Source organism: Kitasatospora sp. NPDC059795, from assembly GCF_042732175.1.
GTDB lineage: Bacteria > Actinomycetota > Actinomycetes > Streptomycetales > Streptomycetaceae > Kitasatospora.
In genome coordinates this window covers 1-55313 of sequence record NZ_JBHWID010000027.1, presented here as the reverse complement: position 1 = coordinate 55313, position 55313 = coordinate 1, and the positions used below count along the sequence as shown (strand labels likewise).

At 73.1% G+C, this 55313-nt stretch carries 52 protein-coding genes and 4 pseudogenes (1 of these 56 running past the window's edge); 31 read left to right on the top strand and 25 right to left on the bottom strand.

What is annotated here, in order from left to right; genetic code table 11:
- Nucleotides 1-1726, bottom strand: partial view of an FdhF/YdeP family oxidoreductase gene (locus ACFV4P_RS33550; protein WP_380477272.1) — the 5' portion only. Its footprint begins 566 nt before the window's first position; 1726 of the gene's 2292 nt are visible here — the first part of the coding sequence; it begins with the start codon at nt 1724-1726; the stop codon falls past the left edge of the window.
- Between the two features lie 188 nt (nt 1727-1914).
- Here ACFV4P_RS33550 and ACFV4P_RS33545 point away from each other — a divergent pair, with 188 nt between their 5' ends.
- Nucleotides 1915-3354, top strand: a complete 1440-nt coding sequence (locus ACFV4P_RS33545; protein ID WP_380477271.1) for an FAD-binding oxidoreductase — start codon at nt 1915-1917, stop codon at nt 3352-3354.
- Nucleotides 3355-3394: 40 nt separating this feature from the next.
- Here ACFV4P_RS33545 and ACFV4P_RS33540 read toward each other — a convergent pair whose 3' ends face one another.
- Complete coding sequence (locus tag ACFV4P_RS33540) at nt 3395-4138, bottom strand: dienelactone hydrolase family protein (protein WP_380477270.1); 744 nt, start codon at nt 4136-4138, stop codon at nt 3395-3397.
- Between the two features lie 224 nt (nt 4139-4362).
- Here ACFV4P_RS33540 and ACFV4P_RS33535 point away from each other — a divergent pair, with 224 nt between their 5' ends.
- The gene (locus ACFV4P_RS33535) at nt 4363-4995 is read left to right on the top strand and encodes an AAA family ATPase (protein WP_380477269.1); all 633 of its coding nucleotides are present in this window, start codon (nt 4363-4365) and stop codon (nt 4993-4995) included.
- Between the two features lie 87 nt (nt 4996-5082).
- Here ACFV4P_RS33535 and ACFV4P_RS33530 read toward each other — a convergent pair whose 3' ends face one another.
- The 7 genes and pseudogenes from ACFV4P_RS33530 to ACFV4P_RS33500 all read right to left on the bottom strand — a co-directional run bounded on the left by ACFV4P_RS33530 (nt 5083) and on the right by ACFV4P_RS33500 (nt 8890).
- Entirely contained in the window at nt 5083-5316 is a 234-nt protein-coding gene (locus ACFV4P_RS33530; RefSeq protein WP_380477268.1) for a ferredoxin, read from the bottom strand.
- Nucleotides 5313-6524, bottom strand: coding sequence for a cytochrome P450 (locus ACFV4P_RS33525; protein ID WP_380477267.1), 1212 nt, complete (start codon nt 6522-6524; stop codon nt 5313-5315). Before ACFV4P_RS33525 ends, ACFV4P_RS33530 begins: the two co-directional genes overlap by 4 nt.
- Nucleotides 6525-6690: 166 nt before the next feature.
- Nucleotides 6691-7104, bottom strand: coding sequence for a RidA family protein (locus tag ACFV4P_RS33520; protein ID WP_380477285.1), 414 nt, complete (start codon nt 7102-7104; stop codon nt 6691-6693).
- Nucleotides 7105-7150: 46 nt separating this feature from the next.
- A complete protein-coding gene (locus tag ACFV4P_RS33515; RefSeq protein ID WP_380477284.1) occupies nt 7151-7384 on the bottom strand; it encodes an ATP-grasp domain-containing protein in 234 nt (77 codons plus the stop codon).
- Between the two features lie 146 nt (nt 7385-7530).
- Nucleotides 7531-7905: pseudogene (locus tag ACFV4P_RS33510) on the bottom strand (ATP-grasp domain-containing protein); the annotation flags it as partial.
- A 178-nt stretch (nt 7906-8083) separates the two neighbouring features.
- On the bottom strand, nt 8084-8302 hold the full coding sequence (locus ACFV4P_RS33505; protein ID WP_380477266.1) for a hypothetical protein: 219 nt from the start codon (nt 8300-8302) through the stop codon (nt 8084-8086).
- A gap of 81 nt (nt 8303-8383) precedes the next feature.
- Nucleotides 8384-8890 carry a GNAT family N-acetyltransferase gene (locus tag ACFV4P_RS33500; protein WP_380477265.1) on the bottom strand — a complete coding sequence of 169 codons (507 nt, stop codon included), beginning with the start codon at nt 8888-8890 and terminating at the stop codon, nt 8384-8386.
- 336 nt (nt 8891-9226) lie between these two features.
- On the opposite strand from ACFV4P_RS33500, the pseudogene ACFV4P_RS33495 reads away from it, so the two are divergent.
- From ACFV4P_RS33495 to ACFV4P_RS33475, 5 genes and pseudogenes are all read left to right on the top strand, one after another.
- Nucleotides 9227-9770: pseudogene (locus ACFV4P_RS33495) on the top strand (transposase family protein).
- A 176-nt stretch (nt 9771-9946) separates the two neighbouring features.
- Nucleotides 9947-10267: a hypothetical protein gene (locus ACFV4P_RS33490; RefSeq protein WP_380477264.1), complete on the top strand. Its 321-nt coding sequence runs from the start codon at nt 9947-9949 to the stop codon at nt 10265-10267.
- Between the two features lie 16 nt (nt 10268-10283).
- A complete protein-coding gene (locus ACFV4P_RS33485; RefSeq protein ID WP_380477263.1) occupies nt 10284-10700 on the top strand; it encodes a hypothetical protein in 417 nt (138 codons plus the stop codon).
- A gap of 490 nt (nt 10701-11190) precedes the next feature.
- Nucleotides 11191-11802, top strand: coding sequence for an RICIN domain-containing protein (locus tag ACFV4P_RS33480; RefSeq protein WP_380477262.1), 612 nt, complete (start codon nt 11191-11193; stop codon nt 11800-11802).
- A gap of 804 nt (nt 11803-12606) precedes the next feature.
- Nucleotides 12607-13497, top strand: a complete 891-nt coding sequence (locus ACFV4P_RS33475; RefSeq protein ID WP_380477261.1) for a hypothetical protein — start codon at nt 12607-12609, stop codon at nt 13495-13497.
- 4 nt (nt 13498-13501) lie between these two features.
- Here the strand turns inward: ACFV4P_RS33475 and ACFV4P_RS33470 are convergent, their stop codons facing one another.
- A complete protein-coding gene (locus tag ACFV4P_RS33470; protein ID WP_380477260.1) occupies nt 13502-14968 on the bottom strand; it encodes a DUF2252 domain-containing protein in 1467 nt (488 codons plus the stop codon).
- A 107-nt stretch (nt 14969-15075) separates the two neighbouring features.
- On the opposite strand from ACFV4P_RS33470, the gene ACFV4P_RS33465 reads away from it, so the two are divergent.
- Nucleotides 15076-15477 carry a pyridoxamine 5'-phosphate oxidase family protein gene (locus tag ACFV4P_RS33465; protein WP_073819377.1) on the top strand — a complete coding sequence of 134 codons (402 nt, stop codon included), beginning with the start codon at nt 15076-15078 and terminating at the stop codon, nt 15475-15477.
- A gap of 36 nt (nt 15478-15513) precedes the next feature.
- On the opposite strand, the gene ACFV4P_RS33460 is transcribed toward ACFV4P_RS33465, so the two are convergent.
- The gene (locus tag ACFV4P_RS33460; protein ID WP_073819376.1) at nt 15514-16290 is read right to left on the bottom strand and encodes a methyltransferase domain-containing protein; all 777 of its coding nucleotides are present in this window, start codon (nt 16288-16290) and stop codon (nt 15514-15516) included.
- Nucleotides 16291-16419: 129 nt separating this feature from the next.
- A complete protein-coding gene (locus ACFV4P_RS33455; RefSeq protein WP_380477259.1) occupies nt 16420-16950 on the bottom strand; it encodes a 2'-5' RNA ligase family protein in 531 nt (176 codons plus the stop codon).
- 95 nt (nt 16951-17045) lie between these two features.
- Here ACFV4P_RS33455 and ACFV4P_RS33450 point away from each other — a divergent pair, with 95 nt between their 5' ends.
- Together ACFV4P_RS33450 and ACFV4P_RS33445 are read left to right on the top strand one after the other, a co-directional pair.
- On the top strand, nt 17046-17555 hold the full coding sequence (locus ACFV4P_RS33450) for a DUF2809 domain-containing protein (protein WP_380477258.1): 510 nt from the start codon (nt 17046-17048) through the stop codon (nt 17553-17555).
- Nucleotides 17556-17691: 136 nt separating this feature from the next.
- Nucleotides 17692-18789 carry a chemotaxis protein gene (locus tag ACFV4P_RS33445; RefSeq protein ID WP_380477257.1) on the top strand — a complete coding sequence of 366 codons (1098 nt, stop codon included), beginning with the start codon at nt 17692-17694 and terminating at the stop codon, nt 18787-18789.
- A gap of 137 nt (nt 18790-18926) precedes the next feature.
- Here ACFV4P_RS33445 and ACFV4P_RS33440 read toward each other — a convergent pair whose 3' ends face one another.
- From ACFV4P_RS33440 to ACFV4P_RS33430, 3 genes are all read right to left on the bottom strand, one after another.
- Nucleotides 18927-19658 carry a VIT family protein gene (locus tag ACFV4P_RS33440; RefSeq protein WP_380477256.1) on the bottom strand — a complete coding sequence of 244 codons (732 nt, stop codon included), beginning with the start codon at nt 19656-19658 and terminating at the stop codon, nt 18927-18929.
- Nucleotides 19659-19766: 108 nt separating this feature from the next.
- On the bottom strand, nt 19767-20396 hold the full coding sequence (locus tag ACFV4P_RS33435; protein ID WP_380477255.1) for a Clp protease N-terminal domain-containing protein: 630 nt from the start codon (nt 20394-20396) through the stop codon (nt 19767-19769).
- Between the two features lie 94 nt (nt 20397-20490).
- Nucleotides 20491-21069: an EF-hand domain-containing protein gene (locus ACFV4P_RS33430; RefSeq protein WP_380477254.1), complete on the bottom strand. Its 579-nt coding sequence runs from the start codon at nt 21067-21069 to the stop codon at nt 20491-20493.
- Between the two features lie 161 nt (nt 21070-21230).
- Between ACFV4P_RS33430 and ACFV4P_RS33425 the strand changes: the two genes are divergently transcribed.
- Nucleotides 21231-21689, top strand: coding sequence for a MarR family winged helix-turn-helix transcriptional regulator (locus ACFV4P_RS33425; RefSeq protein ID WP_380477253.1), 459 nt, complete (start codon nt 21231-21233; stop codon nt 21687-21689).
- A 76-nt stretch (nt 21690-21765) separates the two neighbouring features.
- On the top strand, nt 21766-22833 hold the full coding sequence (locus tag ACFV4P_RS33420; protein WP_380477252.1) for a protein kinase family protein: 1068 nt from the start codon (nt 21766-21768) through the stop codon (nt 22831-22833).
- On the opposite strand, the gene ACFV4P_RS33415 is transcribed toward ACFV4P_RS33420, so the two are convergent.
- Nucleotides 22823-23494: a transglycosylase SLT domain-containing protein gene (locus ACFV4P_RS33415; RefSeq protein ID WP_380477251.1), complete on the bottom strand. Its 672-nt coding sequence runs from the start codon at nt 23492-23494 to the stop codon at nt 22823-22825. The two genes, ACFV4P_RS33420 and ACFV4P_RS33415, sit on opposite strands and share 11 nt — an antisense overlap.
- A gap of 571 nt (nt 23495-24065) precedes the next feature.
- Between ACFV4P_RS33415 and ACFV4P_RS33410 the strand changes: the two genes are divergently transcribed.
- Together ACFV4P_RS33410 and ACFV4P_RS33405 are read left to right on the top strand one after the other, a co-directional pair.
- Complete coding sequence (locus ACFV4P_RS33410) at nt 24066-24428, top strand: DUF6542 domain-containing protein (protein WP_073819355.1); 363 nt, start codon at nt 24066-24068, stop codon at nt 24426-24428.
- Nucleotides 24421-25983, top strand: coding sequence for an LCP family protein (locus ACFV4P_RS33405; protein ID WP_380477250.1), 1563 nt, complete (start codon nt 24421-24423; stop codon nt 25981-25983). Before ACFV4P_RS33410 ends, ACFV4P_RS33405 begins: the two co-directional genes overlap by 8 nt.
- Before the next feature lie 150 nt (nt 25984-26133).
- On the opposite strand, the gene ACFV4P_RS33400 is transcribed toward ACFV4P_RS33405, so the two are convergent.
- Both ACFV4P_RS33400 and ACFV4P_RS33395 read right to left on the bottom strand, forming a co-directional pair.
- Entirely contained in the window at nt 26134-27066 is a 933-nt protein-coding gene (locus tag ACFV4P_RS33400; protein ID WP_380477249.1) for a M56 family metallopeptidase, read from the bottom strand.
- 2 nt (nt 27067-27068) lie between these two features.
- Entirely contained in the window at nt 27069-27518 is a 450-nt protein-coding gene (locus ACFV4P_RS33395) for a BlaI/MecI/CopY family transcriptional regulator (protein WP_073819349.1), read from the bottom strand.
- 212 nt (nt 27519-27730) lie between these two features.
- Here ACFV4P_RS33395 and ACFV4P_RS33390 point away from each other — a divergent pair, with 212 nt between their 5' ends.
- The 3 genes from ACFV4P_RS33390 (at nt 27731) to ACFV4P_RS33380 (ending at nt 29955) form a co-directional block, all read left to right on the top strand.
- Nucleotides 27731-28810, top strand: coding sequence for a glycoside hydrolase domain-containing protein (locus tag ACFV4P_RS33390; protein WP_380477248.1), 1080 nt, complete (start codon nt 27731-27733; stop codon nt 28808-28810).
- 67 nt (nt 28811-28877) lie between these two features.
- Nucleotides 28878-29564: a class I SAM-dependent methyltransferase gene (locus ACFV4P_RS33385; protein ID WP_380477247.1), complete on the top strand. Its 687-nt coding sequence runs from the start codon at nt 28878-28880 to the stop codon at nt 29562-29564.
- A gap of 103 nt (nt 29565-29667) precedes the next feature.
- The gene (locus ACFV4P_RS33380; RefSeq protein WP_380477246.1) at nt 29668-29955 is read left to right on the top strand and encodes a hypothetical protein; all 288 of its coding nucleotides are present in this window, start codon (nt 29668-29670) and stop codon (nt 29953-29955) included.
- Between the two features lie 37 nt (nt 29956-29992).
- On the opposite strand, the gene ACFV4P_RS33375 is transcribed toward ACFV4P_RS33380, so the two are convergent.
- The gene (locus ACFV4P_RS33375; RefSeq protein WP_380477245.1) at nt 29993-31765 is read right to left on the bottom strand and encodes an alkaline phosphatase family protein; all 1773 of its coding nucleotides are present in this window, start codon (nt 31763-31765) and stop codon (nt 29993-29995) included.
- 575 nt (nt 31766-32340) lie between these two features.
- On the opposite strand from ACFV4P_RS33375, the gene ACFV4P_RS33370 reads away from it, so the two are divergent.
- The 3 genes from ACFV4P_RS33370 (at nt 32341) to ACFV4P_RS33360 (ending at nt 33267) form a co-directional block, all read left to right on the top strand.
- Nucleotides 32341-32634, top strand: coding sequence for a hypothetical protein (locus ACFV4P_RS33370; RefSeq protein ID WP_380477244.1), 294 nt, complete (start codon nt 32341-32343; stop codon nt 32632-32634).
- A 163-nt stretch (nt 32635-32797) separates the two neighbouring features.
- Nucleotides 32798-32959, top strand: a complete 162-nt coding sequence (locus tag ACFV4P_RS33365) for a hypothetical protein (protein ID WP_380477243.1) — start codon at nt 32798-32800, stop codon at nt 32957-32959.
- Nucleotides 32956-33267, top strand: coding sequence for a hypothetical protein (locus ACFV4P_RS33360; RefSeq protein WP_380477242.1), 312 nt, complete (start codon nt 32956-32958; stop codon nt 33265-33267). The genes ACFV4P_RS33365 and ACFV4P_RS33360 overlap by 4 nt, the downstream gene beginning before the upstream one ends.
- A gap of 167 nt (nt 33268-33434) precedes the next feature.
- Here the strand turns inward: ACFV4P_RS33360 and ACFV4P_RS33355 are convergent, their stop codons facing one another.
- Complete coding sequence (locus ACFV4P_RS33355; protein ID WP_380477283.1) at nt 33435-33827, bottom strand: NTP pyrophosphohydrolase; 393 nt, start codon at nt 33825-33827, stop codon at nt 33435-33437.
- Nucleotides 33828-34008: 181 nt separating this feature from the next.
- Here ACFV4P_RS33355 and ACFV4P_RS33350 point away from each other — a divergent pair, with 181 nt between their 5' ends.
- Both ACFV4P_RS33350 and ACFV4P_RS33345 read left to right on the top strand, forming a co-directional pair.
- Entirely contained in the window at nt 34009-34806 is a 798-nt protein-coding gene (locus ACFV4P_RS33350) for an MHYT domain-containing protein (protein WP_380477241.1), read from the top strand.
- A gap of 83 nt (nt 34807-34889) precedes the next feature.
- Nucleotides 34890-35207: pseudogene (locus tag ACFV4P_RS33345) on the top strand (DJ-1/PfpI family protein); the annotation flags it as partial.
- Between the two features lie 275 nt (nt 35208-35482).
- On the opposite strand, the gene ACFV4P_RS33340 reads toward ACFV4P_RS33345, so the two are convergent.
- Nucleotides 35483-36793 (bottom strand): MFS transporter, encoded by a 1311-nt coding sequence (locus tag ACFV4P_RS33340; protein ID WP_380477240.1) that lies wholly within the window; start codon nt 36791-36793, stop codon nt 35483-35485.
- 200 nt (nt 36794-36993) lie between these two features.
- A complete protein-coding gene (locus ACFV4P_RS33335; protein ID WP_380477239.1) occupies nt 36994-38787 on the bottom strand; it encodes an oleate hydratase in 1794 nt (597 codons plus the stop codon).
- A 253-nt stretch (nt 38788-39040) separates the two neighbouring features.
- Here ACFV4P_RS33335 and ACFV4P_RS33330 point away from each other — a divergent pair, with 253 nt between their 5' ends.
- Nucleotides 39041-40015, top strand: coding sequence for an SDR family oxidoreductase (locus tag ACFV4P_RS33330; RefSeq protein WP_380477238.1), 975 nt, complete (start codon nt 39041-39043; stop codon nt 40013-40015).
- Here the strand turns inward: ACFV4P_RS33330 and ACFV4P_RS33325 are convergent.
- The gene (locus ACFV4P_RS33325; RefSeq protein ID WP_380477237.1) at nt 40006-41103 is read right to left on the bottom strand and encodes a helix-turn-helix transcriptional regulator; all 1098 of its coding nucleotides are present in this window, start codon (nt 41101-41103) and stop codon (nt 40006-40008) included. The genes ACFV4P_RS33330 and ACFV4P_RS33325 overlap by 10 nt on opposite strands.
- Before the next feature lie 112 nt (nt 41104-41215).
- On the opposite strand from ACFV4P_RS33325, the gene ACFV4P_RS33320 reads away from it, so the two are divergent.
- The 4 genes from ACFV4P_RS33320 to ACFV4P_RS33305 all read left to right on the top strand — a co-directional run bounded on the left by ACFV4P_RS33320 (nt 41216) and on the right by ACFV4P_RS33305 (nt 45594).
- Complete coding sequence (locus ACFV4P_RS33320) at nt 41216-42085, top strand: NUDIX domain-containing protein (protein ID WP_380477236.1); 870 nt, start codon at nt 41216-41218, stop codon at nt 42083-42085.
- A 139-nt stretch (nt 42086-42224) separates the two neighbouring features.
- Nucleotides 42225-42779 (top strand): hypothetical protein, encoded by a 555-nt coding sequence (locus ACFV4P_RS33315; RefSeq protein WP_380477235.1) that lies wholly within the window; start codon nt 42225-42227, stop codon nt 42777-42779.
- A 341-nt stretch (nt 42780-43120) separates the two neighbouring features.
- A complete protein-coding gene (locus tag ACFV4P_RS33310) occupies nt 43121-45082 on the top strand; it encodes a putative Ig domain-containing protein (RefSeq protein ID WP_380477234.1) in 1962 nt (653 codons plus the stop codon).
- A 98-nt stretch (nt 45083-45180) separates the two neighbouring features.
- Nucleotides 45181-45594 carry a hypothetical protein gene (locus ACFV4P_RS33305; protein ID WP_380477233.1) on the top strand — a complete coding sequence of 138 codons (414 nt, stop codon included), beginning with the start codon at nt 45181-45183 and terminating at the stop codon, nt 45592-45594.
- 76 nt (nt 45595-45670) lie between these two features.
- Here ACFV4P_RS33305 and ACFV4P_RS33300 read toward each other — a convergent pair whose 3' ends face one another.
- Nucleotides 45671-47077, bottom strand: a complete 1407-nt coding sequence (locus tag ACFV4P_RS33300) for an amidase (protein WP_380477232.1) — start codon at nt 47075-47077, stop codon at nt 45671-45673.
- Nucleotides 47078-47194: 117 nt separating this feature from the next.
- On the opposite strand from ACFV4P_RS33300, the gene ACFV4P_RS33295 reads away from it, so the two are divergent.
- The 3 genes from ACFV4P_RS33295 (at nt 47195) to ACFV4P_RS33285 (ending at nt 49527) form a co-directional block, all read left to right on the top strand.
- Complete coding sequence (locus ACFV4P_RS33295; protein WP_380477231.1) at nt 47195-47770, top strand: TetR/AcrR family transcriptional regulator; 576 nt, start codon at nt 47195-47197, stop codon at nt 47768-47770.
- Between the two features lie 118 nt (nt 47771-47888).
- Entirely contained in the window at nt 47889-48218 is a 330-nt protein-coding gene (locus tag ACFV4P_RS33290; protein WP_380477230.1) for a hypothetical protein, read from the top strand.
- A 130-nt stretch (nt 48219-48348) separates the two neighbouring features.
- Entirely contained in the window at nt 48349-49527 is a 1179-nt protein-coding gene (locus ACFV4P_RS33285) for a serine hydrolase domain-containing protein (protein ID WP_380477229.1), read from the top strand.
- Between the two features lie 221 nt (nt 49528-49748).
- Here ACFV4P_RS33285 and ACFV4P_RS33280 read toward each other — a convergent pair whose 3' ends face one another.
- Nucleotides 49749-50009 (bottom strand): hypothetical protein, encoded by a 261-nt coding sequence (locus ACFV4P_RS33280; protein WP_380477228.1) that lies wholly within the window; start codon nt 50007-50009, stop codon nt 49749-49751.
- A 570-nt stretch (nt 50010-50579) separates the two neighbouring features.
- On the opposite strand from ACFV4P_RS33280, the pseudogene ACFV4P_RS33275 reads away from it, so the two are divergent.
- Nucleotides 50580-55313 (top strand): annotated as a pseudogene (locus ACFV4P_RS33275) (hypothetical protein); the annotation flags it as partial.

The following is a 55313-nucleotide window of genomic DNA, read 5'->3' as shown; positions in this document are numbered from 1 at the left end:
ACGGCGTCGCACTGTCCGGCAGCGCGGCCCGCGCGATGCCCGCGACGATCGCCGGCTCCGACAACAGGTGCGGCGACGGCGGACGCTTCCGCATGCCCACCGACAGGTGCACCATGCTCATCGAGTCCTCCACCGAGGTGGCCTGCACCCCGCCGCGCTGCCGGTCCTGCTCGGTGCGGCCCAGACACGGCAGGATCAACGCCTGCCGCCCGTGCACCAGATGGCTGCGGTTCAGCTTCGTCGACACGTGCACCGTCAACTCGCAGCGGCGCAGCGCCCGGTGGGTGAACGCGGTGTCCGGCGCGGCCATCGCGAAGTTGCCGCCCATCCCGACGAACACCGACACCTCGCCGCGCGCCATCGCCCCGATCACCCCCACCGTGTCCAGCCCCGGCTCACGCGGCGGATCGATCCCGCACACCGTCGCCAACCGGTCCAGGAACGCCGCCTCCGGCCGGTGGTCGATCCCGCAGGTCCGGTTGCCCTGGACGTTCGAATGCCCGCGCACCGGCGACGGCCCCGCGCCCTCCCGGCCCAGATTCCCGCGCAGCAGCAGCACGTTGACGATCTCCCGGACGGTGTCCACCCCGTGCTCGTGCTGCGTCACCCCCAGACACCAGGAGAAGATCGACCGGTCCGCCTCCCCGTACACCCGCGCCGCCTCCAGCAGCTGCGCCCGGCTCAGCCCGCTCTGCCGCTCCAACTCCTCCCACGGCGTGCGCTCGCACAGCTCCCGGTACGCGGCGAAACCCGCGGTGTGCCGCTCGACGAACTCCTCGTCCAGCGCCCGCGGATCGTGCTTCGCCTGCTCCAGCAGCGCCTTCGCCATCGCCCGCAGCAGCGCGAAGTCCCCGCCGATCCGCACCTGGAGGTTCAGCGTGCTGGTCGAGGTGGCCCGCATCAGCGCCATGTTCGCGAACTCGTGCGGCACGATGGTGCGGGTCGCCGCCGCCTCCACCAGCGGATTGACGTGCACCACCTGCGCGCCCCGCCGGTGCGCGTCCGCCAGCGCGGTCAGCATCCGCGGCGCGTTCGACGCGGCGTTCACCCCGAGGATGAACAGCGCGTCCGCGGCCTCCCAGTCCTTCAGGTCGACGGTGCCCTTCCCGGTGCCGAGCGAGGCCGTCAGCGCCCGGCCGGACGCCTCGTGACACATGTTCGAACAGTCCGGGAGGTTGTTGGTGCCCAGCTCACGGGCCAGCAACTGGTACAGGAAGGTCGCCTCGTTGCCGAGGCGCCCCGAGGTGTAGAACGCCGCCCGGTTCGGATCGTCCAGCCCGCGCAGCGCCCCGCCGACCAGCTCGAACGCCTGCTGCCAGGAGATCGGCAGGTACCGGTCGGAGCCCGCGTCGTACACCATCGGCTCGGTCAGCCGCCCCTGGTCCTCCAACGCGAAATCGCTCCAGGTGGAGAGCTCGGCGACGGTGTGCGCCGCGAAGAACTCCCGCCCCACCCGCTTGCGCGTCATCTCCCACGTGACGTGCTTGATGCCGTTCTCGCAGATGTCCAGGTGCAGGCCCTTGTAGTCGTCCGGCCACGCGCACCCCGGACAGTCGAACCCCCCGTTCTCGTGGTTCATCCGCAGCACCGCCCGCGGCCCGTCCACCCACTCGCCCGTCCGCGCCAGCACCCGCGCCACCGACTTCGCCGCACCCCACCCCGCGGCCGGATGCCGATAGGGCTCCACTCGCGGCTCGGCGCTCTCCGGTTCCTCGGTTGCGGTCACGACGGCACTCCCGCCTCGGTGAGCGGCACCGGGGTCAACGGTGCCGCTGTGGCTGGCAACGACCTTCCGGATCCTGCCGCCCTCCCCGCCCCGGCGGCGCCGCCCACGCCCGCCCGCCCCCGCGAACCACCCGCCCGCACCACACGCCCCCTGGTCACCACCGGTGGTGCGGCCGCACAATCGGCAGGATGAAGCAGACGCGTACGACCTCGGCCGACTGGTCCGCCCTGGCACGGGATCTCGACGGGGGACTGGTCCGGCCGGGCGAGGAGGGGTACGAGGTGGCGCGGCTGCCGTACAACTCGCGGTTCGAGGTGCGGCCGCAGGCGGTGGTGTTCGCGCAGGAGGCCGAGGACGTGCGGCAGACGATCGCGTTCGCCCGGCGGTACGGGCTGCCGATGGCGGCCCGCAGCGGGAGCCACAGCTTCGGAGGCTGGTCCACCAGCCCGGGGATCACGCTCGACCTGGGACGGATGAACGCCGTCACCGTCGACGCCGACACGGCGACGATCGGCGGCGGCGCGCTGCTCATCGACGTGTACGACGCGCTGCTCGCCGAGGACCGGGCCATCCCCGCCGGGAGCTGCCCGACCGTCGGCATCGCCGGGCTGACCCTCGGCGGCGGACTCGGATCCGTCTGCCGCGCCTACGGGTTGACGTGCGATCGGCTGCTGTCCGCCGTGCTGGTGACCGCGGACGGCCGCAGCAGGGAGTGCTCGGCGGAGCGCGAGCCCGAGCTGTTCTGGGCGTTGCGCGGCGGCGGGGGCGGCAACTTCGGGGTCGTCACCTCGCTCACGTTCCGCACGCACCCGACGACCGAGGTCACCACGGCTTCGCTGCGCTGGAGTTGGCGCGACGCGGGCCGGGTGCTGGACGCCTGGCAGCGCTGGGCGCCGACCCGGCCGGACGAACAGTGGTCCAGCCTGCGGCTGACCGCCGAGTCGACGGGGGAGTGCACGGCGGAGGCGCACCTGTACGTCCTCGGCGACGGCCTCGACGCCGCCGGCGCCCTGGTCACCGCCGTCGGGACCGAGCCGGTCGAACAGCACAACGAGATCGTCCCCTACCGGGAGATGATCATGTCGATGACGGGCCACCCGGGCACCCCCTCGCAACTGCACCTGACGGGCCGGACGCCCGACGCCGTGCTCGACCGGCCGCCGTTCGTCGCCACGTCCAACTTCTTCCCCGTCCAGCTGCCGCCCGCCGGCGTCGACACGCTGGTCGCCGCCGTCAACCGCCGCGCGGCGGACGGCGGTTCGGGCTACGTCCTGCTGGACAGCCTGCGCGGCGCGGTCGGACGCGTCGCCCCCGACGCCACCGCGTTCGTCCACCGCGACGCGCTGTTCTCCGCGCAGTACCACTGCTCGTACGACCCCGGCACCCCGGCCGCCGTCCTCGACGACGCCGCCCGCTGGCTGCGCACGCTCCGGCACGCCATGCGGCCGTGGGCCGGCGACCGGGCCTACGTCAACTACGCCGACCCGCAGCTGGAGGACTACGCGCACGCCTACTACGGCGCCAACCTGCCGCGACTGTCGGCCGTCAGGGCGGCCCACGACCCGGACGGGTTCTTCGACTTCCCACAGGCCGTGCCACCCCGGCGGACGGGAACGCCGCCGCAGTGAGCCGCCGGTCCGGGGCGCCGGCCGGGCAACGGCTACGGTGTCACCTCAGGTGCCGGGCGAAGAACCGTGCGCCGGCGTCGATTTCGTGGTGCGGGACGCCGGTGTGGCCGCCCAGGTTGGCGTGCAGGGTCTTCTCCTTCGAGGCCAGGGCGTCGAACAGATCCAGCGCGGCCTGCCGGTCGTTGCCCTCGTCGTCCCACTGCAGCAGCACCAGCAGCGGAACGGAGACCCGCCGGGCCTCCTCGAACATCGCGGCCGGCACGAAACTCCCCGCGAACAGGGCGGCGGCCGCGACGCGCGGCTCGACCGCCGCCAGCCGGACGCCGACGGAGATCACCCCGCCCTCGTAGCCGACCGGGCCGTCGATCTCCGGCAGCGCGAGGCAGGCGTCGATGGCGGCCCGCCACTCCGGGACGGCCTTCTCGACCAGGGGGAGGACCAGCGCGTCGACGATCTCCCCGGAGAGCGGCTCGCCCGCGGCCAGCGTCTCGCGCATCCGCGCCCGGGCCTGCTCGATCTCGGGCCAGTGCGGACGCTCGCCGCTGCCGGGAAGCTCGATGGTGGCCGCGGCGAAACCGTACTGCGCCGCGTAGTGGCGGGCCCGCCCCGCCAGCCGGGAGTACATCCTGCGCAGACCGAGCGGCGGGTGGCCGACCAGGATCAGCGGAACCGGCGCGTCGGCGGACGCGGAAGCAGGCGTCCAGAGAATGCCCGGGATGTCGCCGAGGGAGAATTCGCGTTCGAGGACGCCGTCGTCGTGGCGCTGCTCGGAAATGAAGTGCACGGTCGTGCCTTTCGGGAGTGCGGTTTGAAACGGCGCTCCCGGACGACCTATCGTCCGACCGTGACCCCGGAGGGGAGCACCCATGTCGATCCTGCGTTCACGGGTACCACCTCCTTGTTCTCTCGCACGGCTTCTGGAAACGTAGCAGCGGCCGCCCTGCTCCGGCAAACGGATTTCTACGCGGACCCCGAAGGACGGCGGGCGGCCGTACGGAGGTACCGGCCATGCTGGTGTGGATCAACGGACCGTTCGGCGGCGGCAAGACACAGACCGCCCACAACCTGGCCCGCCGCCTGCCCGGCGCCGCCGTCTGCGACCCCGAACACCTCGGCTTCGGCCTCCACCGGATGCTCCCGCCCGTGCTGCGCGGCGACTTCCAGGACCTGCCCGCCTGGCGCACCGGCACCGTCGAGATGCTCGACCTCGCCGCCCGCCGCCACCCCGGACCGCTGATCGTCCCGATGACCGTCACCGAGCCCGCGTACTTCGCCGAAACCGTCGGCCGACTGCGCGAACTCGGCCACGACGTCCGGCACTTCGCGCTGCTCGCGGACCGCGCCACGGTGCTGCGCCGACTCGCCGAACGCGAACCCGTGCACCACCTGCGCCGCCTCGCCCGCCTGCCCGCACCCGCCGGCGGCGAGAGCTTCGCCGTCCGCCGCCTCGACGACTGCCTGCGCCGCCTCGCCGAACCCGCCTTCGCCACCCACCTGCCCACCGACCGCCTGACCGTCACCCAGGTCGCCGACCGCATCGCCCACCTCACCGGCCTGCACCCCACCCCCGACACCGACACCCCCCTTCACGCCGCCCTCCGCCGCACCGCCGTCAAGATCCGCCACCTGCGCCTCGACTGAACGCGGTCGGGCGCGGCGCGGCCCCGGCCGGTGTCCGGGGCCGCGGTGCGGCCGTGCTTCGGACACCGGCCGGGGCCGGGGCGGTGGTTACCAGACCGGGGCGAGGAGTTCGCCGGTGGTGGGGTTGCGGACGGTGATGGCCTCGACGGGGCACATTTCGGCGGCCTCGGTGAGGTCGTCGGAGGGGGCGGTCGTGGGGTGGACGGGGGTGGCGCGACCGTTGGGGGCCAGGGTGAGGGCGTCGGGGGCGGTGCGGGCGCACAGGCCGCTGCCGATGCAGCGGGCCTGGTCGACCGTCACGGCGACGGGTGCGGCGCTCACCAGGCGACCTCCAGCCGCAGCGGGCTGCGGGTGAGCAGGCCGGTGCGCCAGGCGATGTCCTCGACCGGGGTGGCCAGACGCAGTTCCGGCAGGACGCGGGCGAGGTGGTGCAGGCCGAGTTCGAGTTCCATCCGGGCCAGCCAGGCGCCGAGGCAGTGGTGCGGGCCGGCGCCGAAGGTCAGCGACGGGGTGCCGAGCGGCGCGAACAGGTCGGCCGGGCCCGGCGGGTAGACCTCCGGGTCGAGGTTCGCGGAGGCGCTGTCGCAGGCGATGATCGCGCCCTCGGGGATCAGCACCCCGCCGATCTCGACGTCGGCGACGGCCCGGCGCAGCTGCCCCGGTGCGGAGGTGCGGTCGCCGAGCGGGACGGTGCGCAGGATCTGCTCGGTCGCGGCGGTCGCCGCCGACAGGTCCTCGCCGATCCGCCGCCAGGCGTCCGCGTGGTCGGCGTCCAGCAGGTACACCAGCGCGTTGCCGAAGCTGGTCATGGTGGTCTCGTGGCCGGCGATCACCAGGCCGATGGTGAGCGAGGTCAGCTGCGCCTCGGTCACCCCGCCGGTCTGGTCGGCGGCCTGCACCAGCGAACTCACCAGGTCCTCGCCGGGGTTCTTCCGCCGGGCCAGCACCAGCTGGTACCCGAACTCGCTGAACTCCCTTATGGCGGTGCCGATTTCCTCGGCGGTGTAGGCCGTGGTGGACAGCGCGTGGTCGCTCCAGTGGCCGAGCCGGTCGATGTCCAGGCCCTCCAGCTCCATCAGCCGGCTGATCACCCGCACCGGCAGCGGCTTGGTGAGCGCCGCGACGACGTCCGCGGGCGAGCCGGAGGCGACCAGGTCGTCCACCAACTCCCTTACCACGCCGTCCACCCAGGGCCGCCAGCGCTCGATCGCCCGCGGCGTGAACGCGCGCTGCACGGTGCGGCGGATCAGCTGGTGGTCGGGGCCGTCACTGTTCAGCATCGACGCCGGGTCGTCCAGGATGTTCGGCGTCAGGGTCAGCGGCGGCGCGTCCGGCGCGTACAGCGTGGCCCGGCCGAAGCCGGGGTGCGCCAGCGCCTGCCGGACGTCCGCGTGCCGGGTCAGCACCCACACCGGGGTGCCGGTCGGCAGCGCCGCCAGTCTCGGCGGGCCCGGCTCGGCGCGCAGCAGGCAGTGCAGGGGCACCAGCGGTTGTGCTTCGGATGCCTCGGGGTGCGCGGCGGCGGTCAATTCCGTCCTCCTGGCGAGAGACTGCGGACTGCCGACCGGCAGCCACACCCGACCGTATGCGGCACACCGGCCCCGCAGCAGCATGGAATCCAGCCACGGTGGAATCCCAACTGGTGGACAGGAGACGGAAATTGTTTCGAGTGAATTCGAGTGAATACGAGGTCCGTCAGTCGGCGACGACGGCCAGCGCCTCGATCTCGATCAGCAGCTCCGGCCGGAACAGCGCCACCACCTGCATCGCCGAACTCGCCGGCAGCCGGGCCGGGTCGAGGTACGCCTCGCGGGCCTCGCGGATCGCCGGGAGGTACCCGATGTCGGTGACGAAAATGGTCAGCTTGACGACGTCCGCGAAGCCTGCACCGGCCGCCGCCAGGCAGCGGTCCAGGTTCGCGAACACCTGCCGGGCCTGGGCCGCCGCGTCGCCGTCACCGACCACCCGGCCCTGCTCGTCGAGGGCGACCTGCCCGGAGACCTGGACCAGGCGGCCCGTGCCGGTGACCACATGGGTGTAGTGGGCGGCCGGGGCGACGCCCGCCGGTTCGGCGATGTGGGTGAGGTGCGAGGAAGTCATGACGATCATCCTCGCGCACCGGCGCGGGCGGACGCACGCCGGTTTCGACCCGGGATCAGCCCTCGACCCGCGGCAGCTCGCGCAGGAACGCCCGGTCGGAGTCGGGGAGTCGGCCCAGCGGGCCGGCCGCCCGCAGCACCACGTCCAGCACCGCGTCCGGATCGCACGCGTAACCGCCGCTCGCCCAGGCCGCGTTGGCCTCCACCACCGCCCAACCCCCCGGCGTGCGGCCGACGTCCACCACCGCCGCGCTCGGCAGCGGCGCGCACTCGGCCGAGGCCGCCAGCACCTGCGCCGCGAACGCCGACAGCTCCGGGCCGACAGCTCCGGGCCGTCCGACTCCGGGCCGTCCGACTCCGCTGCGTCCGACTCCGGCGCGGCAATGGACAGTTCGCCGTCGCGGGCGTACCGGGAGGCGGCCCGCACCGCGCCGTCCAGCACGAACAGCCGGTACTCGACGGCGAACCGCACCACCTCGCTGACCAGCACCGGCACATCCCCGTCCAGCAGCTCCGGGCCCGGCAGTTCGCTTCCGTCGCCGTACACCCGCGCCGCGAAGTGCTTGTCCGCCGGGGCCTTCACGAACGCCGGACGCGACAGCCGCCGGGCCGCCGCGAGCGTCGTCAACTCGACGTCACGACCGGTCAGTTCGCGGGGGAGCTCGGCCAGCCACGCGGCCGACGGCTCCAACAGGCCGAGACCGAGCGCCCCGCCGACCGCGTCCGCGAACAACGGGCCGCCGTACAGGTGAACCTGACGATCCGTCAGCTCCTGCGGGGCGCGCCAGGAGGACGCCGTGAACGCCCGCATCCCGCGCCGGCCCGCAGCCGTGCGCAACTGCAGACCGGTCTCGTTGATCCGGGGCGCGAGCAGCAGGGTGGCGGCGGAAGTGTTCATGGCGGTGATCATGACGCGCCGAGAGGCCGTCCGGCCAGCGGTTTTCCCGCCGCAGCAGCCGAAGCCGGAGCCTGCGCCGGGCGGACCCGGATCAGCAGGCCGGCGGAAGCTGCGGGCACCCCCAGTCCGCGGCGTCGACCGGCGCTCCCGGCTCGTCCGTCAGGTGGCAGCAACTGCCGTACGACCACGCCGTGACCGAATCCGGCCGATGCCCCACCGCGAACGTCCGGCCCGGCGCGATCCAGCAGGCGTCCGCCCACGGCTCCGCCGTCAACTCCGGCGGCCCCTCACCGGTGTTGCCCACTGCCATGGTCGGTTCCTCCCGCGCCCGTCTGCCCCGCACCGGGGGCGGTGCGGCAGTCGCCGGAAGCCGGGCGGGCCACCGGGTGGCTCAGAGGGTACGGCGCATCGCCAGCCGCGGCCAGCGGTCCAAGCCGTGCGCGGCCTCCCGCGCCCGCACCTCCCGCAGCTCCGGGCCGAGTCGCTCCGCCGGCACCGGCCGGAACCCGCACCGCTCGTAGTACGGCGCGTTCCACGGCACCTCCGCGAACGTGGTCAACGTCAGCGCGGGCAGCCCCTCGGCCGCCGCGACCTGCGCCGCATGCTCCAGCAGTGCCCGCCCGACACCCTGCCGCGCGGCGTCCGGATGCACCGACACCTGCTCGACGTGCAGCGCGTCGTCCACCCGTTCGGCGATCAGGTACGCCAGCGGACGGTCCGCGTCGTCCACCGCCACCCACGCCAGCCCCGAATCGACGTACTGCGTCAACTCCTCGACCGACAGCGGCTCGTCCTCCGCGATCTCCGGCATCCCCACCTCGTGGAACCAGCGGCCGGCGGCCCGCTCGATCTCCTGAAGCACCGACAGTTCCTCGACCTGCACCGTTCGTACCCGCATGCCGCCATTCTGCACGCCCCGACCGCTCGACCCGACGCCCACCCCCGCCACCGGGACGCCCACCACGACCTGCTCCGGTCGGCCGCCCCGAGGGTCGCACGCTGCTGTCAGCCGATCCGCCGCCCACCGCCCGCCGCCCGAGCGGCACATGAGCGGTGGCCGGCAGCCGGACCCCGGACCCGCAGTCCCGCAGTCCCTGCGTCAGCGCCCGTCGACTGCCCGCCGGGTCGACGGCGAGCACGGCCCGCAGCACGGCGGCGCGTTCGGCCAGGGAGTCTCGTTGTCACCTGTCCTGCCGCACTGGACCTGCCGCGCGCGCTCGTCGGGTGGGTCACGATGCTCATCGTCACCCGCGAGGGTGACCGCCGCTGCAAACTCCGGCCCTCTCAGCGGGCTCTGGTCGCGCCGGTCCACCTGCGCAAGCACGACACCCTCGCCCAGATCGCCGCCGGCTTCCGGATCAGCGTCGGCACCGCCCATGCCTACGTCCACCAGGTCACCGACCTGCCAGGTCATGACCGGCCCGACAGGCAAGCTCGTGTGGATCTCCCGCGCCCTGCCCGGCCGCACCCACGACCTCACCGCCGCCCGCACCCACCGCATCGTCAGGACCTGCGTCCGGCTGCGTATCCCGGCCCTGGCCGACATGGCGTACACAGGCGCCGACGGAACGTTCGCCGTGCCGACCGGACGCCCCGCCCGCAAGGAGCTGACCACTGGGCAGCGGTCGCTGAACCGGGCCCACGCCCGGCTCCGTCACCCCGTCGAACGCGGCGTCGCCACCGTCAAGCGCCGGCGAATCTTCCGCCACGCACGTTGCAGCCCGAACCGGCTGACGTCAGCAGCCGAGGCAGTCCTCACCCTGGAGCTTCACCGCTGAAAAGGCTCAAGGTGGCGAATGGGATGATCAACGCCGTCGCCGACTTCTTCGACTGGTAGGCCTGAAGGATGATCGTTACAACGCTTGTCGCCCTGTGCGCCTTGGGGTTCGGAACGGTGTTCGTCCGGCGTGGGGTGCGGAGCTGGCGAGGCCAGGCCCCCTTCGCGCCCCGGGCGGTGGCACTCGCCACACCCGCCGTGCGGGCCGGAGCGGAGCGCGCCCTGCTGGTGCTCGGCGTGTTCCACTACTTCCTCGGCGTGATGATCGGCCTGGGCGGATACCTCAAAGCCGTGGGTGCCATAGGAGGCGCGAATCCGCCGCGGCCGTCCGTGGCCCTGGTGGTCGTGATGCTGATCCTCCTCGTCGGCGTCGTCACCACCTCCTGGACGGCGATCGCGATCGTCTGCTTCAACCGGCCGCGGTTCCTTGTCCCGCCGCACCTGCGGGACCAGCCCGGCACCATGTCGACCCGTCGTCGACACCCAACGGCACGTTAGGAAGGAGAGAGACGTCATGAACGATCGGGCCTCGGCGGTCGGAAGCGTGCGGGTCACCCGTGACTCCACGCGTCTGCGGGACGAGTGGCGCGCCTGCACGATCCTGGTCAACGGCGCCGACGTCGCCACGGTCCGTCGCGGCAAGTCCGTTTCGCTGGATCTCCTACCCGGGCCGCACACGGTTCGACTCAAGATCGACTGGTGCGCGAGTCCGGAGGTCGTCGTCACCGTGGCCGCGGGCGCCGAACACCATTTGGAGTGCGGTCCGCAAGCCAGCGAGGCCGGCAACCTGTCCCTGATCGCCGCGGAGCGCGACAACTACCTGTGGCTGCGTCCGCCCGACGAGCCGGCAGTTGAGTCGGGCACTGCCCTTGCGATCCGCGCCGGCCGTTCAACGGCCACCCCGGCCTGCGGCGCCCCCTCGCCCGCATGAGGTGCTGCCAGGACTTCGACCACCGTCCGACGGGTAATCACCAACTGGTCCCATACGGCTTCCGCCTCCTCCAGCTCGGCCTGCAGAACCTCCACCCGCTGCTGAGCAGCACGCTCGCGCCCCTCCAACGGCCCCATCACCGACGGCATCCGGCACCTCCACCGAAGAGACGACATGACACCCCGACTCTGCCACCGAGACGCCGACACTATGCCTGAACAGGGGAAACGCACCCGCCACTATCGGGAGGACAGCGCCTTCTCGGGGCACCAGGAGCTGTCCGGTCGATCACATGACCGCGGTCGATCGGCTCGTTGTTCCGGGCATGGGGCGGGTCGAAGGTGGTGAGGGCCCGGGGCCGAAGGGGGGCAGGTTGCTCTGCGCGGCCCTCTTCTGAAGCCGGTGTCCGGCCACTACTCTGTCATGAACTCGCCACTCTGGGTGGGGAGTTGAGCTCCGAGTGCAGCTCGGAGAAGGGGAGGGCCGAACCATGCGTACGCGTAAGGGCTCAGCACTGCTCGCCGCCGCGGTGACCGTCGGCATGGCCGCTCTGGGGCTGTCCCAGACTGCGAGCGCCGCCACCACCACCGGGGCACCGACGGTGATCGATGTGACCTCGATGTCGCAGATCCCGACGACGCACAGCAAGCCCGCCGGCCAGGCGGTGGCAAGCGTGACCTACCGCGTCACCATGCGCAGCAACCATGGTGGGCAGTGTCTGGACGGGGATCTGAACGGCATCGGCAACAACGGCGCCAAGGTGCAGCTCTGGGGCTGCAACGGCTGGGACAACCAGACGTGGATCTGGGTGCCCGACGCGGTGCGCGGTACGGGCTGGTACACCATCCTGAACGCCCACGGTGGGCAGTGTCTGGACGGGGATCTGGGCCACATCGGCACCAATGGCGACACGGTGTGGCTCTGGAGCTGCAACAACTGGGACAACCAGGCGTGGGGCTGGAACGGCAGCACGCTGGTGAACCGGAACGGTGGGCAGTGTCTGGACGGGGATCTGGGCCACATCGGCACCAACGGCGACACGGTGTGGCTCTGGAACTGCAACGGCTGGGACAACCAGGCGTGGAAGCTCTACGTGGCCTGACCGGTGACGCGTGGTCGAGGGGCCAGGGCGCTGCCCGGCCGCCTTCGCCGCCGAGCTCGACGGACGACCGCACCGGACGCTCGGCCGGGGTTTCCCGGCCGAGTGCCCGGCTGAACAGCCGCACTCGTCATCCGGCTCCGCTCGTGATCGCCGGGACCCTGCCCAGGCACTCTCTTCCGGATCTTGTCGGATCAGCGTGCGGCTCCTTCGGCCCCCTGGGGCCGGGGGTGGGGGCACCTCCCAGCCGCCAGGCCGGGGGCGGACGATCCGGCGTCGCGCGCCCGGCAAGATCGCCCGGCAAGATCCGGAAGAGAGGGCCTCGGCGTCCCCCGCGCGGGCGAGCGCCGCCAACACGCCTGCGGCCATGGCGAATCCGCCCCCTGCTCGGTCCAGCAGGCGGCTCGGGCCCGGGTCCGCAGCCTGCGGACGACGAGGGCGATGTCCATGCGCAAGTCCCGCACCAGGCGGGCCACGTAGACCCCGCGCCCGTCGATCGGCTGCCACCAGCAGTGATCTGTGTGGATACCGGCGTGCACCAGGACCTCGGCGCCGGGCTCTGCACCCGCCCGCAGCGCCCCGACCCCGTGCCCGGCCTGCCACGCGCCCGGCAGGCGCCCGGCAGGCGGCCGGCGCCCGCGCAACGCCGACCGGACGCGGTGGCATTCGACATCGTCGTGCCGGTACGGCTTCACCTCGGGTCCGTCGGCAAACTCCCCGGTCGCCCTCATCGGACCCGCCACGGCCGACTCCCGATCCCCGAAATGCCGTGGCGGCACGGCAGTTGAGGCCCCTACGCTGCACGTCGTGAACAACGGGGTGGAAGCGCGCGAACTGTACGAATCACTGATGGAGTGCGAGGGCGAGCCGTCGACCCGCAACGCGCTCGACCGCTGGCTGGAGCGCGCCGGCGGCGGCTACCGCAGCACCCTCGCAAGCGCCGGGGAGTACGCCACCCGGTGGTGGGAAGTCGTGGAGTCCGAGCCCACCGGCCAGTTCCTGGACCGGGAGCTGTACGCGCTGAACCGGGTGAGCGACATCCTGCTGTACGGGTACCAGCCGCCGCGCGCCGACGGCGGCGGCGTACAGCCGTGGCTGGGCCTGCCGGTCGCCGGGTACCGCGCGTTCTTCGCCGACCTCGGCATGACGCCCTTCGACGGCACCGGCCCGTTCGACCCGTTCCTGCACGAGATCGTCGAAGTGGAGCAGGCCGACGACCCGGACGCGCCGATCGAGGTCACCGAGGTGTTCTGGCCCGGCCTGATGCTGGGCCAACTCCTCTACGCCCGCGCGGGAGTGAGGATCCGGGCCGGCCGACGGCACGCCGAGGCCGGGGTCGCCGACCGCTTCCCGCTGTACTGGACGTTCCGCCGCCGCGCCCGCCCGGTCCACGACCGCTCGCACGGCTGGGGCTACAACTCGGGCTGGGGCACCGAGTTCCGCCTCGACTACCGGACCCCGCACGGCGACCGGCTCAACGTCACGGGAGATTGCCCGATCGACGGCAACCCCGCCCTCCCCGCCGAACACCCCCTCAACCTCAGCCCGGAGGAACGCGCCCTCACTCCCGCCGAACGCCGCGACCTGCTCCGCAACCGCACCCTGCTGCGCACCCCCGAAGCCATCGGCGCCCTCGCCGGAACGGACCGCTGGGCGGACGACCTCATCCCGTACGACTGGCGGCTGCCGGAGGCGTGAACGGTCAGGCCGGCGGCTCGCACGGGAGACGGCCGGAGCGGATCGCCGTGAGCAGCGCGGCGTGGTCGGCCTCGGAACGGTCGGCGTAGGCGACGGCGAACGCGGCCAGGGCGTCGTCGAGGCGGTCGTCCTTGCCGCAGTAGCCGGCGAGCAGCGCCGCGTCGGCGGTGTGGGCGTGCGCGCGGGCGAGCAGCGCCGCGGTGAGACGGCCGTAGTCGTCGAGCTGGGCGGGAGTCAGCGAGGCGGGGTCCACACTGCCCTTGCGGTTGCGGAACTGCCGTACCTGGTAAGGGAGTCCGTCGACGGTGGTCCAGCCCATCAGCGGGTCCGACACCACCTGCATGCGCTTCTGCCCGAGCACCACCCGGCGGCCCTCGTGGCCGCCCTCCGCCGGTATCGGGAACCCGGCCCGCACCAGGTGCGGCAGCAGCACCGACGGACGGGCCTCCTTCACCTGGAGCACCAGCGGACCGTCCCGCCGGTCCGTCAGCAGCACCACGTACGAGCGGGTGCCGACACTGCCCGTGCCCACCACCCGGAACGCCACGTCCTGCACCCGGAACCGGTCCAGCAGCGGATGCAGCTCCACCGGCACCGTGTGCCGGTACGACGCCAACGACTCCGCCACCAAGCGGGCCTGACGGTCCGTCACCTCCGCCAGGACCGGTGGCGCCGGAGCGAACCGCCAACCCCCGTCCTCCGTACGGACAGTGGAACGCGCCGCGAACTTCGCGCCGGTGTTGCGCAGCGCCTTCGCCGACACCGCCGCCAGCACCTCGGTCAACTCGTGCGCACCCGCGAACTCCACCAACTGGTGCTCCGCGATGGCATCCCAGGCGTTCCACGCGTCCAGCGCCGGCAGCTTCGCCAACCGCCGCACCGTCCGCCGGTACGTCGCCGCCGCGTCGAACGCCGCCCGACGGCACGCGGCTTCGTCCGCCCCCAGCTGCCGGCCCGCCAGCACCAGGCTCGCCACCAGCCGCTTCAGATCCCACTCCCACGGGCCGGCGACCGTCTCGTCGAAGTCGTTCAGATCCAGCGCCAACCGGCCCCTGGCATCCCCGTACAGGCCGAAGTTGGCCGCGTGCGCGTCCCCGCACACCTGCGCCGCGATGCCGCTGACCGGCGTCGTCGCCAGATCGTGCGCCATCAGACCCGCCGAACCGCGCAGGAACGCGAACGGCGACGCCGCCATCCGCCCCACCCGCAGCGGCACCAGGTGCGACAGCCGGCCCGCGTTCGCCGACTCCACCGCCGCCACCACCTCCGGCCGCGCCGCCGACAGCGCCAACCGGGCATGCGACTCCAACGGCACCCGCTCCCGCAACAGCTTCCCGCGCCGCTTCGGACCCTCCGCCGCCCCCGCGCCGCCGAACCCGTCCACCGCGAACTCCCGCGCGGCGAACGGCAGTCGCCCGCCCTCCCGGACCCCCACCGTCGACACCCCGGACCCCCTCCAACAGCACGCCACACCCGGCAGGGACCGCCCCCACCAGCGGTGACGCTACCCGGCCCGCCGCACACCCCACCGGGCGGGCCCGCGCCGGACCGCCCGAGACCCGGCCGTACCATGCCGACATGGCACACGACATCCACCACCTCGACCCGGCCTACCTCGCGTTCTGGCGCGAGTACCAGCTGTGCACCCTCACCACGCTGCGCCCCGACGGCACCCCGCACGTCGTCCCCGTCGGCTCCACCTTCGACCCCGCCACCGGCATCGCCCGGGTCATCAGCAGCCGGGAGAGCCGCAAGGTCCAGAACGTGCTGGCCGCCGGCGAGGCCGGGCAGCGGGTCGCCATCTGCCAGGTCGACCGGGCCCGTTGGGCCACCCTCGAAGGGCGCGCCGTGATCCGCCAGGACGCCGCGTCCGTCGCCGACGCCGAACGCCGCTACGCCGAGCGCTACCGGCAGCCGCGCGAGAACCCCGAGCGGGTGGTCATCGAGATCACCGTCGACCGGGCCCTCGGCCGCGCCTGAGCCGGCGACCGGGCCTGAGCCGGCGACCGCGCGGCGTCAGGCCCGCGCCGTCACCACGTGGAAGGTGACGGTGGCCAGGAACGGGCCGGTGGCGAGGTGGGCCAGCCAGCGGTCCGCGTCGGCGGGGGAGAGGTAACCGGCCGCGACGGCCCGGCCGGTGACGCGCTGCAGACCGAGCACCCGGTCGGCGGCGCCCACCTCCCGGAAGACCGGCGTGATCGGCTGCACGTCGACCACCTCGAACCCGGCCTCCGCCGCCAACCGGGGCAGCTGACTGCCGATCCGGGCGTTGCGCACCGCATGGTCGGTGACGTACCGGGTGTACGCGGAGGTCAGCGACGGCTCCGGGTGGTCGATCGTCAGCGTGCCCCAGTCCGGCTCGCCCAGCACCAGCAGGCCGCCCGGACGCAGCACCCGGCGCGCCTCGCGCAGCGCCAGCGCCGGATCCGCGACGTGCTGCAGCACCCGGTCGGTCCGGGCCCGGTCACAACTCGCGTCCGGCAGCGGCAGATCGTGCACATCGGCGAGGTGCACCGCCACCTGGAACAGGTGCGCCGTCCGGTCGGTGGCCGCGTCCGCCGCCTCCCGGTCGTGGTCCACCCCGTACACGGTGCCCTCCGCGCCGACCGCCTCGGCCAGCACCGCCAGATCGGTGGCCGGGCCGCACCCCAGGTCCACCACGGTGTGACCGCGCTCGGCGGCCAGCGCCCGGAGCATCATCGCCTTGTAGTCGAGACCCGGATCCGAGACGGCCAGTCGATCCAGGTAGGCGATCGGGTCGGGCGGCACGGTCTCGAACACACGGGAGGTCATGACCGGAAGTCAATCAAACCCGACCGTGCCAGGGAAGCGCCTTTCACCAGGACAAGGGGCGTACGCCGGGGAGGTCAGGGTGTTCGACGGGGAGCGTCGGCGCGCTCCGAGCCTCGGCGGAAGCGGCCCTCAACGGCCCTGCGGCAACGGGACGGTGAGCTGCGTCCCGGAGTCGAACGTGCGCGCCGCGTCCAGGGTTCCCGCCACGTCCGGATGACGGCCGAGCAGTTCGTGGGCCCGCGCGAGACCGGCCGGCTCGACCCGCCGGGTCAAACCCAGATGCGGCATCCAACGGCCCGGCAGGTACAGCGGATTGGCATCCGGAGCGGCGGACAGCACCCGCCACACCTCGCGGTGCAGATCCACCAACTCCGGGCTCGGCACCACGCCCCAGGCCAGCACCCGCCGCCGACTGCGCGCCGCGAACGACAGCAGGCCGGTGAACCGCACCTCCAACGGCAGTGCGCCGGACAGGAGTTCACCGAGCACCGCCTCCTGCTCCGGCCCGATCGCCCCGCACGCCGCCAGCGTCAGGTGCGGCCGGTGCGCCGGGTGCGGATTGTCCGCCAGCGAGTCGACCCCACCGTCGGCCAACTGCCGCCACACCGCCCGCACCGCCCGGTCCAACGCCGGGTCGCAGGTCAACTCGATGGTCCGCATGCCCCCACCCTAGGGGTCCGTCCGGCCGATCCTGCCGGGCGCCCGGAACCCGCCCCGCCCGACACCGTGACCGGGCCGTGTGGTGGGCTGTCCGGATGCGAACCGGTGACCCGCACCAGCCCCCCGCCACAGCACCCCGCCTGACGGAGCGGCGGCCGGAGTCGGCCGGACGGGCCGGGTGGCTGCTCGCCGCCGCGGCCGTCCTGGTACTGGGCCTGGTCGGCCCCGGCCTGCTGCCGCCCGCCGCCGGGGCACTGCTCGGCGGTGCGCTCTACACCGCGCTGCTGCACACCCTGCTGATGGCCGCCGCACCCCGCCTGCGGCCGTGGACCGCCGGCGCCGCCGCACTCGCCGCAAGCTGGGCCGTCGAAGCGTTCCAGCTCACCGGCGTCCCCGAGACGCTCGCCGCCCGCAGCCGGCTGGCCCGGCTCGCCCTCGGCACCACCTTCGACGCCTCCGACCTGCTCGGCTACACCCTCGGCGCACTGGCCGCCACCGCGGCCCACCTCGCCGCCCGCCACCTCGCCCGGCGGGCCGGGAGCAGGCGGGGTGGCGGTCTCGCCCGGCAGGGCGGGAGCAGGCGGCGCGCAGGTGACAGGCGGTAGCCGAACGCGGCGTGTCGGGCGGGCGAGCGCCCCGGCGCACGGCAGGGCAGATGAGTACATTTGGGACATTCGGGAGTAGAACCAGGCTTCGCGCGTCCACGCACAGAAGGCCGAACCGCCTTCGGAAAGGGTCTCCATGCACCCCGCCCTCAGCCCCGCCGTCCTCGCCGAGCTGCGCCGGCCGCGCCCGTACCCGGCGGTGTCGATCCTGATGCCCACGCACCGGCGCGAGCCGGACAACGCCCAGGACCCGGTCCGGCTGCGCAACCTGGTGGCCGAGGCGAAGGAGAAGGTCCAGAACGACCCCGCGGTCGACCGCGCCGTCCGGATCGACGTGCTGGGGCAACTCGACCGGGCCCTCACCGAGGTCGACCTGGTGCACGCCGAGGACGGCCTGGCGATCCTCGCCGCACCCGGCGAGCACCAGGTGTGGTCACTCGGCCGTACCGCCCCCGCCCGGGTGGTCCTCTCCGACACCTTCCTGACCCGCAACCTGGTCGCCGCCCAGATCGCCGAACGCCCGTACTGGGTGCTCGCCATCGCCGCCGACCGGGTGGTGCTGTGGGGCGGCAACCAGGAACGCGTCACCGAGGAGACCGACTACGGCTTCCCGCTGATCCGCGTGTACGACAACCCCGACCCGGAACGCCAGGAGCAGATCGGCGACACCCCCAGCACCTTCCGCGACGAGGAGACCAAGACCTTCCTGCGGGAGGCCGACACCGAGATCGGCAAGGTGCTCGCCGCCGACCCCCGCCCGCTGTACGTGTTCGGCGACGCCCCCGCGCTCGCCCTGCTGGACGCCGTCGGACCGATCGCCAAGGAGTCCACCGCCCAGGTCCCGCACGGCGGCCTCGCCCAGGCGAACGCCGAGACCGTCCGGAAGGTCGTCGAACCCGCCGTCCGCGCCCACGCCGACCAGGAGATCTCCGCCGCACTCGCCCAGCTCGACAAGGCCCGCGGCCGCAAGGCCTTCGCGGCCGGCCTGGACGAGGTGTGGCAGACCGTCGGCGAGGGCCGGACCGCCCTGCTGGTCGTCGAGGAGAACTTCCGCACCACCGTCCGCGACGACGGCGACCACCTGGTGCCCGCCTCCGCCGACGAACCCGGGGCCCGCGAGGACATCGTCGACGAAGTCATCGAACGTGCCCTCGACGCGGGCGCCAAGGTCTCCTTCGTCCCCGACGGCACCCTCTCCGACGCCGGCCGGATCGCCGCCGACCTGCGCTACTGACCGCCCGCCGGGGGCCCGTGCCGCACCCTCGCGGCACGGGCCCCGACGCGTACGCAGCCCGGAGGGCGCGGCCGGTGGACATCAGCCGGTGGACCTGAGCCCGTGGAGCTCGGCCCGTGGAGCTCGGCCTGCGGAGCTCAGCCCGTGGACGCGCCGAGGATCGTGCCGACCGCGTACGTGACGCCCATCGCGATGCCGCCGCCCAGCACGTTGCGCAGCACCGCCCGGCGCGGATCCGCGCCGCCCAGCCGGGCGCTCGCCCAGCCCGTCACCACCAGCGCCGCCAGCACCGCCACCACCGTGATCCACACCCGGTGCGCCGGCGGCGGCAGCACGATCGCCAGCAGCGGCAGCATCGCACCCACCGTGAACGCCGCGAACGAGGCCCACGCGGCATGCCACGGATCGGTCAACTCGTCCGGGTCGATGCCGAGTTCGGTCTCCGCGTGGGCGGCCAGCGCGTCGTGCGCGGTGAGCTGCACCGCCACCTGGTGCGCCAGGTCCGCGTCCAGGCCCTTCGCCTCGTACAGGCCCGCCAGCTCCGCGAGCTCCGCCTCCGGCGTCAGGTGCAGCTCCCGCCGCTCCAGCGCCAGCGCCGCCTGCTCGGCGTCCCGTTGGGTGCTCACCGACACGTACTCGCCCGCCGCCATCGACAGCGAACCCGCCAGCAGGCCCGCCAGGCCCGCCGTCAGCAGCTCCGTCGAGGTGGCGTTCGCACCCGCCACGCCCACCACCAGGCCCGCCGTCGACACCACGCCGTCGTTCGCGCCCAGCACCGCCGCCCGCAGCCAGTTCAACCGGCTGCCCAACGCCCCGCTGTGCGCCTCGCTGTGCTCGATCGGGCCACCCGGCCCCTGAGAAGCGGTCATGCCTCCCAGTCTGCCCGCCGCCGCACGGCAATGGCGGGACGGCGGAGGGCGCGTCGCCGTCCCGGAGGCCGGGCTCGGGCGGAGGATCCGGAGGACCCGGGCGGAGGCTCAGGCCGCGGTCAGGCGGCGGGTCAGCTCGCGGCGCACCTGCTGGGTGGTCAGGCCCAGCACGTGCAGCGCGACCCGGCCCGGGCCCTCGTGGTCCGCGCCCAGCACCGCCAGCAGCAGCCGCTCCGTCAACAGGCCCGCCGGGCTCGACGAGCCGGCCAGCCGGTCGCGCACCCCGGACGCGACCGAGGAGTACGGCGGGAACTCGCCGCGCGGCACCGGGAACTCCCGCCACACATGGCCCTCCCAGGCCTGCGCGAGCGCCGCCTCCCACACCTCCCGCGCGACCCCCAGACCCGCGAGCACCGCCGGCGCCGCGCTGTCCACCGCCGTCAGCGCCAGCAGCAGGTGGACGGTGTTGGTCTCGCGGTGGCCCAGCCGCAGGGCCCGCTGCTGCGCGGCGTCCAGCAGCGCGTCCACCTCGTCCTCCGCCGCCTGGGCCTCCTCGTAGCGGGCCTCGGCCGCCGCGCCCGCCGGGCCCGCCGCGAGGTAGTGCTCCACCAGCCGGTGCCCCAGCTCGGCCAACTCCCGTGCCAGCCGGTGCGCGTGCGCGATCCGCTCGACCTCCCCGGCCCCGGCCGTCTCGGCATCGACCCGGGCCACCCACCCGGCAAGATCCAGATCTGTCATGTCCACCAGGCTGCCCGAGGCCCGCCGCGCCGGTCAAACCGACCTGAGGAACAGTCAACAGCGGCCCCGGAAGGTGCCATTGGGAGATCGGGCGTCAGAGCGTGGTCGGGTCCGGATTGCCCTGCGGGCTGCCGGTCCACCAGTTCCCCGGCGCCTGCGGATCGCTGCTGCTCCAGTACTCCACGATCGCGCCGACGAACTCCTCGGGGGACAGCGCGCCGTCGCCGTCCCGGTCCAGGTGCGCGAACGCGGTGTCCGCGTCGATCCGCCGCAACTGCGGGAAGTGGCCGCGCTGGAACAGGAAGAACTCGTCCGCGTCCACCGCCCCGTTGCCGTCCGCGTCCGCGACCGCCAGAAATGCCCGGGCCAGCCCGCCGAGCACCGCCTCCGCCGCCGCCGGATCGTCCGCCAGCGCCGCCGTCGACTCCAGGAACTGCGCCCGCCCGATCGCCTGCACCCCGGCGGGCAGCCGCGGCAGGTGCACCTCGCGCCAGATCGCCAGATACGCGTCCACGATCCGCTGCTCCTGCGGCGACCCCGACGGGCGGCCCAGCGAACGCGCCACCGAGCGGCCCATCAGCACATGGTCCCGCTCGGTCAGCAGGCCGTCGCCGTCCGCGTCGAGGTGGTCGAAACCGTGACTGATCTTGGCGATGAGCAGGTCCTCGGACATCGGTGTCCCTCCATGGCAAGGAAATTGACGGACAGTCAGCCTAAAGGAGCGGTGTGTGATCGCGACGGGCGCCCGGCGAACAGCGGGCTTGACCTCAAGCGGACTTCAATTTTTAGGCTCGGTCGCACCGAAGTGATCGACACGACCGGGAGGACCCGACCATGGAGTACTCGCACAGCGACGCCGAACTGATCAAGCAGCCCATCGGGTACTGGAGTTGGGCGGCCTCCAAGGCCGTCGTCGCCCGCATCCGGGGCGTGCTCGGCGAAATCGGCCTCACCCAGCCGCAGTGGTGGGTGCTCAACCAGGTCGCCCACGCCGACACTCCGCGCACCCGCGACGAGGTCTCCGCCGTCCTGCGCGGCTACCTCGACACCGGGCAGGCCGGCCTGGACATCGAGATCGACGGCGCGCTCGAACACGGCTGGATCACCCAGGACGCCGACGCCCGGCTCGAACTGACTGACAAGGGAAGGGAGTTCTTCGCCGTGGCGGCCGCCCGGCAGGACGAGCTGCGGGAGGAGCGGCACGCCGGCATCTCCGACGAGGAGTACCTGACCACGATGAAGGTCCTCCAGCGGTTCATCCACAACACCGGCGGACAGGCCTGGCACCACTGACCCCGCCGCCAGGCCCGGCAGGCGCAAGGCCCTTGTACGCTCGACCGGATCGGGGTGCCGGAGGAGGGAGTCGTCGATGGGGCAGGCCGAGGACCGGGGGACCGACGCGCGAATCCGGACCCACCGGCAGGCAGGCGCCGCGCTCGCCCTGCTCGGCGACCGGAAGCTGCGCCAACTCCTGCACACGGAAGGGGAGTCCGGGCCCGTCGGCGTCGGCGGGCGGGCCGGAGCGCTGGAGATCGACGGGACCAGGGTGTTCGTCAAGCGGGTGCCGCTCACCGACCTGGAACTGGAGCCCGCCCAGCTCCGCAGCACCGCCAATCTGTTCGAGCTCCCCGGCTTCTACCAGTACGGCATCGGCTCCGCCGGCTTCGGCGCCTGGCGCGAACTCGCCGCCCACACCCTCACCACCCACTGGGTACTCGACCGTTCCCACCCCGGCTTTCCGTTGATGCACCACTGGCGGGTGCTGCCCGACACCCCGCCGACCGGCTTCATGGACGAATTCGGCGGAGTCGACGGCGCCGTCGCGCACTGGGACGGACACCCGGCCGTGCGCCGCCGGCTGGAGGCCCTCGGCCGGGCCTCGCACAGCCTGGTGCTCTTCCTCGAACACCTCCCGCACACCCTCGCGGACTGGCTGCACCACCACCCCGACCGCACCGGCGCCCCGCACCTGTGGGCCGCCGAGGAACTCGCCCGCGGCGCCCGGTTCATGGAGGGGCGCGGCTTCCTGCACTTCGACGCGCACTTCAGGAACATCCTCACCGACGGCCGGCTGATCGCCTTCGCCGACTTCGGCCTCGCCCTCGGCGCCCGCTTCGACCTCACCCCCGCCGAGCGCCGCTTCGCCGCCGACCACCGCGGCTACGACCGCCACTACACCGCCGCCCACCTGCTCCGGCACCACCTGCCGGCCCCCCGCCGCGACGACACCGACCCCACCGGACACCTGCGCCGCTGGCTCGACGGACACCGCCCCGCCGACGTGCCCCGACCCGTCGCCACCCTGCTCGACCGGCACGCCCCGACCGCCGTCGTCCTGGACGAGTTCCACCGCCGCCTGCTGAGGGAGAGCAAACTGACGCCCTACCCGCGCGCCGAACTGGAGCGCGCCGAACGCCGACCCCGCGTCAGGCCTTGACCAGCTCGCCCGACTTCGTCCAGTTGTCGTGCAGCCGGTCCAGGTACGACCGCGCCTCCGGGCCCGGGTTCGCGCCCCGCGCGAACGCCAGCATGTTGCCCGCGCCCGTGTTGTAGCCGAGCGCCATCAACTCGTTCCGGTTGTACGAACCCGACCACTTCGCGGGCAGCTGCGCCCCCAGGTCGTGCAGGTGCCAGGCGGCCGCCCGCACCGCCAGCGCCGGATCGTCCGGCAGGTCCTCCCAGGGCCGGTCGGCGAACGGCCGGCCCCGGCGGCACTCCTCGTACGCGGCGCGGTGCATGTTGGCGACGCCGAACGAGGCCTCCGGCTTCATCTTCTGCCAGGCCCGCTCGACGTCCGGCCCGTGCGGCTTGTACGACTCGTTGAACAGGATCGCCATCAGCAGCTGCGGGTCGATCCCGGCCTCGGCGGCGTACGTGCGCACCTCCGGGACGAAGTGCGGCGGCGTGTAGTCGCCCGAAGTGCGCGGCGAGGACGAGGAGTCGGGCGCGGGCGAGCCGGAGGCCGGCGCCGAGGCGGCGTCCGCCGGCGGGACCCCGGCCGGAGCCGGGGCGGAGTCGTCGCCGGGCTGGAACGCCCAGATGGCGAGGACCCCCAGGACCACCACCACCCACGGCCATTTCGCGCCGCGTTCCGCCACCGCCGGGCCTCCTTCTGTCCGGGTCCGCTCTCGTCCGGTCGCCGAGCCGCCGCCGACCGGCGGCCGTGTCCTGCCGACGGCCTGCCGCGTTCTGCCAGGTGCCGTCCCGACGGGCGGCCCGCCGTGACGACCTGGGGTGAGCTTACGTACCCTTTCGGGATTTGTATGCTTCGCTCGAACCTCTACACAGGTGTAGAGGAACCGAAGGGCGTCCGGTGCGCGTCTGTCAGGCCGAACCGGCCGGACCACGCGCCGGCGGCGCGGCAGTGGACGAGGGGTGACGATGACGGGGCGAAGGCCAGCGGGCTCGCGCAGCGGAACGCCGCTGTGGCGGGACGAGACCGGGCAGCAGGCGCCGGTGCAGCCCCCCGGACCGGACGGCCGCCCCGTCCCCGGCCCACGCGCCGGACGGCGACCGGAAAGCGCTTCCCGTTCGTCCGAGCGGCAACCGGAAAGCGCTTACCGCGCGCCCGGGCGGCGGGCCCCGGAGCAGCGCCGCCCGGCCGAAGGGCGCCAGGCCGCGCGCCGCACCGACCGGCGCAGGGCGACGGAGGAGGCGGGCCCGAACCGGATGCCCGCCGCGCTGCCCGCGCTCGGCCTGCCGGTGCTCGGGGCGCTCGCCGACGAGATCTTCGGCGGCGGACTCGGCTGGCTGTACGCCGCGTGCGCGGTGCTCGGCGCGGCGATGGCCGCGCTGGTCGCCGGCAGGCGCGGCTGGTGGTGGATCGTCAGCGGCGCGCCCGTGGTGACGCTGACGGTCGCGTGCGCCGTCGACTACCTGGCGCGCGGCGACCGCTACCAGGGCGCCGGACTCGCCACCCAGGGCCTGAAGCTGGTCAGCGGCCAGTTCTGGCCGATGGTCGTCGCCCTCGTCGCGGCGCTGCTCGCCGTAGCCGTCCGTACCCGCCGCACCCGGAAGGCCCACCATGGCTGAGCAGCGCACCCCCCGACGCGGCGGCGCCCGGCTGTCCCGCCCCGCCCCGCTGGTGATCGCCGGCCGCACCGTCGCCTGCGGCGTCTCGCTCGCCGTCCTCGCCGTCAGCGGGTTCGCCTGGTACACCGTCAACGACCTGAACGGCGTCACCCGCTCGCACGCCCTGGACGAGGCGAAGAAGAACGCCCCCAAGCACCTCGACAAGTCGCTCAACATCCTGCTGATCGGCCTCGACAGCCGAAAGGACATGGACGGCAACGACCTGCCCAAGGAGTTCGTCCAGGACGAACTGCACGCCGGCTCCAGCGAGATCGGCGGCTACAACACCAACTCGCTGATCGTGCTGCACATCCCGCCCAGCGGCAAGGTGCAGGCGGTGTCGATCCCGCGCGACGACTGGGTGCAGACGTACGGCGCGGACGGCAAGATGCACAAGGTCAAGGAGGCGTACGGGTTCGCCAAGGACGCCGCCGAGCAGAAACTGCGCGCCAAGGGCGTCAAGGGCGCCGACCTGGAACACCAGAGCCGGGAGGCCGGGCGCTCCGCCACCATCCAGACCGTGCAGAAGCTGCTCGACATCCCGATCGACCACTTCGCCGAGGTCAACCTGCTCGGCTTCTACGACATCGCCAAGGCGCTCCAGCCGATCACCGTCTGCCTGAACAAGCCCGTCAACGACCCGATCGTCTCCCGGGTCACCGACAGCAAGGGCAACGTGATCAAGCCCGGCGGCGGCACCGGCCTGCAACTGCCCGCCGGAGAGAGCCAGTTGAACGCCGCCCAGGCGCTCTCCTTCGTCCGCCAGCGGCACAACCTCACCAACGGCGACCTCGACCGCACCCACCGCCAGCAGGCCTTCATCGCCTCCGTCGAGTACAAGCTCAAGCAGCAGGGCGTGCTGGACGACCTCGGCAAGCTCCAGTCGCTGCTCGACGTGGTCAAGAAGGACGTGGTGATAGACGACGACTGGCAGATCCTCGACTTCGCCCAGCAGGCGCCCAACCTGACCGGCGGGAACGTCGAGTTCAACACCCTGCCGATCGACAAGTTCGCCAACATCGGCGGCCAGGAGGTCAACCAGGTCGACCCGGTCAAGCTGCGGCGCATCGTCAAGCAGCTGTTCGGGCAGGCCGCCCCCGCGGCGCCCGCGCCCGCCGCCAGCACCGACGCGCCCGACGCCGCGCCGCCCGCGAACGCCGCCGACACCACCGTCGACGTGCTGAACGGCTCCCCGGTCACCGGCGCGGCCGGCGACGAGTCCAAGGCACTCGTCGCGCTCGGCTACAAGGCCGGGAGGGCCACCAACTCCGACACCCGCCCCAAGGCCACCACCGTCAAGTACGGCGCCGGGGCCAAGGACGCCGCCGAGCAGATCGCCACCCGCTACGGTGCCACCGCCACCGCCGCGAGCACCGTTCCCGCCGGCCACGTGCAGATCACCCTCGGCACCGAGTACACCGCCCCCGGCGCACCCGCCGCCGACCCCAGCCCCTCCGCGAGCCTCCAGATGCAGGGCCCGCCGGTGAAGGCCGGGGGAGTGCCCTGCGTGGACTGACCGGAAGGAGCACCAACGCACCTGTAGCGATGAGGAGTCGACCGTGCAGCAGGAGCGTCGGCGACCATAGGTCCGGGCCGTCGCGCCGAGACGTCGGAAGGCCCGCCCCGGAGGAATCCGGGGCGGGCCTTCCGACGTTCCGGGCCGGCCCTACCAGGGCGTGGCGGCCTTCACCAGCAGCAGCAGCGCCACCGCCGCGTTCAGCGCGAACACCGCCGAAGCGGCCGTCCCCGCCGCCGCGACCATCGCCGCCAGACCCGCCGGACTCGCCGGCGGCGGCCACGACTCGCGCAGCGCCGGACTGAGCAGGGCCGTCACCCGGCGCGGCACCGGGCCCGGCGCCGCGAACGCGGCGAACGACGGCGCAGGGCCCGCGGAACGCGTCACCAGCGCCGCCCGGGCCACCGCCCGGGCCGTCAGCCGCCGGTCGCCCACCGACCCCGCCGCCTCCTCGTCCGCCCAGCGCTCCGTCGCGTACCCGACCGCCTTCTGCAACGGACGCAGGAACGGGTTCACGCAACTCGCCAACTGCGCGGCCAGCAGGAACCGGTGGTGCCGGTTCGCCAGGTGCGAGCGCTCGTGCGCCAACAGCGCCCGCTGCTCGTCCATGTCCAGGCTGTCCATCATCGCCGTCGACACCACCACCCGGCCCGGCGCACCCGGCACCGCGTACGCGTACGGCTCCGGGTCCGGCAGCACCACCAGGTCCGAATCCAACGGCATCGCCGACAGCGCCCGCAACGCCCGCGCCCGGATCCGCAGATGACGGCGCAACGAGCGCGAACACGCCGTCAACACCGTCACCAGACCGACGACCGCGGCCGTGCCCACCTCCTCGTGGAACGGCACCGCCGTACGGATCTCCGGATCCGACCAGCTGTCCGGCAGCGGGTTGCCCGGAATCTGCGCGGTGCCCACCACGAACAGCAGACCCAGCGCCAACGTGCTGCACACCGCCATCGACACGCCGATCCAGCTCAACAGCCGCACCGCGCTACGGGGATGCAAATGGTGCTCCGCCAGCCGCGCGATCGGCCACGACGTCAACGGCAGCACCAGCGGAAGGAAGACGAAGAACCCCACGATCAGCGCCCGCCAGACCGGCCCGCGCCGTCCTGCGGCGGATCCGTCGCATTCAGCAGCGACCGCAGCAACTGCTCGTCCTCCGGCGTCAACGCCGTCACGAAACTCGCCAGCACCGCGTCCCGGTCCGGCTCGGTGTCCAGCAGACGGCGCATGCGGCGCGCCGTCAGCCCCGCCGCGTCCGACGCCGCCGACCACACGTACGCCCGGCCCGCACGGCTGCGCGACACCACCTGCTTCGCCAGCAGCCGCGACAGGATCGTCATCACCGTGGTGTACGCCAACTCGCCGCCCAGCTGCTCCTGCACCCAGGACGCCGTCACCGGCCCCGGCGCGCCGTGCAGCACCGTGAGCACCTCGGTCGCCAGCTCGCCCTGACCGCGACGCCGACGGCCGCCCTCCTCGCCGTCCCCGGACTCGCCGCTCTCCGGATCGAGGCCCGCCAACTCCATCGGAGACTCCCTCCGCCGCGGCTGCCCCGCGCTCGACTCGGACTGTTCGGACTGTTCACGCCCATCCTAGGGCGCGGGCGGACGGGCCGGCGGGTTGGGAAAGCGTTTACCGGCCATCGGTTACGGTGTGCGCCACGCGGCGATCCCCCCCCGCCGCGACCCCCCACCTCCCGTTCCGCCCTGTTCGGCCCTGTTCCGCCCTGGAGAGACCCGTGTCGCACCGCCGCGCCCGCAGCACCGCCCGCCGCCCCCGCGGACGCCGCGCCGCCCTGCTCTCCGCCGCCGCCGTCCTCGCGATCGGCAGCGGCGCCGCCGTCCTCGCCGCCACCACCGAGCGCCACCACCCCGCCCCGACCGCCGCCGCACCCGCCGCGAGCGCCCCCGCCGGCACGGACACCACGCCCGCCGAGTCGCCCTCACCCTCACCCTCGCCCTCGCCGTCCGCCTCCGCCTCCGGATCGGCCACCCCGTCCACCTCGGCCGCCCCGTCCGCGTCCGGCTCCGCCCCGGCCCCGGCAAGCGCCGCCGTCTCCGCCTCCGCCTCCGCCGCCGCGCCCGCCGCCAAGCCCGGCACCGCACCCGCGACCTTCACCGGACTCGCCTTCGACACCTGCACCGCACCCCCGCTCGCCACCATGAACGCCTGGCGCGGCGCCTCCCCGTACGGCGCCGCCGCCGTCTACATCGGCGGCCGGAACCGCGGCTGCGCCCAACCCCAGCTCACCGCCGGCTGGGTCGGCTCGGTCAGCACCGCCGGCTGGAAGCTCGTCCCGCTGTACGTCGGCGCCCAGCCCCCGTGCCAGACCGGCAACAGCCCCGAGAAGCTCACCGCCGACACCGCCACCGCCCTCGGCAGCAGCGACGGCAACGACGCCGTCGCCAAGGCCGCCGCCCTCGGCATGCGCACCGGCAGCACCCTCTACCTCGACGTCGAGGCCTACGACACCACCGACACCGGCTGCGCCGCCGCCGTCCTCGCCTACACCCGGTCCTGGAACCGGGCCGTGCACAACTCCGGCTACTGGGCCGGGTTCTACGGCTTCGCCTCGTCCAGCGCCGCCGGCATCGCCCGAGCCGCCGGCCAGAACACCCCCGACCTGCCCGACGCCCTCTGGTACGCCCGCTACGACGGCGCCGCCGACACCACCGGCGGCTTCCCGTTCGACGCCGGCCTGTGGACCGGCCACCGCCGCGCCCACCAGTACCAGGTCAACCAGAAGGAGAGCTACGGCGGCGCCTCGCTCACCGTGGACCGCAACGCCTGGGACGCGCCCGTCGCCGTCGTCGGCTGACAGCCCTCGGCGGACGGCCTTCGGGGGCAGGGGAGTTGGCGATTGCGCCGTGCACTAACGTGCCGTCATGACCCCTGACACCACCGACCCCGGCGGCCTGCTGGCCATGCACAGCACCGCCGGGTACGCCGACGCCGCCGAAGCCCTGGTCGAACAGTACGAGAGCGTGAGCTTCGCGGAGGTCCACCGCGAAATGCTCCACCTGTTCCCGACCCGGCCCGCCGCCGTGCTCGACATCGGCGCCGGCAGCGGACGCGACGCCGCCGCGCTCGCCGCCGCCGGGCACCGCGTCACCGCCGCCGAACCCACCGCCGCGATGCGCGAACTCGGCCGCGCCCGGCACGCCCACCACCCCGTCGACTGGGTCGACGACGCCCTCCCGGACCTCCCCGGACTCACCGCCCGCGGCGAGCGGTACGACCTGATCCTGCTCACCGCCGTCTGGATGCACCTCGACCCCGAACAGCGCGCCACCTCGATGGCCACCCTGGCCGGGCTGCTCGCCGAGGGCGGCCGGATCGTCCTCTCGCTGCGCCACGGCCCGGTGCCGGCGGGGCGTCGGATGTTCCCGGTCGAGGCCGCCGAGACCGTCGCGCTGGCCAGGGCGAACGGGCTGGCGCCGCTGCACCTCGCCAGCCGCGAGGACCCGCACGCCCGGGCGGGCGTCAGCTGGACCTACCTCGCGCTGGGGGCCGACGGGTCGTCAGTTCCGCACGCGCGGGGCCTGGCGGACGAGAGTGTGAGCAGGTCGTAAGGTGGAGACGCCCGGCGCCCGGCGGGTCGGCCGCGCGGCGTCGGCACCCACTGACCGGCACGGCCCCTGACGGCCGAGCACCGAGGGAAGGACGACCTGCGCCATGGCAGCTGACATCCGGGTGGAGCCCCTGGGCGACCGCGAATACCTGGTCCAGGTCGAGGAGGGCGCGGCCCAGGCCGCCACCCGGATCCGGGTCACCGACACCGTGTTCGACCGGACCGGGCTCCCGGAGGGCGAGGAGAGCCGGGTGGTGCACGAGACCGTGGCGTTCCTGATCGAGCGTCAGCCGGTGATCGACATTCCTCCGATGATCGACCTGGACGACCTCGCCGACGCCTACGGCGACAGCTACCTGGAGGAGCTGGACCGCCGCCTCGGCGGTCGCTGAGCGCGAGGGGGCGGCCGGCGTTCCGCCGACGGTCGCCTCACCGCTCGATGTCGGGGTGGCCGAGGCCGTTGCGCTGCCCCTTTCGCCGTCGGCGCCGACGGGGGGCCGCGGCGGCCGGTGGGGGGAGCGGTGGTGCGGCGATGTCCGTCCGGACGCCGAGGGCGCCCAGCAGCGAGGTGACCTGAGCCAGGTAGGCGTGGGCTTCCCCGACCGTGCGGAACCGGCCCACCTGCTCGGCGATCCGCTCGCGTTCGGCGGGGTGCATGCGGGCGTCGTGGAGTGCCGCGACCTGAACGAAGCCCCGTAGCGTGGGAGTGAGGGGCCGGTCGGCCGTCTCGGCGGCCGCCGCGAGCCCGACCGGCCGGTCATCACCACAGGTCAGCTCGGGCGGATGCGGAACGGGGAGGGTCAGCGGGGCATCGCGTGGTGTGGCTGCGGACAGCAGGTGGCCGAAGTCGTCGGCTTCGGCATCGCGTGCGGTCAGGCTCGGCAGGCCGTAGAGGCGTTCGACCGTCGCCAGCAGCGATCCGTGGTCGTAGCGGGTGTGGTCGACGAGGTTGCAGTTCCGGTCGTCCGGTCCGCCCGGCCGGACGGCGGGGATCCAGGGCGAGACGACGACAGCCGGGACGCGGACCCCGAGTCGATCGAACCGGAAGCCGTGACGGTTGTTGGCGGGGTCGCAGACGTCGCCGGGCGGGACTGCGGACGGCGGCGCCACGTGGTCGTAGAAGCCGCCGTGCTCGTCGTAGGTGATGACCAGCAGACTCGACTCCCAGTGCGGTGACTGTCGAAGCGACTCGTAGACGTACTTGATCAGGGCCTCGCCGCGGGTCACGTCGTCGATCGGATGCTGGCTGTTGCCGCACTGGAAGCTCCGGCCGTGGGTGAGCTCATGGCCGTAGTTGGGTTCGACGAAGACGTACGCGGCGGAGAAGTCGGGGTTCTGCAGGTCGGTGGCGAGCTCGTCTACGCCGTGGAAGTGGGCCGCCATGACGTACCGGTTCATGCCGGCGAGCGCACCGATCTGCGGCAGGGCATCGCCGTGGTAGACCCGCCAGGCGTACCCCTTGCTGTCGAGCGCGTCATAGATCGTGCCGTTCTCGAACTTGTAGCCGTCGACCTCCGAGCCGACGGTCTCCGCGACGTCCGGGCTCCGGTCCAGCCCGCCGGAGGTCGCCGCGTGCAGGAAGAACCGGTTCGGCCACGTCGGCCCCGGCAGGGCCGAGAACCAGCTGTCGCACACGGCGAACTCGCGGGCGAGCGCGCTGATCACGGGCACCTGGTCGCTGGTGAAACACGCCATCACCGCCCCCAGGTCCCGCAATGCGGCTGCGTTGTTCTCGGCCTTGACCCGGTTGGCGTAGCTGTCGACGAACCCGTTCATGGTGAGCGGGGGACAGCTGCCGGTGCAGTGGCACTTGTCGCCGTGCGGCGTTCCCGTGATCGGTACCGAGGCAAGCTGGAGCTGGACGTCGCAGAACTCGTGCGGCGGGTCGACAGGCATGACCAACGGCGCGCCGGGGCGCACCCGGAAGCCCCGGTTGGTGTCGCTCGTCGACGGCCCGTCGACGGTGGTCCGCAGTCCGGTCACCGCGTCGACTCCGACGCCCGGCCGGAATCCGAGTTCGGCGTCGACTGTGCCGGTGGAGAGGCCGAGCATGTGGTCGAACGAACGGTTCTCCATGACGAGCACGAAGACGTGCTTGATCTTTCCGTCCGGCACCTTCGGACCGCCGAAGAGGCGGCACGGAATCCAGAAGACGTACCGGACGAGATACGCCACCACCGTGAGGACCCCGTAGAGGGCCAAGGCGAATACGCGGCAGACCCGACCGGCCCCCCAGTAAGCCGCATGGCAGAGCCACGAGTACGGCCACCGGTCACCACACCGACGGGAGCCCCGGTCCGCCCACCCGGTACAGGCATGGACGAGCTGCGCGTGCCACCTGTCCCGGGCGCGGACGATCGCGTACCGGACCTCACCGCAGATACTGTCGGACACCTCTTCACCGCTTCCTGGCAACCGGCGCATGCCCGCCGCCACCCCGGCGCGGACCTCGGGCATTCCGGGGCAGGAAAAAGTTCACCCATTCGGCCCTGCACATCCATGTAACCGCCGTTCGGCAGCCTGCTCAACTCCACGACTGTCCGCGCCCACCGGCACACGGCCGGGGTCCGCAGCGGGGGACCCGGTCGACGCGCCCGTCCACCGTGCGCTCGGGCGCTCCCGAGGTGGGGCGGCCACGAGATCCGCCCGGCCGCGCCTGGCCGTCGCCGAACTGACGGACCGTCGGCACGGGTGCGGGTGTATCACCGGAGGGGTGCCCGGAACCACCGGCAATGCGGGATTTGCGTAGATACCGGCAGGTCAAGCAGGCTCTACGCATGAGCACACCCGTGTACCGGGGCCCCGCCCTGCTGCTGGCCGACGGACTGGAGATCCCCGTCCAGGTCGAACTGACCGGAAACGTCCCCGAACTCGGCCTGCCCGGCTGGACCGGCGTGCTGGACAGCGGCGACACCCGGTTCAGCGAAGGCACAGTCCGCAGCGGGCGGCTGCGCCTGCCCGGCGGGTGGGAAGGCGGCTTCGCGGTGATGCGCCGCCTGCTCGGGGTCTCCACCGTCTGGGTGCGGGGCAACGACGTCGAGGCGTCCCCGGCGGACTGGCCGACCGGCTGACGGCGGGTCAACAGGGGGCGCGCGGGCGGCGCGGAGCAGGCGCGGGACGCGCACGGCGCACGCGATGGGTGCGCGGCCGGCGCTTCACGTCCGAGTGGTCCGACGGCGAAGCGCTGTCGCTCACCGGGGTCGGCGCGCTACGGTCTGTGGCTGGAGGTGGCCGATGACCGATCAGCAGACCTGCCCGGGCTGCGCCGGGGCGCGCGGGACGGAGAAGACCGAGCACTCCGTGGAGACCGACGGACAGGGGCGGCAGGAGCCCGTGCGGCGCACCTTCTGGTCGCCGTGCACGGTGTGCGCGGGCCTGGGGGTGGTCCACCGATGAGGCTGGTGTTCGTCTGTCAGAGCTGCGGCTGCCACTACCTGGTGCCGCCCGCGCTGCACTACCCGGACGGCGGCCGGGCCAGCGCCGTCTGGTGCTCGGTCTGCCAGCATGCGGCCGCCCGCCGCGGCACCGCCGAACCCACCGAACTCGCCGCCGTCGCCGTCCTGTTGGCCGTCCGCGCGCTCAAGGCCGCACTCGCCGGCCGGCCCGCCCGCGACCAGCCCCGCGCCGACCGCCGCCCCACCCGCCCGGCCCGGCCCGCTCGCGGCCGCACCCGCCCCACCGGGGCCCGCAGCCGCCTGGCCTGAGCCCGCTGCGCCCGGCCGGTGCCGGTGGGGGCGTCGGTCCCTGGACGACCGTGCCGGTGGCGGGGGACCGGGCGGAACTGCGCCCGGGCGTGCCGCCGGCAGGACGAGGGGCTCGACGTCGCGAACGCGAGGATCGACCCCCGGCGCGTCCGCTCCCCGAAGGGCGATCAGCGGACGGTGCGCGGGCCCAGGGGAGCGGCGCCCAGTGCGACGACCCGCTCGCGCAGGCCGCGGTCGGCGGTGACCACCAGACAGCGCCGCGACGACCCCTCCTCGGCGACCAGCTCGACGATCCGGTCGTCGCCGCTGCCGGCGGCGGACTCCACCCGCACCCCGGGCACCGACTCCACCCCGCGCGCCGCACCCTCCACCACCAGAACCACCGTCAGCGGGCCCGGCAGCTCCGGAAGTCCCGCCCCGGCGACCGCCACCAGCGCGTCCCGCAGCCGCTCCGCCGCGCCGCGCCGGTCGCGCCACCATCCGTCCGGGACCGAACCGACCACGTTCGCGCCGTCCACGATCAGCAGCGGCGGCAACCGGTCGTCGAAGTCGTTCTCCATGGTCGTCAAGACTGCCACGCCGCAAGCGGATCGAACGAAGATGGAGACTCCGTGCGGGCGAGGGAAAGGCAGCGTAAATGGGTAATTCACCGGCAGGTACGGACCAGTAACCACGAGACGGTATTGTCTGTGCGGCAATCTCGCACGACCATTTCGCTTTTTTCGATCGGACCCCCCTCTCATGAACCACGGCACCATGGCCCATCTCGACGGATTCCAGTACGGGTGGGTGAACCCGGTCGTCGCGTACGCCATCGCCTGCATCGGCGCGGCCATCGGACTGCGGTGCACGGCCCGGGCCATGACGCTGCCGCCGAACCGGCGGGCCGGCTGGCTGGCGCTGGCCGCCGGCGCATTCGGGTGCGGAATCTGGTCGATGCACTTCATCGCGATGCTCGGATTCATGGTGGACGCCTCCACCCTGGTGTACGACATTCCGCTGACGCTGCTGAGCCTGCTGGTCGCCGTCGTCGTGGTCGGCCTCGGCATCGGCTGGGTCGGCTACCGGGGCCGCAGCAACGCCACCCTGCTGACCAGCGGCGTGGTGACCGGCTGCGGCGTCGCGGTGATGCACTACCTCGGCATGGCCGCCATGCAGGTCCAGGGCGAGGTCTCCTACGACACCCTGCTGGTCGTCGCCTCCGTGGCGATCGCGATCGCCGCCGCCACCGCCGCGCTCTGGATGACGCTGCACATCAAGGGCCTGACGGCCGCGCTCGGCGCCGCACTGATCGCCGGCGTCGCCGTGGTCGCCATGCACTACACCGGCATGGCCGCCGTCAGCGTCGCCCTGGACGGCCGGGCCGTCGGCGCCGGCGTCCCCGCCTCGCAGTTCGCCCTGCCGATCGCCGTCGGCATCGTCGTGGTGCTCGCCGTGGCCGGCCTGGCGATCGCCTTCTCCCCGCAGGACCCCGAACCCGGCACCGGCCCGGCCGTCGAACCGATCCGCGTCGACCTGTTCGGCCAGGAACGCCGCTGACCGTCCCACGCGCCACCCCCCGCGAGCGCCACCCCCGAACGCTGCCCTCCCCGGGCGGCGTTCGGCGTTTCCGGCCCGCGCGGATGTCCGGATCCGCCAGAAGACCGTCATGGCGGACACCCTGCCGCCCCGCGGAGGACGGGCCCACGCCCACTGCCCGCCGCATTGTGATCGCGGTCCTCCCCGACGTCGACCTGCTCGACGTCACCGGCCCCGCCGAAGTCTTCGCGTCGGCGGATCGGGAGACCGACGGCGGGGCCGGCCACCGGGTGGAACTCGCCGTGCCGCACGCCGGAGCGGTCCGCGCCGTGGCCGGCGTCCGCCTGCTCGCCGACCTGGCGTTCGAGCAGGTGGAAGGGCCGCTCGACACCCTGATCGTGCCCGGCGCCGTCGAACCCGGACCGGACGGCCACCGGGCCCGCACCGACCCCGCGATCGTCGAGTGGGTGCGCGCCACCGCGCCACCGCGCCGTCCGCCCGCCGGGTCGCCTCGGTCTGCGTCGGCGCCCACCTGCCGGCCTGTCCGCCGCCGGACTGCTCGACGGACGCACCGCCACCACCCACTGATCCGCCGCCGCCCAGCTCGCTGCCGACCTGTCCGCCGCCGCCCTGCACGCCGCTGTGCTCGCCGCCGTCGGCGACCTGTTCGGGACCGTGGCGGAGACCGCGGCGGAGCTCAGCCCGAAGTGGCCGCGGCGGCGGGCAGCCCGGTGCTTGCGGGCGTCGCGGCCGCCGCTGCGGCGAGCCGGGACGCGGCGAAGTGCCGTTGCGCGTACGCCGCGACGGTGGTCGCCACGCCCAGGCCGAGCCAGCCCAGCGGGCCGGTCGACAGCACCGCGCCCGTCAGCAGCAGCGGGCCCGCCGCCTTCTCGGTGGACTGGGCCATCCCCGCCACCCCGAGGTACTCCGGGCGGGCCCGCTCCGGCGCCAACGCCACCGACAACTCCCAGGACACCACCGAACGCAGCAGCTCGGCGAAGGTCGTCAGCACTGCCGCCACCAGCAGGAACACCGAGGCGAGCACCGGCCCGGGCCCGTGCGCCGCGGCCGCCGCCGCACAGCAGCCCAGCACCGCGAAGCCGTACATCGGCACCGCGCGCACCGCCTGACGGGGCGTGCGGACCCGGGCCGAGACGCGCAGTTGCGCGGCCACCACCAGCACCGTGTTGATCGCCAGGAACGCCGGGACCAGGGCGTGCGGCGCGCGGGTGGCGTGGATCAGCCACAGCGGCAGGCCGACGTTCAGGATCGCGTCGTCGACGGTCAACGCGCAGTCCAGCGCGACGAACCGCAGGTAGCCGCCGTCCCGCCACGGACTCGGCCGCTCCGCCGGGCCGGCCTCCGGCGCCGGCCGTCCGGAGGCGGCGACCACCCGGCCCTGGTGGCCCGGCTCCCGGATGCCCGCCACCAGGACGGCCGACAGCAGGAAGGAGAGCACGTCCGCGAGCAGCAGCGCCCGGAACGCGGCCGGCGTCCCGACCGCCAGCCCGATCGCGGCCAGGCCCGCGCCCGCCGCGTACCCGGCGTTCATCGCCGTCCGCGACAGCGCCCGGTACACCGAACGCCGGTCGCCCGCCACGTCGGTGGCGAACAGCATCTCCATCGCCCGCGCCGCCCGGTCGCCCAGCGCGGACGCGGCCACCAGCCCCAGCAGCGCGCCGAACGAGGAGCAGCAGAGCACCGCCGCCAGCGCCACCGCCCGCAGCAGGTGACACCCGATCAGCACCGGCCGCCACCCCAGCGACGCGGCCAGCCGCCCCGCGAGCGGCGAGCCGGCGATCCCCGCCACCGAGGCGACGCCGAGCAGCAGCCCGACCTGGCCGGCCGTCAGCCGCCCCACCTCGGTGAAGTACAGCACGCAGGCCGCCGCCCACACCCCCGAGCCCGTCCGGTCCGCGAACACCACCACCAGCATGGTCCGCCCCGCGGCCCCGCCCGGAGGCTCCCGCAACTGCCCCCACAGCCCGGCTCCGCGCTCCCTCGCCACCGTCTCCACCCCGTCCCGCCGTCAGCCGTCATTCGTGCCGGGAGCACTCTGCCGCAGAAGTCTCTCGATATCAAGATGCTTGATGTCGAGAGGAAAATGGGTGGCGTCGACCGCCCCCCGGACGGTAGGGGGGCCGACCGGGACCGGCCCGCCGCATGCGAAAGCCCCGGACCGCAGGCGGTCCGGGGCTTCCAACGGGCCTACTCCGGAAGCAAGTTGTACTCGCCCAGCAGTTCGCCGATCTCCGAGGTCTCCAGCCGCGCGTTCAGCCGCTTGCGCAGCACGTGCGGGCCGGGCAGGGCCACCGGCTTGCCGTCGCGCAACCGACTCGTCGCGTTCAGCAGCGCCCGCACGTCGTACGTCGAGGCGAACACCTCCGGCACGCCGCGCTCCACGCCCAGCAGCCGGTACACCGCCTCCATGCCGGTGCGCACCGAGTACTCGGTGGTGAAGATGCAGTCCCGGGTGGTCTCCGCGAACTGCCCGATGAAGGCGAAGTTCACCGCCCCCGGCGGCACCACGTCCGGGCGGTCACCGGCCGTGCGCGGCATGAAGAACGACGTCACGTACGGCATCATCACCGGCACGCACCTGGCCGCGTCCGCCGCCAGGGCGTCGATCTGCCCCACCGGCACGCCCAGGTGGTACAGCCACTCGCGGGTGATCTCCTCGCCCGTGCACTCCTGCATCGGCTTCTTCACGTAGTCGCCCGGCACGTCCACGAACAGCGAGTACAGCCAGACCACGATCTGGTCCTTCGGCTGCTTCTTGAAGTGCGGCTGCCGGTTCACCGTCCAGCTCAGCAGCCACGACGAGTCGCGGACGGTGACGATGCCGCCCGTCACCACGCCGCCCGAGAACGGGTCGCGCTTGCACACCTTCTGGATGTACTCCGGGATGCGGCGGTCCAGCGTGGTCACCGTCGCCGACTCCCACTTGGTCTGCGGGACGTGCGAGCCGAACACGTCCGGGCGGCCGAAGTCCGGGTGCTTCGCGGCGATCCGCCGCCACAGGTCCCAGGCGGGCGCCGGGCCCTCGTTCAGCTTCGCCGGGGTGTGCTGGTCGCCGTTGTCGGAATTCTCGGTCAGCGAACCGATGGTGGTGAACAGCAGGTCGTCCGCGGTCAGCCGGACCCCGCCCGGCTCCCCGTCGCGGACCCAGTGCAGTGCCGTCGCCTGCTTGCGGCCGTCCTCCAGCGAGAAGTCGACGTCGGTGACCGTGGTGCCGTACTGGAACACCACGCCCTGCCCCCGCAGGTACGCCACCAGCGGCAGCACCAGCGACTCGTACTGGTTGTACTTGGTGAACTTCAGCGCCGAGAAGTCCGGCAGCCCGCCGATGTGGTGGACGAAACGGTGCAGGTAGAGCTTCATCTCCAGCGCCGAGTGCCACTGCTCGAAGGCGAACATGGTGCGCCAGTACAGCCAGAAGTTCGACGCCAGGAAGTCCTCGCCGAACACCTCGTCGATCCGCCGGCCCTCCATCTCCTCGCGCGTCGCCATGAAGACCTTCATCAGGTCGCGCTGCGCCCGGTCGCTCAGCGCGAACAGGCCGTTGGTCTCCGCGTCCCGGCCCTGCCGGTGGGTGACGCGCTGGAGGGAGAAGTTCGGGTCGTCCTTGTTCAGCCAGTAGAACTCGTCGAGGACGCTGGCCCCCTCGATCTCCATCGACGGGACCGAGCGGAACAGGTCCCACAGGCACTCGAAGTGGTTCTCCATCTCGCGGCCGCCGCGCACCACGAACCCGCGCTCCGGCTCCTCGATGCCGTCCAGCGCACCGCCCGGGATGCCCTGCTGCTCCAGGATCGTGATCCGCTCGCCGGCCAGCTGCCCGTCGCGGACCAGGAACGCCGCGCCCGCCAGCGACGCCAGCCCCGAGCCCACGAACCACGCCCGCTTGTCGTCCACCCCGGCGGGCTTGCGGGGCCGTGCGAACGCCTCGTAGTTGCCGCTGCTGTAGTACATCGACGCCACTCCCATCCGTTGCACGGACATCCGTTGCACGGACCGACCAAGATCGTCGGCCTCGGGTTCCACCCAACCCGTCCTTACATCCGCCCGCACGGCGGGGTGCCCGCATTGCGACGTTCGGGTGAATTGCCCCGTTGATGGGCCCGCGCGCGGTCGGCCGGGGAGGGGATCTCGGCCCGCTGCGCCCCGGCCCGGTGGTGGTGTCGAAATCGTGGTCGTGTCGTGAAGGGATAAATGGTGACGCGTTCTGTCACCTTTGGCGGCGATCGTTGAAGGCATGGAGAACACGAACGATGTCCCGTCCCGCGACAACCTCCCCGCCCGCCCGCTGGCGGGCCGGATCGCCCTGGTCGCGGGCGCGACCAGGGGTGCGGGACGGGCGCTGGCGGTGGAACTGGGCAGGGCCGGGGCGACGGTCTACGTGACCGGACGGACGACCCGCGAGCGGGTGAGCGAGGTGGGACGGGCGAGCGAGACGATCGAGGAGACGGGGGAACTGGTGACGGCGGCCGGCGGAGTGGGGATTGCGGTGCCCATCGACCACCTGGACGAGGGACAGGTGCGGGCGCTGTTCGCACGGATCGAGGAGGAACACGGGCATCTCGACGTCCTGGTCAACGACCTGTGGGGCGGCGAGCGGCTGACGGTCGAGTCGATCTTCGGGAAGAAGAGCTGGGAGACGCCGCTCGCCGACGGCCTGCGGATGCTGGAACTGGGCGTGCGCTCGCACGTGATCACGGCGGCGCTCGGCCTGCCGCTGCTGGTGCGGTCGGCCGCACCGCTGCTGGTGGAGGTCACCGACGGCACCGCGGTGACCAACCGCCGGTACCGCGAGAACCTCTACTACGACCTGGCGAAGAACGCCCCGATCCGGATGGCCTTCGGGCTGGGCGAGGAACTGGCGGAGTACGGCGGCGCGGCAGTTTGCGTGACGCCGGGCTTCCTGCGCTCCGAGCAGATGCTGACGCACTTCGGCGTGACGGAGGAGAACTGGCGGGACGTCGTCGCCGTCGAACCGACCTTCGCGATCGCGGAATCGCCGCAGTACCTCGCGCGCGGGGTGGCCGCGCTCGCCGCGGACCCGCTGCGGGCCGAGCGGTGGAACCGGAAGTCGACGTCCAGCGCCGAACTCGCCCGGGTCTACGGCGTCACGGACGTGGACGGCAGCACGCCGGACGCCTGGGCGTACTTCGACGCGATGGGCGAGCGCGGCGAACAGGACGAACCCGTCTCGGCGGACGACTACCGCTGACGCCCGGCGGGGCCGCCGTCCGGACGCCGGTCCGGAGCCCCGGCGGCCCCGTCGTCCGGGCCCGCCCCGTCGTCCGGCCCCGCCTCGTCGTCCGGCCCCGCCCCGCTGTAGAGCGCGGCGAAGGCCCGGGCGTGCCGGGCGAGGCGGGCGCGGAGCGCGGGCGGGGCCAGCACCTCGGCGTCCGCGCCGAGCGAGGCCAGCTCGGCGAACGCGATCTCCTCGGACTCCACGGCCAGTTCGAGGGTGACCCGGCCGGCCGCATCCGGAGGCGAGGCGGCGGCCAGCGCCCGCCCGGCCGCGGCCCGGTCGGTGACCTCCGGCAGGCGACGCGCGCCCGCCGGGGTGAGCCGCACCGTGACGGTGGCGCGCAGCAGCGAGAGGGTGAACCGGGCACTGTGCTCCTGCCAGTACGCCGCCAGGTCGAAGGACGGGTCACGGGTGAACACACCGTCAACGGGCGTGTCCAGTACGGCGATCCGATCGGCGCGGTAGGTGCGGAAGGCCGGGCCCGCAGCGCCCGGGACCCGGCCCACCAGGTACCAGACGCCCGCCTTCAGGACCAGCCCGTACGGTTCCACCCGGCGGGCCGTCCCGGGCTCGCGGCCGGGGCGCGTGTAGGAGAACTCGACCGCGCGGTCCGCCCAGAGCGCGCGCGCCAGCTCCGGCAGCAGCTCGGGAGTGGACGGCTCGCGGAACCAGGCCGGCGCGTCCAGGTGGAAACGCCGGGCCGAGGACTCGGCGGCCGCCCGCAGGGAGGGCAACAGGGTGGCGGAGAGCTTCAGCCGGGCGGTGCCGGCCGCGTCGGAGAGCCCGAGATCGCGCAGCGCGGAAGGCAGCCCGGACAGGTAGAGCGTCTCGGCCTCGGTCGGATGCAGCGTGGTGAGGCGGGTGCGGTGGCCCGGAGCGAGCCGATAGCCGCCGGCCCGGCCGCGTTCCGACCGGACCGGGATTCCGGCCTCCTGGAGCGCCTGGACATCGCGGATGACGGTCCGTTCGGACACCCCCAACTCCCCGGCCAGTTCGGCGGCGGTGAGGCCGGGGGTCGACTGCAGCAGCAGGGCCATGCGGATCAGACGGGCGGCACGCATGCGCCCAGCATCGCCGATCCACGACTCGGCGGTCACTTCGCACAACCCCATGAACCCCCGCGGCCATGCCACTAGGGTCGGCACCAGGCCCACGCCGACAGGGGGAACCACCATGACCGGCCACCCGATCGCCCTCACCACCAGCTACGGCGCCCTCCACTTCACCGACCGCCACGGCCACCCCTTCCAGCTGCGCTCCGCCCGCCGCCCCGACCACTGGCAACCCGTCGCCGCCGCCACCCACCGCGGCGAAACCCCCTGGCAGGCCGCCCTGCGCGCCACCCGCCACCACCTCGGACTCGACCCCGCCACCGAGCAACTCGCCACCGCCCGACGCCTGTTGGCCGTCCTCCACCACGCCCCCACCCCCGAGCACCCGCTCGCCCGCACCGGCCACATCTTCGACGGCGGCACCCTCGACGACGAACAACTGCACCGCATCCGCCTCACCGCCGCCCACACCGACTGGGCCGTCGACACCCTCTGGCGCTGGCGCCACCGCATGCACCCCCACGACCACCGCCGCCTGATGCTCGTCGACCGCGCCCGCCGCGCCCGCACCACCCTGGACGCCGAACACCCCGACACCGGCCCCGACGCCTTCGAAGGCGTCCTCGTCCTGGTCACCACCCCCGCCCGCGACCGGGTGCTGCTCAACCTCCGCGACGACCACCCCGGCATCCCCTGGCCCGGCCACTGGGCCCCCATCGGCGGCTGGCGCGAAGGCCACGAGAGCGCCCACGACTGCGCCACCCGCGAGATCCGCGAGGAGGCCGGCATCGGCGTCACCGCGCTGCGCCCGCTCACCGCCCCGCGGCACCCGCTGCTCGCCGACACCACCGCCGTGCTGCACGCCGTCTACGACGGACCCGACGGCGCCCTCGTGCTCGGCGAGGGACAGGCCCTCCGGCTGGTGCCCCGCACGGAGATACCCGCCCTGCGGACCCCGCCCTACCTGGCGCACTACCTGGAGCACCTCTGACCGACCCTGACTGTTCATCAGGTGATCAGATTTCACCATCCGGCCTGTGGACGGCTCGTGTGAGCAGGACGTTCCGTGGATAGGCTTGCGGGCAGCCCGGCCCGACGGGCCGATCCATCGAGGGGGAATCCACACCCAAATGTCGTACCTGCGCACCTTCCTGCCCTGGATCGTCTTCGCGGTGATCCCTTCCGCCCAGTGGCAGTGGGCCGCCCTGGCCGGCCTGGTCGTCGCCGCGGCCGTCATCCTCCAGCAACGCAGGGCCGGCGCCGCCTACGACGCGTTGATCATCGAGCTCGGCTCCGCGCTGTTCTTCGCGGTGCTCGCCGCGATCGCCTTCGCCGACCCGCACTCCGGCGTCCGCGACTGGTCCGCGACGCTGTCCTCCGCCTGCCTCGCCGTGATCGCCGGCACCTCGCTGCTGATCGGCAAGCCCTTCACCCTCGGCATCGCCAAGCGCAGCACCCCGCCCGAGATCTGGCCGCTCAAGCCGTTCATCCGCGTCAACGTCGTCATCACCACCGTGTGGACCGCAGCCTTCGCGCTCACCGCCGTCGTTCTGGCCGTGCTCGCCCACGGCGGCCACGGCCACTCGCTCGCCTCCCTGCTGGTGCAGATCGCCGGGTTCGTCGTCCCGATGGTCTTCACCGTCCGCTACGTCGCCCTGGTCCAGTCCCGGGCGCCGCAGAACTGACATTCCGTCACCCGCAGCACACGGGCCCGGCCGCCACCGAAGTGGCGGCCGGGCTCTTTTCCGCCCGAATTCCAAACTCTCGCAAAGGGGCGGTACCGAATTCCACCCGAACTGCCAAGAACAGGGATGGCGAATGGAAAACTGTTGAAGGCCGGGGGAGTTGGCGCACTGCCAGGAGACCCACTGTGGCCTGCTCAGATGCCGGAACCTGAATTTCTCCTGAACCCGATCCGTTGACTGCCCGTCAGTCGCTCTGCTTTGCTTCTGGCCCGCCCCAGGAATATCGGCCGCGCCGCGCCCCACCGAGGTGCGGGCGGCCGGAGGAGAGAGGCCCCCCACCCATGGGAATGTCCCCCACCGCCATACGTTCGAGACTCGCGGCGCTCACCGGCGCAGCCTCGCTCGTGGTCGCCGCCGCCGGACTCGCCGTCACCGCGGCCCCCGCGCACGCCGACACCCCCCAGCCGGCCGCCGCGGCGGTCTCCGGCCAGGCCCACCGCGGACCCGCCGGAACCGGCGGCATCTCCAACGAGTTCAACCCGTTCAGCCCGGCCCTCACCAACAGCACCCTCCCGGGCATGAAGCAGTACGCCAAGCAGAAGCAGGACCGCATCGCCCACCAGCCGCAGGCCGCGGCCACCGGCCAGCAGACCCTGTCCTACGGCGGCGGCATCGACGGCATCGGCGTGCAGAGCGGCCACTCCAAGGTGTACCTGGTCTTCTACGGCACCCAGTGGGGCACCCAGGGCACCGACGCCAACGGCAACCTGACGTTCTCCAACGACACGGCGGGCGCAGCGCAGGCCGCGCAGAACATGTTCAAGGGCATCGGCACCAACGGCGAGACCTGGTCCGCCGACCTCACCCAGTGGTGCGACGGCCCCAACGTCGCCGCCGGGGCGGTCAGTTGCCCGTCGAACGCCGCGTTCGTCCCCTACCAGAGCGGCGGCGTGCTCGCCGGCGTCTGGTACGACAACGCGGGCGCCGAGCCGTCCACCGCCACCGGCCACCAGCTCGGCGTCGAAGCCGTCAACGCGGCCGCCCACTTCGGCAACACCACCGCCGCCGCCAACCGCGACGCCTACTACGTGGTGCTGTCCCCCAAGGGCACCGACCCGGACAACTACCAGAGCCCGACCCAGGGTTACTGCGCCTGGCACGACTGGAACGGCGACACCACCCTCACCGGCGGCGCCGTCACCTCCTCCTACGGCGACATCGCGTTCTCCAACCAGCCGTACAACATCGACATGGGCTCCTCCTGCGGCGTCGGCTTCGTCAACTCGCCCGGCACGCTGGACGGTTGGACCATGACGCTGGGCCACGAGTGGCACGAGATGATGTCCGACCAGAACCCGGCCGGCGGCTGGACCAACCAGGTCGCGGGCAGCTCGTACAACGGCCAGGAGAACTCCGACGAGTGCGCCTGGCTCCAGCCCGGCACCGCCGGCGGCGCCGCCAACGTCGGCTTCGGCTCGTACGGCACCTTCGCCGAGCAGGCCAGCTGGTCCAACGACACCAACTCCTGCGCCATCACGCACGCCATCCTCACCCACGGCGGCGGCACCACCAACACCGTCACGGTGACCAACCCCGGCAGCCAGAGCGGCACCGTCGGCACCGCCGCGAGCGTGCAGATCAAGGCCACCGACTCGGCGTCCGGCCAGACCCTGACCTACGCGGCCACCGGCCTGCCCGCCGGCCTGAGCATCAACGCCTCCACCGGCCTGATCTCCGGCACCCCGACCGCCGCCGGCACCTCCTCGGTCACCGTCACCGCCACCGACACCACCGGCGCCGCCGGCACCGCCTCCTTCGGCTGGACCGAGGCCGGCAGCGGCGGCGGCACCTGCACCGCGGCCCAGCTGCTCGGCAACGCCGGCTTCGAGACCGGCAGCGCCGCGCCCTGGACCGCCAGCGCCGGCGTGGTCTCCAACTCCACCTCCGAGGCCGCCCACAGCGGCTCCTGGAAGGCCTGGATGGACGGCTACGGCTCCGCCCACACCGACACCGTCTCCCAGACCGTCACGATCCCGTCCGGATGCAAGGCCACCTTCAGCTTCTGGCTGCACATCGACACCGCCGAGACCGGCACCACCGTCTACGACAAGCTGACCGTCCAGGCCAACTCGACCACCCTGGCGACCTACTCCAACGTCAACGCCGCCACCGGGTACGTCCAGAAGTCCTTCGACCTGTCGGCCTACGCGGGCCAGAGCGTCACCCTGAAGTTCACCGGCACCGAGGACGCCTCGCTGCAGACCAGCTTCGTCGTCGACGACACCGCGCTCAACGTCTCCTGACGCGGCACCAAACCCCCCTCGGGGGCGCCGGGGCGGACCCACCACGGGCCCGCCCCGGCGCCGTCGCAGCTGCCCCGACGACGGGACGGAGCCCCGCCATGCCACCGAAGAACGCCCTCGCCGCCGCCCTGCTCGCCCTCGCGGCGCTCGCCGGCGGCTGCGGCCCGGCCGCCACCGCGACCGCCGCGTCCGTGGTGCTGAACGAGAGCGCCGACCGCACCCGGATCACCGTCGCGCCCGGCACCACCGTCCGCACCGAACTCCACAGCACCTACTGGTCGCCCGCCACCAGCACCGACCCCGCCCTGCTCGCCCCCACCGGACAGCCGACCGCCACCACCGGCCCCGGCTGCCGACCCGGCGGCGGCTGCGGCACCGTCACCACCGCCTTCACCGCTCGCACCACCGGAACCGCCCGGCTGACCGCCCACCGCACCAGCTGCGGCGAGGCCCGGCCCTGCCCGTCCGCGCAGCAGGACTTCACCGTCGAGGTGGACATCGCCGCTCCCTGACGGCCCGGGGCCCTTCCTTGTGGAGCCCCGGGCCGTCGGCACGTCAGCCCGTCAGAACGTCGGGCCCGTCAGCCCGTCAGAACGCCGGGTCGACGGGGGAGAGGAGGCCGAACCGGTCCTCCAGGTGCTGGGCGGCGGCCAGGCAGAGGTCCTCGCGGAACGGCCGCCCCACCACCTGGACGCCGGTCGGCAGGCCGTCCGCCGCCGGCCCGGTGGGCACCGCCACCGCCGGGAGGCCGACGAAGCTCGTCACCGAGCACAGCCGCATCGCGGACGTCACCCGGTCCCGGCCCGCCCGGTCGCGCGACTCCAGGCCCGGCTCCACCGGCGGCTCGGTGAACACCGGGCCGAGCAGCAGCGGGTACTCCTCCAGGAACTCCGCCCAGGCCCGGCGGATGTTCATCCAGGTGCCCATCAGCTTGACCAGCCCGGCGGCGTCCACCTGCGGCGTGGCACGCGTCGCGAAGTCGATGAAGCGCTCGCCGCCCTCACCGAGGATCTTCCGCACGACCGGCCAGGACGGCGTGAACTCGGCGACGGTCAGCCGGTGGAACGCGTCGTACGCCTCGTCGAACCGCGGCACGTCGGCCACCTCGCGGACGTCGTACCCCGCCTCGGCCAGCGCCCCCGCGGCCCGCTCCACGGCAGCCCGGACGGTCGGGTGCACGCCGCGCCCGCCCGGGTCGGCGACCACGGCGACCTTCGGCGGGCCGTCGAGCGGACGGCCGTACAGCGGCGCGGGCACGGCCCGCGGATCGCGCGGATCGGGCCCTGCCAGGCACTCGTACGCGAGCCGCAGATCCGCCACCGTGCGGGCCAACGGGCCGTCCGCGACCAGGACTTGGGACGCCGGGCCGGGGTCGTCCGGGCCCAGCATGCGCTGGTCGGCGGCGAACCGGCCGGCGGTCGGGTTCAGCGCCGCGACGCCGCAGAACACGGCCGGGATGCGGACCGAGCCGCCCGAGTCGTCGCCCAGCCCGAGCGCGGCCATCCCGGTCGCGACCGCCACCCCGTCCCCGCCGCTGGTGCCGCCGGGCGTCAGCCCCGCGTCCCACGGGTTGAGGGTGTCGCCGTACAGCTCGCTGCGGGTGTGCATCCCGGACAGGATCAGCGTCGGCATGTTGCTGTGGCCGATCGGGATCGCCCCCGCGGCGCGCAGCCGCGCCACCGGGATCGCGTCGGCCGGCGCCGTCATGCCCGCGAACCGCGGCGTGCCGAAGGTGGTCGCGAAACCCTCGACCCGGATGCACTCCTTGACGGTGAACGGCACACCCGCCAGCGGGCCGAGCGCCTCACCGGCGGCCCGCCGCGCATCGATCCGGCGGGCGTCGGCGCGGGCCCGGTCGGCGAACAACTGGGTGACGGCGTTGACCCGCGGGTTCACCGCGGCGATCCGGTCGAGGTGCGCCTCCACCGACTCGGCGGCGGACACCTCGCCGGCCCGGACGGCGGCGGCGAGAGCGCCGGCGGAAAGCTTCCACATGGGATCTGTCCTCCTGAACGTTTTTCCGATGCGACTGCATCGGAACAGAACCGCACCCTAGCCCAGGAACCGATACACTCGCATCGAATAAAAGTCGTCACCGGAGGCCGCGAACCGATGCCCAAGCAGGTGGACCACGAGGAACGCCGACGCCGGATCGCCGACGCCGTCTGCGCCCTGATCGACGAACAGGGCCTGGAAGCCGTCAGCCTCCGCGACGTCGCCGCCCGCGCCGAGGTCTCCATGGGCGCCGTCCAACGCTGCTTCCGCAGCAAGGACGAGATGCTCCGATTCGCTCTCGCCCACATCGGCCACCAGGTCACCGCACGCGCCCGCACCCGCCTGCTCGCCGCCCCCGCCCAGTCCCCGGCCAGCACCGTCGGCCACCTCGCCCACGAGATCGCCCTGCTGCAGACCCACCAGCGCGCCCAGGCCCGGGTCTGGCTCGCCTTCCTCGCCGCCGCCGCCGTCAACCCCGCCCTCGCCGACGACCTGCGGGGCAGCTACACCGACCTGGAGGCCCTGCTCACCCGGCTGATCGCCGACGCCGGCGACCTCCCCGACCCCGCCGCCGAGGCCCGCACCCTGCTCGCCCTCGCCGACGGCCTCACCGCACACGTCCTGATCGGCCACCGCACCCCCGAAGAAGCCGAACGCCTGCTGCACGCCCACCTCGCCCGCCTCTGGCGGTGAGGGCCGCGGCCGCATCGGAAAAACCGGTGACACCCGCGCGCCGCCGACCGGACACTGTTCCCGGACCCGCCGTCCGGGCACTGTCCCCGGACCCGCACCCCCGAGAAAGGACGCCGGCATGGCCCTCGCCCGCAAAGGCGCTCGCCGCATCGTCGTCGACGGCGCCGCGTACCGCTGGCACGCCGCCCGACGCCACCTCTGCTGCGACTACGAGGGCGGCACCCTCGGCTGGGTCGCCGAGGACGCCGCCCACCCCGGCACCACCCTCGTCGTGGAGACCGGCCGCCGCGCCCGGATCTCCCCCCGCCCCACCCCGGCCGACCTGATCCTGCCGCGCGAGGTCGCCACCGGCATCCGGACCGCCCTCGCCCGGGGCTGGAACCCCACCGCCAACGGCTCCCCGTTCAAGATCGACCTGCCGAACTCGGAGACGGATCAGGGTTCCTGATACATCGTCAGGACGAGCCGGACGCCCACCACTCCTCCTCGACGGCGACGGCGGCCCCGACCGGCCCGTGGTGTTCTGGAGCCCGACCGGAACACCCGGCCCGCCCGGCCCCGCCCGAGGAGACGCCCGCATGAACTCGCCACCCCCGCACCGCGGTTGCGCCCGCCGCGGCGCCCGCCGCAGTGCCCTGCTCGCCACCGCCTGCGCCCTCCTGCTCACCGGGCTCGCCCCGGCGGCCACCGCCGAGGCCAAGCCGACGGACGTCGCCGGGGCGGCCAAGCCGACGGACGTCGTCCAGCAGCGCCTGGACGCGCTGGTCTCCGCCGACGGCCTGCCCGGCGTGCTGGCCGCCGTCCAGGGACGCGACGGCCGGACCCGCAGCTACACGGCGGGCGTCGGCGACCTGGCCACCGGGGCGAAGGTGCCCGCCGACGGGCAGGTCAGGATCGGCAGCAACACCAAGACCTTCGTCGCGGTCGTCGTCCTCCAGCTGGTGGCGGAAGGCCGGATACAGCTGGACGCCTCCCTCGACACCTACCTGCCCGGCCTGATCCGCGGCGACGGCATCGACGGACGGAACATCACCGTCCGCCAAATCCTCCAGCACACCAGCGGGTTGGCGGACTACACCACCTTCCTCGACCTCTCCGGGACCGACCAGTACGTCGAACCGCGCGACCTGCTCGACGTCGCCCTCGCCCACCCGCCGGACTTCGCCCCCGGCGCGGGCTGGAAGTACAGCAGCACCGGCTACCTGATCGCCGGACTGATCATCCAGAAGGTCACCGGACGACCCGTCGGCGAGGAGATCACCAAGCGCGTGATCGACCGGATCGGCCTGCGCCACACCTACTTCCCCGCCCAGGGCGACACGGGCATCCGCGAGCGCCACCCGCACGGCTACCTGCCGCCCGCGCAGCCCGGCGCACAGCCCTTCGACATCACCGAGATGGACCCGTCCTGGGCCTGGGCCGCCGGCGCGATGATCTCCACCACCGGCGACCTGAACCGCTTCTTCGCCGCTCTGATCGGCGGCCGGCTGCTGCCCCCGGCCCAGCTCGCCCAGATGCGGACCACCGTCCCGGCCGACCACTTCGGCCCCGGCGCGCGCTACGGCCTCGGCCTGGCGAGCCACCCGCTGCCCTGCGGCGGCCTGTCCTGGGGCCACGGCGGCAGCGTCCCCGGCTACGTCACCCGGGGCGGTGTCACCGAGGACGGCCGCGCGGCGACCGTCGCGGTGACCATGGCCTCGGCGCCGGAGGTCCGGCAGCGGGTGTCCGACGCCGCCGACGCGGCCCTGTGCCGCTGACGCCCCCTGCCCGGGGCGCTCCCTGCCCGGGGCGCTCCCTCGGGGTGCTCCCTGCTCAGGGGCGCTCCGTGTCTCGGGCGGGACGCGCATCGACCCGCAGTCGCCCGGCCGGAACGGCCGTGACACGCGGGTCGACGAGTGTGGAGCGGAGTGCGGAGCAGGGGGGGCGGAGCGGAGGGCGGTGGGCGTCGGTCCGGCGTCCGACGCCCGGGGCCGGGCTCCTACCAGCTGGCTCCGGCGTCGGTGAAGAAGCCGGAGACGCCGGTGCTGTCCGCACAGATCAGGTGGCTGCCGTGCTCGACCCCGTTCGGGCTGACGACGGAGAAGCTCTGGGCGAAGCAGGCGCCGGTCTCGTCGGCGACGAACGAGGTGTTGCCCCAGTGGGCTTCCGGGCCTTCGTTTGCGGAGGCGAGTCCGGCGCAGCCGATCATGAGGGGGGCGGTGAGGGCGCCGACGGCCAGGACACGCTTGAGAGCACGCATGAATGATCCCCTTCGAGGAGTTCGGTGTGGCGGCGGGGCACGATGGCGGCCCTGCCACCAACCAGAAGGACATGGGCCACCGGTGCCCGCAATGCGACCGTGCGGCCATATAGTCGTCACGGAGAGTCAGGAGCCCTAGTGGGGGGCAGTGGGGGCCGGGTCGAAGGTTCACCCCTTGGGTGGTCCGCCGATCCTGGTTCCTGCTCGGGGTCCCGCCGGACGTTCGACCTGATGGGGGATCAGGGATCCATGGAGGGGCCTGACGTCAAGTCAGGGGTCCGGCGGCCGGTGCGGCATCTCGTGTTCGCGCGTCCGAGCGATTCCGTAGGTCCTTTGATAGGACAAGCCGATAGCGCTTGGTGGTGGCTGTGCATAGTCCAGGGTATGACGAGACATCTCCGCGGACCGTTGCGGCTCAGATCGCGAGCGGCCCGCTTCATCAGCGCCGCAGCCACTCTCGGCCTGGTCGGAACGGGTCTGGCCGTCACCCTGGGCGCCCAAGCCGCAGCGCCCACCTCCCGCCACGCCGCGGTCCTGCCGGAGCGTGTCCGAGCCACTGGTTCCCCCCTGTTGCGGGAGGACTTCACCGGTGCGACCGCGGATCCGAGGTTCGTCGCCGTCGGCGCGGCCTGCCTCACCGGCGGACCCGTCACGACCCCGCTCCCGCCGGACGGGCGTCAGCTGACCGGTTGTCCGACTCCGGAGGTCGGTCCGGTGCCGCCGTTGGACAGTTCGCCGTTCGGGTATCTGCGGATCACCGACGCCGGGAACGACCGGAGCGCGGCGGTGCTGTTCGATCAGGCGCTGCCGGCGGGCAACGGTCTGGACGTGACCTTCGATCAGTGGCAGTACGGCAGTACGACGCCCGCGACGCCGGCGGACGGCATCTCGTTCTTCCTGGTCAACGGTGATGTCTCGTTGAAGCATCCGGGTGCGTTCGGCGGCAGCCTCGGCTACGCGCAGAAGCTGCCCGACGACAACCCCGGCCTGACCTTCCTGCCCGGCGTCGACAGCGGCTACCTCGGCGTCGGTCTCGACGTGCTCGGCAACTACTTCGGTGATTGGGAGCGCCGGGGCAACGGCTGTCCGACCCGTTCCCCGGCCGGGACGGGCTTCCGCATCCCGGCGCCGGGCGCCAACATGGTCACCGTCCGGGGCCCCGGTGACGGCCTTGACGGCTACTGCTTCCTGACCGCCACCACCAGCAACTTCTCGACCACCGGCCCCTGGCCGTCCACCCTGCCCGGAAACCTGCAGGGCCCGCTGACCTCGCTGCCGGTCGGGGTGACGCCCGCCGAGGCGCAGACGTTGCTGGAGCCGTCCCGTCGCCGGGTCCATGTGCATCTGACGCCGGCGCCCTCGCCGGTGCTGACCATCGACGTCGACTTCAGCGACGGCACCGGCCCGCACCCGGTGCTCAACACCCCGGCGCCCCAACCCGTCCCCGCGACCTACAAGTTCGGCTTCGCCGGCTCGACGGGTCTGTTCACCGACGTGCACCTGATCCGCAACGTGGTGATCAACACCGACCAGCCGCTGCCCGAACTGAACCTGGTCAAGCAGGCCCATCAGCCTCTGCCTGCGGATCTGGTGGTCGGTTCGCGGGTTCCGTACGACTTCGTCGTCACGAACTCCGGGAACGTCCCGATCGACAATCTGGGCGTCAACGATCCGAAGGTCGGGCCGGTGAGCTGCCCGGTGACGGTGCTGCAGCCCGGTGAGACCGTCACGTGCACCGCCACCTACACCGTGACCGCGGCGGATGTGGCGGCGGGCCACATCGTCAATACCGCGGTGGCCACCGGAACGGCGGACGGCGACCCGGTCGAGTCGCCTCCGTCGACCGAGACCGTCCCCCTCGTGACGCCGCCGGGCCTCGGGGTCGTCAAGCAGGTGGACGTTCCCGGTCCGTTCCACGTCGGCGACACCGTCCCCTACACGTATGTCGTGAGCAACACCGGCGGCACCGAGATCACCGACCTCGCCGTGAGCGACGACCGGGTCACGGGCATCACCTGCGACGTCACGACCCTCGCCCCTCGCGGCAGTCCCGGAGACAGCACCCAGTGCCACGGCAGCTACGTCGTCACCGCCGCCGACGCCGACGTCGGTTCGGTGACCAATCATGCTGTCGTCCACGGCATCAGCAACGGCCAGCCGATCGACTCCCCGGAGACGGAAGCCACCGTTCCGGTCGTCGGCCCGTCCTCGGTGGCACTGGCCAAGTCGGCCGACACTGCTGGCCCCGTCCGTGTCGGTGACACCGTCAACTACACGTACACGGTGACGAACACCGGCCAGACGGTCCTTCACGACGTCTTCGTCGCCGACGACCACTCGCCGGCCGTCACCTGCGACAGCACCGTCCTCGACCCCGGTGACAGCACCGCCTGCCACGCCGCGTACGTAGTGACCGACGCCGACCTGGCCCTCGGGCACCTGACCAACCGCGCCGAGGCCGTGGGCACCAACCCCGAGGGCGAGACCGTCGTCAGCCCCCCGGAGGAGGTGTCTCTTCCCGTCGTCGGCGAGGCCCGGTTGGTCCTGCAGAAGGCCGCTGACAGTGGGGGCCCGTTCCGGCTCGGGGACACCGTTTCGTACACGTACACGGTGACCGATACCGGTACGGCGGCGGTGCACGACCTGACGGTGAGCGACGATCGTGTCGCGTCGGTGGCGTGTGACGCGACGACGTTGAACCCGGGGGAGAGCACGCTCTGCCACGGCAGTTACGTGATCACGGCCGCTGATGTGTCGGCCGGGCACGTGACGAACACGGCGCACGCGAACGGGACCGACCCCGAGGGGCAGCCGGTGCAGAGCCCGCCGGCCTCGGTGACCGTCCCGGTGGTGGGCGAGGCGGTGCTGGCGATCGAGAAGGCGGCTGACGGTGCGGGTCCGTTCCATCTGGGCGAGGCGGTCTCCTACACGTACACGGTGACCAACTCGGGGACGGCGGTGGTCGACAATCTGACGGTGTCGGACGACCGCGTCGCTTCGGTGACGTGCGGGGTGACGGTGCTCAACCCGGGGCAGAGCACGACCTGCCACGGCAGCTACGTCGTCTCGGCCGCCGATGTGACGGCCGGCCACGTGACCAACACGGCGCACGCCGCAGGAACGGACCCCGAAGGCCGGACGGTCGAGAGCCCGCCCGGCGAGGCGACCGTCCCGGTCGTCGGCGAGGCCCGGTTGGTCCTGCAGAAGGCGGCGGACAGTGCTGGCCCGTTCCACGTCGGCGACACCGTTCCCTACACGTACACGGTGACCAACACCGGTACGGCGGCGGTGCACGACCTGACGGTGTCGGACGACCACATCGTGTCGGTGACGTGCGAGGCGACGGCGCTGAACCCCGGGCAGAGCACGTTCTGCCACGGCAGCTACGTCATCACCGCGGCGGACGTGACGGCCGGGTCCGTGACCAACACCGCCCGTGCGCACGGCGCCGACCCGCAGGGCGATCCCGTGCAGAGCCCGCCCGGCGAGGCCACCGTCGAGATCGCCGGCAACGCCCGACTCACCCTGGAGAAGGTCGCCGACAGCGCCGGCCCGTTCCACCTGGGCGACACCGTGCACTACACGTACACCGTGATCAATGCGGGGACGGCGGCGGTGCACGGCCTGACGGTGGCGGACGACCGCGTCGCGTCGGTGACGTGCGACGTGACGACGTTGAACCCCGGGCAGAGCACGTTCTGCCACGGCGGCTATGTCGTCACGGCTGCCGATGTGGCGGCCGGGCACGTGACGAACACGGCGCACGCGGACGCTACTGATCCTGAGGGGCAGCCGGTGCAGAGTCCGCCCGGCGAGGCGACTGTGCCGGTGGTGGGTGAGGCGGTGTTGGCCATCGAGAAGGCGGCGGACGGGGCCGGCCCGTTCCGGGTGGGGGACACGGTGTCGTACACGTACACCGTGAAGAACACAGGGACGGCGGCGGTCAACGCCCTTACTGTCGCGGACGACCATGTGGTGTCGGTGACGTGTGGGGCGACGATGCTGGCCCCTGGTGCGAGCACGTTGTGCCACGGCAGTTATGTGGTGACGGCCGCGGATGTGCAGGCGGGCCATGTGACCAACACGGCGCATGCCGAGGGTACGAATCCGCGGGGGGAGACGGTGGTGAGTCCGCCGGCGGTGGTGACGGTTCCGGTGGTGGGTGTGGCGGTGCTGGCCATCGAGAAGGTGGCGGACGGGGCGGGTCCGTTCCGGGTGGGGGGCAGGGTGGACTACACGTACACGGTGATCAACACCGGTACGGCGGCGGTGCACGACCTGACCGTGGCGGACGACCGCGTTGCGTCGGTGACGTGTGGCGTGACGACGCTGGCGCCTGGTGCGAGCACGTTGTGTCACGGCAGTTATGTGGTCACTGCGGCCGATGTTCAGGCGGGTCATGTGACGAACACTGCTCGTGCGAGCGGCGTCGATCCTGAGGGTCGGCCCGTGCAGAGTCCGCCTGCCGAGGTGTCGGTCCCTGTTGTCGGTGAGGCCGTGTTGAGCATTGAGAAGGCGGCTGACGGGGTGGGGCCGTTCCGGGTGGGTGACAGGGTGGATTACACGTACACGGTCACCAACACGGGTACCACCCCCGTTCACGACGTGACCGTCACCGATGACCGCGTCGCTTCGGTGACGTGTGACTCGGCGTCGTTGGCTGCGGGTGCGAGCACGCTCTGCCATGGCAGTTATGTGGTGACGGCCGCGGATGTCCGGGCGGGTCATGTCACGAACACCGCGCATGCGGGCGGTACGGATCCTGAGGGTCGGCCCGTTCAGAGTCCGCCCGGCGAGGTGACGGTTCCGGTTGTCGGTGAGGCCGTGTTGAGCATTGTGAAGGCGGTGGATGGTGCGGGTCCGTTCGGTGTGGGGGACACCATTTCCTACGTCTACACGGTGACGAACTCCGGCTCGACGGTGCTGACGGACGTCGCGGTCTCGGATGACCGGGTCGCGCGGGTCGTCTGTGAGGCGACGACGTTGGAGCCGGGTGCGAGCACGACGTGCCGCGGCAGTTACGTGGTGACGGAGGAGGATGCGAAGGTCGGCCATGTGACGAACACGGCGACGGCTTCGGGTCGTGGTCCGCAGGGGGAGTTGGTGGAGAGCCTGCCGGTGGAGGTGTGCGTCGCGGTGTCGCAGTGCCCGCCGGAGGAGAAGGGCAAGAAGGGCGAGGGGTGTGTGAAGGTGCCTCGTCCGGGTGGTTCGTCGGAGCCGCCGCACGGCAAGGGCGGGTCGGGGCATCTGCCGGACACCGGTTCGCCGGCGGTTCTCGCGGTGGCGGGTCTGGCCGGTGGCGGG

What these genes read in the sequence shown, in the direction of transcription:
- ACFV4P_RS33370 (WP_380477244.1), top strand. Translation starts at nt 32,341, where the DNA reads ATGAGCACACCCGTGTACCGGGGCCCCGCCCTGCTGCTGGCCGACGGA.
- ACFV4P_RS33480 (WP_380477262.1), top strand. Translation starts at nt 11,191, where the DNA reads ATGCGTACGCGTAAGGGCTCAGCACTGCTCGCCGCCGCGGTGACCGTC.
- ACFV4P_RS33465 (WP_073819377.1), top strand. Translation starts at nt 15,076, where the DNA reads ATGGCACACGACATCCACCACCTCGACCCGGCCTACCTCGCGTTCTGG.
- ACFV4P_RS33435 (WP_380477255.1), bottom strand. Translation starts at nt 20,396, where the DNA reads ATGACAGATCTGGATCTTGCCGGGTGGGTGGCCCGGGTCGATGCCGAG.
- ACFV4P_RS33520 (WP_380477285.1), bottom strand. Translation starts at nt 7,104, where the DNA reads ATGATCGTCATGACTTCCTCGCACCTCACCCACATCGCCGAACCGGCG.
- ACFV4P_RS33350 (WP_380477241.1), top strand. Translation starts at nt 34,009, where the DNA reads ATGAACCACGGCACCATGGCCCATCTCGACGGATTCCAGTACGGGTGG.
- ACFV4P_RS33420 (WP_380477252.1), top strand. Translation starts at nt 21,766, where the DNA reads ATGGGGCAGGCCGAGGACCGGGGGACCGACGCGCGAATCCGGACCCAC.
- ACFV4P_RS33545 (WP_380477271.1), top strand. Translation starts at nt 1,915, where the DNA reads ATGAAGCAGACGCGTACGACCTCGGCCGACTGGTCCGCCCTGGCACGG.
- ACFV4P_RS33455 (WP_380477259.1), bottom strand. Translation starts at nt 16,950, where the DNA reads ATGCGGACCATCGAGTTGACCTGCGACCCGGCGTTGGACCGGGCGGTG.
- ACFV4P_RS33535 (WP_380477269.1), top strand. Translation starts at nt 4,363, where the DNA reads ATGCTGGTGTGGATCAACGGACCGTTCGGCGGCGGCAAGACACAGACC.
- ACFV4P_RS33450 (WP_380477258.1), top strand. Translation starts at nt 17,046, where the DNA reads ATGCGAACCGGTGACCCGCACCAGCCCCCCGCCACAGCACCCCGCCTG.
- ACFV4P_RS33430 (WP_380477254.1), bottom strand. Translation starts at nt 21,069, where the DNA reads ATGTCCGAGGACCTGCTCATCGCCAAGATCAGTCACGGTTTCGACCAC.
- ACFV4P_RS33330 (WP_380477238.1), top strand. Translation starts at nt 39,041, where the DNA reads ATGGAGAACACGAACGATGTCCCGTCCCGCGACAACCTCCCCGCCCGC.
- ACFV4P_RS33500 (WP_380477265.1), bottom strand. Translation starts at nt 8,890, where the DNA reads ATGCGGGTACGAACGGTGCAGGTCGAGGAACTGTCGGTGCTTCAGGAG.
- ACFV4P_RS33405 (WP_380477250.1), top strand. Translation starts at nt 24,421, where the DNA reads ATGGCTGAGCAGCGCACCCCCCGACGCGGCGGCGCCCGGCTGTCCCGC.
- ACFV4P_RS33505 (WP_380477266.1), bottom strand. Translation starts at nt 8,302, where the DNA reads ATGGCAGTGGGCAACACCGGTGAGGGGCCGCCGGAGTTGACGGCGGAG.
- ACFV4P_RS33485 (WP_380477263.1), top strand. Translation starts at nt 10,284, where the DNA reads ATGAACGATCGGGCCTCGGCGGTCGGAAGCGTGCGGGTCACCCGTGAC.
- ACFV4P_RS33280 (WP_380477228.1), bottom strand. Translation starts at nt 50,009, where the DNA reads ATGCGTGCTCTCAAGCGTGTCCTGGCCGTCGGCGCCCTCACCGCCCCC.
- ACFV4P_RS33360 (WP_380477242.1), top strand. Translation starts at nt 32,956, where the DNA reads ATGAGGCTGGTGTTCGTCTGTCAGAGCTGCGGCTGCCACTACCTGGTG.
- ACFV4P_RS33385 (WP_380477247.1), top strand. Translation starts at nt 28,878, where the DNA reads ATGACCCCTGACACCACCGACCCCGGCGGCCTGCTGGCCATGCACAGC.
- ACFV4P_RS33285 (WP_380477229.1), top strand. Translation starts at nt 48,349, where the DNA reads ATGAACTCGCCACCCCCGCACCGCGGTTGCGCCCGCCGCGGCGCCCGC.
- ACFV4P_RS33365 (WP_380477243.1), top strand. Translation starts at nt 32,798, where the DNA reads ATGACCGATCAGCAGACCTGCCCGGGCTGCGCCGGGGCGCGCGGGACG.
- ACFV4P_RS33290 (WP_380477230.1), top strand. Translation starts at nt 47,889, where the DNA reads ATGGCCCTCGCCCGCAAAGGCGCTCGCCGCATCGTCGTCGACGGCGCC.
- ACFV4P_RS33440 (WP_380477256.1), bottom strand. Translation starts at nt 19,658, where the DNA reads ATGACCGCTTCTCAGGGGCCGGGTGGCCCGATCGAGCACAGCGAGGCG.
- ACFV4P_RS33335 (WP_380477239.1), bottom strand. Translation starts at nt 38,787, where the DNA reads ATGTCCGTGCAACGGATGGGAGTGGCGTCGATGTACTACAGCAGCGGC.
- ACFV4P_RS33410 (WP_073819355.1), top strand. Translation starts at nt 24,066, where the DNA reads ATGCCCGCCGCGCTGCCCGCGCTCGGCCTGCCGGTGCTCGGGGCGCTC.
- ACFV4P_RS33320 (WP_380477236.1), top strand. Translation starts at nt 41,216, where the DNA reads ATGACCGGCCACCCGATCGCCCTCACCACCAGCTACGGCGCCCTCCAC.
- ACFV4P_RS33315 (WP_380477235.1), top strand. Translation starts at nt 42,225, where the DNA reads ATGTCGTACCTGCGCACCTTCCTGCCCTGGATCGTCTTCGCGGTGATC.
- ACFV4P_RS33380 (WP_380477246.1), top strand. Translation starts at nt 29,668, where the DNA reads ATGGCAGCTGACATCCGGGTGGAGCCCCTGGGCGACCGCGAATACCTG.
- ACFV4P_RS33325 (WP_380477237.1), bottom strand. Translation starts at nt 41,103, where the DNA reads ATGCGTGCCGCCCGTCTGATCCGCATGGCCCTGCTGCTGCAGTCGACC.
- ACFV4P_RS33310 (WP_380477234.1), top strand. Translation starts at nt 43,121, where the DNA reads ATGGGAATGTCCCCCACCGCCATACGTTCGAGACTCGCGGCGCTCACC.
- ACFV4P_RS33425 (WP_380477253.1), top strand. Translation starts at nt 21,231, where the DNA reads ATGGAGTACTCGCACAGCGACGCCGAACTGATCAAGCAGCCCATCGGG.
- ACFV4P_RS33305 (WP_380477233.1), top strand. Translation starts at nt 45,181, where the DNA reads ATGCCACCGAAGAACGCCCTCGCCGCCGCCCTGCTCGCCCTCGCGGCG.
- ACFV4P_RS33460 (WP_073819376.1), bottom strand. Translation starts at nt 16,290, where the DNA reads ATGACCTCCCGTGTGTTCGAGACCGTGCCGCCCGACCCGATCGCCTAC.
- ACFV4P_RS33395 (WP_073819349.1), bottom strand. Translation starts at nt 27,518, where the DNA reads ATGGAGTTGGCGGGCCTCGATCCGGAGAGCGGCGAGTCCGGGGACGGC.
- ACFV4P_RS33300 (WP_380477232.1), bottom strand. Translation starts at nt 47,077, where the DNA reads ATGTGGAAGCTTTCCGCCGGCGCTCTCGCCGCCGCCGTCCGGGCCGGC.
- ACFV4P_RS33295 (WP_380477231.1), top strand. Translation starts at nt 47,195, where the DNA reads ATGCCCAAGCAGGTGGACCACGAGGAACGCCGACGCCGGATCGCCGAC.
- ACFV4P_RS33445 (WP_380477257.1), top strand. Translation starts at nt 17,692, where the DNA reads ATGCACCCCGCCCTCAGCCCCGCCGTCCTCGCCGAGCTGCGCCGGCCG.
- ACFV4P_RS33355 (WP_380477283.1), bottom strand. Translation starts at nt 33,827, where the DNA reads ATGGAGAACGACTTCGACGACCGGTTGCCGCCGCTGCTGATCGTGGAC.